This window comes from Butyrivibrio sp. AE2032, assembly GCF_000702965.1.
In genome coordinates this window covers 115344-172367 of sequence record NZ_JNLF01000007.1, presented here as the reverse complement: position 1 = coordinate 172367, position 57024 = coordinate 115344, and the positions used below count along the sequence as shown (strand labels likewise).

Here is a 57024-nt window from a genome sequence, read left to right as displayed (position 1 = left end):
CTCAATCCACAATGCAGGACTTCCCTGGGAGCTTGGTGTGGCTGAAGCCCACAGAGCCCTCATTGAGAGCGGACTTAGAGATCACGTTATCCTTGAGACCGACGGAAAGCTCATGAGTGGTCGGGACGTTGCCATTGCTTGTCTTCTTGGTGCTGAGGAGTTCGGATTTGCTACAGCTCCCCTTGTAACCATGGGCTGTATGATGATGAGGGTCTGCAATCAGGATACATGTCCTGTGGGTATTGCAACTCAGAATGAGACCCTTAGAAAGAGATTTAAGGGTAAGCCGGAATACGTTATGAACTTCATGCTTTTCATAGCTGAAGAACTCCGTGAGATCATGGCTCGCCTTGGATTTAAGACTGTAGATGAGATGGTTGGAAGAACCGATTGTCTGCAGGTTAAGGAAAAGCAGATCACAAAGCGTGCCGAGATGGTAAATCTCACTCAGATCCTGAACAGAGACTACGCAGGAATTGAGGACAGACACTTTAATCCGGCCAAGATCTACGATTTCAAGCTGAATACTACAGTTGATGAAGCAGTTCTTTTACCTAAGTTTGAAAAGTTCATCTCTCAGGGCAAAAAACACGATGAGGAAGTCATTGTTACCAGCACAAACAGGGCAGTTGGAACCATCATGGGCTCAGTTATCACTGAGAAGCTGGGAACAGAGCTTCCCGATGATACCTTCGTGGTTAACTGCCAGGGCGGAGTAGGCCAGTCATTTGGAGCATTTATTCCAAAGGGAATGACCTTAAAGCTTGAAGGAGATGCCAATGACGGCCTTGGAAAGGGACTTTCCGGCGGAAAGATCGTAGTTGTACCGCCTAAGGAAGCTAAGTTCAAGGCATCGGAGAACATAATTATTGGAAATGTGGCACTGTACGGTGCAACCTCTGGAAAAGCCTATATCTGCGGAGTAGCAGGAGAGAGGTTCTGTGTAAGAAATTCAGGAGCCATCGCGGTAGTTGAGGGCTGTGGAGACCACGGCCTTGAGTATATGACCGGAGGAAGAGCAGTTGTCCTTGGAGACACCGGCAAGAACTTTGCAGCAGGTATGAGCGGCGGAATTGCTTACGTTCTGGATACAAAACATGATCTGTACAAGCGCATGAATAAGGAAATGGTTTCACTCCAGGAGCTTACAGAGAAATACGACATAGCAGAGCTTAAGGAAATCCTTGAGGACTACGTAAAAGAAACCGGATCAGAGCTTGGAAAGTCAGTACTTGAGAATTTTGAAGAGAACATTCCTCACTTTAAGAAGATCGTTCCACATGACTACCAAAAGGTGATAAGTGCCATCGGTCGTTTCGAGGAGCAGGGAATATCCCATGAAAATGCAGTACTTGAGGCATTTAATGAGATAACAAAGTAATGAGGAAAGGGATTTGTTAAGATGGGAAAGCCAACAGGATTTTTGGAATATGCAAGACGTGAGGATGCTTGTATCCCCGCTGATGAGCGCATATATAACTTCAATGAATTTCATATTTCCCTTGACCCGGAAAAGAGAAAGGAACAGGGCGCCAGGTGCATGAATTGTGGTGTTCCTATGTGCCAGTCCGCGATAAAGCTTAAGGGAATGGTCACAGGATGTCCCCTTCATAACCTGATTCCTGAGTGGAATGACGAGATATACCACGACCATATAGCCCATGCCCTTTCAAGACTCTTAAAAACCAGTAATTTCCCGGAATTTACCGGAAGGGTTTGCCCGGCACTTTGCGAAAAAGCCTGCATCTGTGGCATGAATGAAGATCCGGTAACGATCCATAACAACGAGTTATACCTTATAGAGACAGCCTTTAAGCAGGGGATCATGAAACCCAGGATCCCAAAGGTCAGAAGCAGCAAGAGGGTTGCTGTCATAGGCAGTGGTCCTTCGGGGCTTGCTGTTGCTGACCAGCTTAATCACAGAGGTCACAACGTCACTGTATTTGAAAGGGAAGATCGCATAGGCGGACTTTTGATGTATGGAATTCCCAACATGAAGCTCCAGAAGGAGGTAATCGAGAGGCGGAAGAGCCTTATGGAGCAGGAAGGGGTAGTATTCCGAACCGGTGTGAATGTTGGTGAAAAAGGGGATAAGGACAGCATCAGTGCAAAAGAGCTTTTGGCCCAGTATGATGCGATCGCACTATGCTGCGGCGCTAAGAAGGCAAGGCCCCTGGGGGTTAAGGGCTTTGAGAAGGTAAAAGGCGTACACTATGCAGTGGATTTTCTTAAATCTACTACAAAAAGTCTTTTAGATTCCGGACTTAAGGAAGGAACCTTTATCAGTGCCAAGGACAAGAGGGTTGTGATTGTTGGCGGTGGTGACACCGGAAATGACTGTCTTGGCACGTGCCTGCGACACGGATGTCGTTCAGCCATACAGCTGGAAATGATGCCTGCTCCGCCCGTTGTAAGGAGACCTGACAATCCATGGCCTGAGTGGCCCAAGGTCCTTAAGACAGATTATGGCCAGCAGGAAGCGATAGCAAAGTTTGGAAGTGATCCAAGAATATATGAGACCACAGTAAAAGAGCTGATCACCAAAAATGACAAGCTTAGCGGAATAAAGACAGTGAAGGTCCAGTTTAAGGATGGAAAGCTCACTGAGGTTCCCGGAAGTGAAGAGGAGATAAGGTGTGATCTACTTCTTATAGCAGCCGGATTTGTTGGCTGTGAAGAATATACAGCCAAGGATTTTGGTGTAAAGCTTACAGATAGAGGAGTGGTTGAAACTCTTTTACCTAATTACAGGACCAATGTGGACAAGGTGTTCACTGCGGGAGATATGCACAGAGGCCAGTCACTGGTGGTATGGGCTATCGCAGAGGGCAGGGAATGTGCCCGGGAAATAGATGAGTACCTGATGGGTTACTCAAATATGTAATATTTTGGCAGCAATGGCGCTGTGACGGCAAAAAACCGTTACGGCGCCTTTTCTGTATATAAATTATTTAAAGGAGGAGTGTGTTATGACAGAAGAAGCTATCAGAAGTTTAGTATCTGAATCTTCAACAACAACTATCTTTGCAATCTGGTTCCTTATCGGAGCCGCTCTTGTATTCTGGATGCAGGCAGGATTCGCCATGGTGGAGGCAGGATTCACCAGAGCCAAGAATACAGGTAACATTCTTATGAAGAACCTTATGGATTTCTGTATTGGAACCGTAATGTTCATCCTGATCGGTTTTTCACTTTTACTTGGGGAGGACCTTATGGGGTTCATTGGAAAGCCGGGATTCGACATTTTTACATCCTATGCAAACTTTGACTTCTCAAACTTTGTGTTCAACCTGGTATTCTGTGCTACAACAGCAACCATCGTATCAGGTGCCATGGCTGAGAGAACAAAATTCCTGTCCTATTGTATCTATTCAGCAGTGATCTCAGGACTTATCTATCCTATCGAGGCTCACTGGATCTGGGGCGGCGGCTGGCTCTCTCAGCTTGGCTTCCATGATTTTGCAGGATCCTGTGCGATCCACATGGTAGGTGGTATTTCAGCCCTTATCGGCGCAGCTATGCTTGGACCAAGAATCGGTAAGTTTACTAAGGATAAGAACGGCAACATCACAGAAGTAAACGCATTCCCAGGCAGTAACCTGGCAATCGGTGCTCTTGGATGTTTCATTCTCTGGTTTGGATGGTATGGATTCAACGGAGCAGCTGCTACAAGCGGACCTCAGCTGGCTTCCATCTTCCTTACAACAACTGTAGCTCCTGCAGTAGCTACAGTAGTAACAATGATCTTCACATGGGTTAAGTATGGTAAACCCGATGTTTCAATGTCTCTCAACGCATCTTTGGCAGGTCTTGTAGCTATCACAGCTCCCTGTGATGTAACAGACTGCTTTGGTGCAATTGTTATCGGTGCAGTAGCAGGTCTTCTGGTTTGCTTTGGAGTTTGGTTCCTTGATTACAAGCTCAGAGTTGATGATCCTGTTGGTGCAGTAGCAGTACATATGATGAATGGTATCTGGGGAACTATCGCAGTTGGTCTTTTTGCAACACCTACAGCTCCCGGAAACGAGGAGACTGGTGTAGTGGGCTTGTTCTATGGCGGCGGAACACACACACTCCTGATACAGCTTCTTGGTTTTGCAACCGTAGCCGCCTGGACAGCCCTTACAATTACAATAGCATTTGTTATTATTAAAGCTCTCATAGGCCTTAGAGTATCTGAGGAAGAGGAAATCACAGGTCTTGATTCCACAGAGCACGGTCTTACATCTGCTTATGCAGGATTCAGCATCATGGATATTTCAAACACTCTTACTGTTGATGTTAACGAGAACACAGACCTTGGTGAGAGCGATTATGAAGCAGCCAGCGATGCTAAGAAAAATGCAGCAGTTCAGGTTTCTATGGAGGCTCCTTTGTCAGAGGAATTCGATACTGGTATGCACAAGGTATCTATCATCTGCAAGCTTGCCAAATTTGATACCCTTAAGAAAGCCCTTAATGAGCTTGGTGTAACAGGTATGACAATGACTCAGGTAATGGGCTGCGGTGTTCAGAAGGGTTCTACCGACAAATACCGTGGAGCTACAGTGGATTCAACCCTGCTTCCTAAGGTTAAGGTTGAGGTCATTGTTTCCAAGATCCCTGTACAGAAGGTTATTGAAGCAGCCAAGAAGGCTCTTTACACCGGACATATCGGTGATGGCAAGATATTCGTTTACAATGTAAGCCGCGTAGTTAAGGTACGTACCGGCGAGGAAGGCGTAGCAGCCCTCCAGGACGTAGAGTAAATCTTCCTGATATTTCTACATAGCGAAAAGGTCATTTCCCTAGTTTTATGGGGTAATGACCTTTTTGCCTTTTTGGTAGTTGTAGTATAATCAGTAAAGATCAACATTATCAGGGAGATACGCATGAATACAGTAAGATTTGCAACGGAAAAAGACATTCCAAGAATTTTGGAGCTTTTGATACAGGTAGATATGGTACATCACAATGGAAGGCCTGACATTTTCAAAGGTCCTGCCACCAAATACAACGCCGATCAGTTAAAAGAGCTGCTGGCAAATGATGAATATGTGATCATGGTATGTGTAGATGAAGACGACAGGGCTATCGGACACGCCTTCTGCATACATAAGCAGGTGCTTTCAGACAATGTCCTGACTGACATCAAGACTCTTTATATTGATGATATCTGTGTGGACGAAGCCGCCAGAGGCCAGCACGTGGGCAAGAGCCTCTATGACGCAGTAGTTAAATATGCCCGGGAAAAGAGCTACTACAACATTACATTGAATGTGTGGAGCTGCAATCCCGGGGCAATGAAGTTCTATGAGAGTATGGGGCTTGTTCCTCAGAAAATCTGCATGGAAAAAGTTCTGTGATTATATGTGTTATATAACTTATATGTTCGTCAGGGAAATGATCATTCCCGCCGTCTCAAGCATGTCTGTGCCTGAATCCATGGCACATTTCTGAAGATATTTGTGGGCCTCCGGCTCAGTCATATGATGTCTTTCCATCAAAAGAGCTTTAGCCTGGTCGATGACCTTTTTGTCTGCCTCGGAGCGCTTCATCCTGCGTTCCTTGGCTTTCTTTTTGAGCCTGTGTACGCCCTCAAGCATCAGATTAAGGGTGGAAAAGAGATCTGCCCTTTGAAGCGGTGTTGAAAGGTATATGAGGCGGTCATTATCAGCGTCTGAAGGGGCTCTGTCAGTGGATGCAATAAGCAGCATTTTGAAGTAGGACGGAAGGTCTTCAAGGAGCTCAGAATAGAGCATATCACTCAGGCGGTAGCCACAGATAATGACTCCGCTTCCAAGATCGTCCATGGCTGAAAGGGCCTGAACACCTGAAGAACAGGTGATGACCCCGTCAAAGCCGCCACGGCTCAATATGCTTTTGATATTCTGGGCGTTTTCCGCCTTGGCAAAAGCTACAATAATGTTCACTAAATCCGCCTCGTGCTAAAGATTGTGGTACTTAAAGTGCTTAGAACAAATTGAGATATCTCTGGATCTCCCACTGGGTTACGCAGGTGCGGAAATCCTTCCACTCAGCTCTTTTTGCGTCGAGGAATTTGTTAAATATGGATTCTCCCAGTACCTCTTTTACGAAATCATCTGATTCATAGGCATGGATGGCTTCACCAAGAGTCATGGGAAGTGTCTCATAGCCGCTGTTGCGGAGCTGTTCATAGGTTGCCCGGCCCAGATTCTCGTTGAGCTCATCGGGAGGAGTCATTTTCTTTTCAATGCCATCGATACCTGCAGCGAGAATAAGTGCTATTGCAAGGTATGGATTGCAGGTAGCATCAGGGTTTCTGATCTCAATCCTTGTACCCTCGCCTCTCTTAGAAGGGATGCGGATAAGAGCGCTTCTGTTGGCGGAGGTTGAAGACCAGGAGATGTTTACGGGAGCATCATAACCTGGAACCAGTCTCTTATAGGAATTAACCAGAGGATTGGTCACAAGAGTCATGCCCTTTACATGGGAGAGAACACCGGCGATAAAGTGAAGGGCGGTGTCTGAAAGCTTCTCACCATTTTCTGAAGCAAAAAGGTTATTTCCTTTCTCATCCTGAGCAACGATGTTAATATGCATACCTGAACCACTGATTCCTTCTGTAGGCTTTGGAAGGAAGGTGGCATAAAGGCCGTGCTTCTTGGCAATGGTTTTAACAGCCATCTTGAAGGTCATGATCATGTCTGCAGTTCGCTCTGCATCTTCAGCCTTGAATTCAATCTCATGTTGGGCAGGAGCAATCTCATGGTGAGATGAGGAAATCTCAAAGCCCATTTCTTCAAGATTGAGGATTATGTCACGGCGGACGTTTTCTCCCTGGTCTGCAGGGGCAACGTCAAAATATCCGCCCTTTTCCTTTGTATGAGTGGTAGGCTGTCCCTCATCGTCATAATCAAAAAGGAAAAATTCCGGCTCAGGATTGACTTTGAAATTAAGGCCCATTTTAGCTGCCTTTTCAACCACCTGCTTCAGGACATGTCTGGGATCACCTGCAAATGGCTGTCTGTCTACGGTGTAAACGTTGCAGAACATACGGGCAACCTTACCGGACTGTGGACGCCAGGGATATATCTCAAAGCTGTCCAGATCAGGATAGAGATACATATCGCTCTCATCGCTGCGGACAAAGCCCTCTACAGATACGCCGTCAAACATACACTCGTTGTTCAGTGCACCTTCCAGCTGGCTTGCAGCTATGGCGATGTTTTTTGGAACACCGAAAATGTCACAGAACTGAAGTCTGATAAAAGCTACATCCTCTTCCTCCACAATGCGGAATATATCTTCCTTAGTATACTTGCTCATGATTCCTCCTTAACCAAGACTTAGTTTTCCATAGGATAATATAGAAAAAGGCACCAGAAACAGCGAACAGAATATGTCCGAGTTCTGGCGCCCTTGCCTCTAGATATTTTACATAAATAGTACAGTCAAAGCAAGTAGCCATTTGCTTTATTTGATATAATTATTCATAGGTATAAAAAGCCTTTCGGAGGAATTGGAATGAATGTTTTTGACATAATCGGCCCTGTGATGATAGGACCGTCAAGTTCTCACACTGCAGGCGCTGTGCGCCTTGGAAGAGTGGTGAACAAGCTCATAGATGAAAGAACCTTGAAAAAGGTGGAGATCACTCTTTCAGGTTCCTTTGCCCAGACCTATAAGGGGCATGGAACGGACAAGGCGCTACTTGCAGGAATAATGGGCTATAAAAGCTATTCACCGGAGATCAGAAATGCTCTTGAGATAGCAGATGAAAGAGGCATCGAATACTCTTTTAATAAGGAAAACATATCCGGAGCGCATCCAAACACTGCAAGGATCCACTACTATCTTGACGATGGCAGCGATGGCGTCATGCAGGGAGCCAGCATTGGCGGAGGTAATATCCTGGTAAACCAGATAAATGGCATGACTGTTGAGTTTAATGGTGATAACAACACCATTCTTGTTATGCATGAAGATAAGCCAGGCGTAATCGCCAGCGTGACCAATCTGATGCACTGGGAGCATGAGGACCTTAACATCTCTAATTTCAGGCTTTCAAGGCTTCATAAGGGCGGAGAGGCCATTATGACTATCGAGATAGACAATCCGCCGCCGGATTCTCTGGTAGATGACATCAGGGGAATCGACCATGTCATCAATGCAATTCTTATAAGAAGAGTTTAAGGAGCAGGAAGATGCTGGAATATACCTCTATCAGCGAGCTTGTTCAGGAAGCTGAGAAAAGAAATATCAGAATAAGTGATCTTGTCCTGGAGGATCAGGCTCTCTCCATGGAAAAGACAAGTCTTGAAGTATACGAACAGATGGAGCTTAGCTTCCATATCATGATGGATTCAGTAAAAGAGGGCATGAAGAAGGATCAAAGATCCACTTCAGGTCTTACAGGTGGTGAAGGCTTCCTTATGAATGAGTATGCAGGGAAGGGTGAGGGACTTTCAGGAACCTTCATGACTAAGGCCATTGCCAGAGCGCTGGCAGTTGCAGGCTGCAATGCTTCCATGGGAAAGATTGTGGCTGCACCAACAGCTGGGAGCTGCGGAATCCTTCCAGGGTGTCTTGTGAGCCTTTACGAGGACAGGGGCTTTAAGGAAGATGACATCATCATGTCCATGTTTACTGCTGGAGCCTTTGGCATGGTAATTGCCCAGAAGGCCAGTATTGCAGGTGCCCAGGGCGGATGCCAGGCTGAATGCGGATCTGCTGCAGCAATGGCAGCCGGTGCTTTAGTGGAGCTAATGGGTGGAACTCCGAGCCAGTGTGCAGATGCCTGTGCCATGGCCATTTCCAGCCAGATGGGGCTGGTGTGTGATCCTGTGGCAGGTCTTGTGGAGATTCCCTGTATTAAAAGAAATGTCTCCGGGCTGGCAATAGCTTTTTCCAGCGCAGACATGGCCCTTGCAGGGATTTCGTCAAAGATCCCGGTGGATGAGTGCATAGATGCCATGAGAGAGGTGGGAGAAGCGCTTCCTGCCTCATTAAAAGAAACAGCCGGCGGAGGTCTTGCAACCACTCCAACCGGCCAAAAGCTTCGCGATCAGGTATTTGGATCTAAAGGTGTATAAAAAGGGAACATCTCTTTTATTCGGAAAAAGACATCTCGGATGCTCTTATCATGTCGCTGAGAGCCTTGTCGGAAACCTCCAGGACCCAGGACAGCATGCTTATGTTGTGTGCATGCTCCTCCACAGTAAATTTTGGGCATGTCAGATAGGTATCTATTTCATCCTGGAGTTTTTTCCTGATTTCTTCCTCAGAGCGCATGATCACCTCACAAAATATAAAGAATATTTAGACTCTATTTTGATTATACAGCATTTTCCGGGTTTGGAGCATAATATGGTTGAAATATTACCACATAAATGTTAATCTCAATTCTCAGGGATTTAATTAGAATAGGAGTATAATAGTAATGAGAATTGCAGTAACTTATGATAATGGTGAAGTATTTCAGCATTTTGGACACTCAGAGGCTTTTAAGGTATATGAAGTAGAGGACGGAAAGGTCATTTCTTCAGAAGTTATCAGCTCAAACGGCGAGGGACATGGAGCTCTTGCAGGTCTTCTTGCAGATCAGAAGGTAAATGTACTTATCTGCGGCGGAATCGGCGGTGGCGCCCATGACGCTCTTATGGAGAACGGTATTGAGATGTGTGCAGGCGTATCAGGAAACGCTGATGAGGCTGTAGAGGCATATCTTAGAGGAGAGCTTACAGATTCAGGTGTTAACTGTGATCATCACGGAGAGGGTCACAGCTGCGGTGATCACCACGATGGTGAGGGACATTGCGGACATCACGACAATGATGATGAAGCTGAGGAAGAGTGTGGCGGCTGTTCAAGCGGCGGATGTGGCGGATGCAGTGGTTGCCACTCTGAGCCTTTGTTTGAGGGCAAGAACGTCGGAAAAACCTGCCGTGTTCACTACAAGGGAACCTTTAACGATGGAAGTCAGTTCGATTCTTCCTATGACAGGGGAGAGCCTTTAGAGTTTACCTGTGGCTATGGCATGATGATCAGAGGATTTGATATGGCTGTAGCTGACATGGAGGTTGGCGAGATCCGTGATATCCACCTTACTCCAAACGAAGCATATGGAGAGTTTGATCCTGAGGCTGTATTTTCACTGAAGATTGCAGAGCTTCCCGGTTCTGAAGACGCAGAAGTAGGACAGCAGGTTTACCTTCAGGACTTCTACGGAAGACCAATTCCTGTAAAGGTTACAGCTAAGGATGATACAACAATTACCTTTGATGCTAACCATGAGATGGCAGGAAAAGAGCTGAACTTCAAGATTGAGCTTGTTGAGGTAAAATAATAACAATATGAATAACAAGGCAGCCATAACCCGCACTGAATTGGAGCAAAGAGAAAGAAAATATGGTAACAGTCTCGTGGTCAGCGGGATTGCTGTGATCTTTTTTGGCTTCTGGTCTGTTCTTAAGATTATTGAAGAAATAGCCATTGGAAAGGTGGATTTCTTTGAGATGCTTGATCTGGCGGATGAGGAGGATATAGGCATTCGAGTGTTCATGACAGTCTTTTTCGTTTTGTTAACTCTTGCCGTTATTTTTCTCCACTACAGGGTGGGAAGGGCTGCCATACTGGTAGGAAGGGGTAAAAAGAAGAAATTCTTTTACCTCCTTTTTGCTATAAGCCTTCTTTTACTCACTGTGGTAAGCTTTCCAACCTACATTAATCCAGAAGCGGTTGATCAGGACGATGTTACTATAGCTGCATTTTTCGTAGATGTGGCTTATTGTCTTGCACTTTTAGATATGGTCGTGTCCTCTTTTCTCATTTGGCGGGCCAGAAAACAATTGAGGGAGGGGTAGTATGCAGCAGGATTTTCACTATTATGCCACATATGCGGCTGCGTACCTCGCGGGTTATTCCCACGAAGAGTGCATGGATATCTGCTATAGCGCTGAGTTTGTAGATCACTGCTCCGCAACACTTCTTGCCAAGATAGAGGGGCCAGAGGATGCAGCCACGACTCAGCTTCAGCTTGAGCTTATGGATTCTCCTATGGACATTTTGGGTATCATGGAAATGACAAGGATATGGTCTGCTTTCCATTTCCTGCCCTATGATCTTTACGCTGAGAAGAAATGGGCTACTAAGATTTATAAAAACAAGTATAGACTGATCTGTAAGCCTAATGGAGCTCTTTTGGCTGAAACCGTGAACCTGGCAAAGGGTAAATCCCTTCAGGCAGTGGGGCTGGCAATGCACGTTCTTGCTGACACCTGGGCTCACAGCAATTTTGCCGGTACACCTTCTCAGGTCATCAACAATGTAAACTATTACTTTTATGAGCTTGTTCCAGAAGGAGACGGTTTTATAGAAAGAGAGATCAGGTTCAGACATAAGAAATCAGCTCCCGATGATATTGAGAACGGCTTATATTCAAACACTTTGCACCGGGGAATTGAGAACTCCGTAATGAATCTGGGCCATGGAAGAGCAGGCCATTTTCCGGATTACAGCTTTGCCAGATACAAATATCTTCCTGCCTGGGACAATTACAAAGTGGTTCTAAAGGATAATCCAAGTGACTACATGAAGGCCTTTACGCAGATGATCTACGCCATGAAGTATCTAAGGGGTGAGTATACAAGCTTTGAGCTGGACAGGTATGATACTGAGGCGGTTGAACCTTATGAGAGCCGGATAAAAGAGATATTGGAAAAGCGCCAGCATGATGGCTGCGCTGATTGGAAAGAATTTTGCCAGGAACTTTCCGGAGAGACTATAGAAGATTTTGACCTGGAGAAATATCAGGATGAGTATCTTCTGGCACCAAAGCCACAAAAGGGATACGCTTTTTTAGGCAAGTTTATAGAGGCTGCATATTCCCAAAAGCACATGGTAACAGACAGGATCTACAAGTCAGGAAATCGTCTTGCAGGTATTTCGTTGGATATCAAAGGGAAGAAATTATGAGTAATTTTCAGAGAATCACAAGTATAGTGACAGCTGTTTTTATGCTGGGATTTGCCATAAGCCTTTTCATAGATCCCAAATCAGGCTATGTTATGGTGGTTTCAGTTTTGGGTATTGCTCTCATCGGATATGGAGTGGGAACCCTGATCTATTTTTTCACCATGGCAAGACATATGGTAGGTGGAAAGCTGGAGCTCTACAAGGGAGTTATTCTTACAGAATTCGGATATCTGGCCTATTCTGCAAACGATATTCCCAGGGTTTATGTCATTATCTACCTGGCTGTGATCCATTTGTTTGAAGGTGTTGTAGAAGTGCTAAGATCCGGGGAGGCTAAGGCCCAAGGGGGCCACTGGAAGCTAAAGTTCTTTCACGGGATTGTGGATTTTGCCCTGGCTGTGCTGTGCATTATATATATTCGAAAGACTAATACTGCAGTGTTTATTTATGCCATTGGACTTGTATATTCAGCGGCCATGCGTATTGCAGGCGCTCTCAGAAAGAGCGTAGTTGTATATGATGACAGCCCTGTTACGTGAAAGGCTCAATTGATCAAATAAGGAAAAGAGATACAAATGCCAGCTCTGCTAAGATTACCACTCCTGCAACAATGGGAGTTAGGAATTTGACGATCTTAATGAAGCTGGTATTTCTTTTGCCATCTATCAGTGCGTAAACGCTGTAGGGAATAGCACCGAGGATACCAAGGATCAGGAAGGTTGGGACAGTTACTATGAAAAGAACTATTGAACCAACTTTTACTTTTTCCTGCTGCTGATCAAACCAGGCCCTGAAAAAGATATAAACATAACTAAAGATAAAGCCCATGATAAGGCCAATAAGGCCTGAGGTAACCATGGCAAGGGGAGTTACTCCGCCGCCTCCAAAGAGACCTCCGTCAAGGCTTTCAAGCATTCCAAGGATTGCAAAGCCTATAGCGAAGTATTTTTGTATTTTAAATTTGTCCTTAAGGTCATTTATGCTCTGATGCTGCTTGCCGGATGCATCTCTTTTGCCAAAGTATTGCTCTGCATCCCTACGCTGACTCTTTTCAAAACGGGCTTTTTCTTCGTTTTCTCTGGCCTTGATCTCCTGGCTGGTCTCCAGTTCTTTGGCGCCTTCCACAAGTTCTTTAAGCTGCTGGAAATCTCCCTCAGTAAAAGACTCTCTTCCTGCAGGGAAAACAAGATTTTTGTCCAGAGAACAGATAAAAAGGTATTCGCCGCTTTCAAGGAGCCTTGTGGCCTTATTTAGAGGGAACATCATATCCTTAAATATGCCCTCATCACCTGAAACTACTATGCGGGCGCTTTTATCATCAACTGTGACAACACATTTTGCATTTTCATCTATATATGAAGTATCAAGGGGGCTTACGCACTCTTTTGCCTCCCGGGATGTGACTTTTTTAAGCTCTGAAGCTATTTTTGACTTTTCGTTTACATCTAGCGAATATTCAAACCTTATCATGTATAATAACCCTCAACATTCTACAAATTCTCAACACAAATGACCTTATCATAATGTTGTGCATAATACTATACGAATGTCAGCTAAAAATTTTTTACTTTTTGGTCAGTTATTCGTATAAAATATTAGTTATATAAAACGGAGGTGCTTAAAATGGGAGATAAAGAAAAGGTTATCCTTAATGAGACAGAGCTTGAGACAGTGAACGGAGGAACAAACCTGATTGATGTTGCCGTAAGCAAAAAAGCTGATTTTGATAAGGCGTGGAATAGTCTTGGAATGGAGAAAAAGGGCTTTTCAGGAATGGCAAGAGCAGAGCTCTTTGATAAATGGGAGAGAGGCGGATATTCTGCTGATCCAACTACTTTTATTCTTAAGGAGACAAATTTCCAGGTATGAGAGCGGTAATTACAAGAGTTGATTCTGCGTCGGTGAAGATAGGCGCAGATTTTTGCGGACAGATCGATAAAGGCTTTTTGGTTCTCCTTGGAGTTCATCAGACGGATACTGAGGAGAAGGCAAAGAAAATGGCCGATAAGATCTGCGGAATGAGAATATTTGAGGATGAAAACGGCAAGATGAACATTGCGCCAAAGGATGCAGGAGCAAAGCTCCTTATTGTGAGCCAGTTCACTCTTTATGCCGATTGTAGCTCCAGAAGGCCGGGATTTTCTGAGGCAGCAAGACCTGAGATATCAAAGCCCCTTTATGAGCTGGTGGTTTCTGAGTGCAGAAACAGAGGATTTGAAGTACAGACCGGAGAATTTGGAGCAGATATGAAGGTTGAGTCAGTGAATGACGGACCTGTCACAATAGTTCTTGATGTATAAAAAAGAGGCTTGACGCCAGGTGGCGCCAGCCTCTTTTAAATAACTGCTGTTTTAGTATCTTTCCAGACCCAGTGCACAACGCACGTGTCTGTCCAGTTCAGCATCACTGAGCTCAAATCCGAAAACATCTATATCGTCCATAAGTCCGATCTTTGCATAGTTCTCGTCGTCTGTGCAGCTGATCACCATGTAAGGCTTATCAGATTCATCAAACTTAATGACATCAGTTCTGTAGAAGAGGCCATTCCATTTGAAGGTACGCCTCTGACCGAACTTTTCTCTGTTCTTAACATTCAGCTCCTCCAGGGCTTCACCACCGTTTTTCTCAAAGGAGGACTCTATATAATCCAGTCTCTGCTCAACTTCTTCCCCGGTAAATCCGGTACCCTTGATAACAGAAAGGATTTCCTCCATCTCTCTCTTTTTACGGCGCTGCTGAGCCTGCAAGCGCTCCTCAGCCTCGGCGCGATATTTCCTGTTGGTCTTAATATAATTGAACAACAGAATGATCACGTCTACAACCAGTAGAACAGCAACTATGCAAAGTACAATAAGAACTATTGCTTTAAAGTCCATTATTCTTCACCCTTTCCGCTTCATCAAGCACCTTTTTTACCCAGTCACTGTCAGGCCCGGATATCTTGAAAACTTTAAGGTCTGGGTTCTCTATTCCCTGGGGTTTCTCTTCGCAATCTACATGAAGAGAGATGGTCTTTTCATCCTCCGGGTTAAAGGAAGTGATGACCTGGTCAAAATAAATGTTATGGTGCTTGAAAAGAGCATCGATATAAATGGGGGTTTTGAATGAAGATGCATAAATAGTAGTAGTGAAACCCTTTTTTTGAAGTTCGTTTATCAGCTCTTCGGAACCTTTTCTGAGCTTTTCAGGAAACACTCTGTTTAGTGGAAATTCAAGTTCAGGCTCTGTCTCGATCGCCTCGTCGGAAACGAACAGAACGTCATCCAGATTAAAAGAAACTTTCATGACCTTCTCCCTTATTATTTAGCAATAATATGATGTTTATATTATATCATTAAATCGCATTTTCGTTGAAATAATCCGATTAGTACAGAAAAATAAATGGAAAGATATACCTAAAAGGCGCTATAATTTACATATATGCAAAGATACACAAAGGGAGGTAACAAAGATATGAAAGCAGTTATTGCGTATGCATCTACTCATCACGGCAACACAAAGAAAGTGGTTGAGGCAATAGCAAAAGAATGTGATGTTGAGCTTGTAGATGTTACACAGGTTAGAGAAAAGAATCTTTCCGACTATGATCTGATCGGATTTGCATCAGGAATATATGCAGCACAGTTCCATCAGCAGGTTAAGAACTTTGCCCAGGTGAATCTTCCACAGGGTAAAAAGATCTTCTACATTATGACAAGCGCCATGGATAAGGACTTTTCAAAGTCAATGGAGCCTTCCATCAGCGGAAAGAATGCTGAAGTAGTTGGCAAGTTCTCCTGCCACGGTTACAACACTTTTGGTCCTTTCAAGCTTGTTGGCGGAACCAGCAAGGGACATCCCGATGAGACAGACCTTAAAAACGCTGTAGAATTCTTTAAGGGACTTCAGTAATATCGTCTTCTGAACCATAAATGTCTATTTGAGCAGCCATCTGTTTATGCTTTTCTTCCATGGCTGCGTAGTGTTTGACAGTGGTGTTGACATCCTTGTGGCCAAGGACATCGGCAACCATATAAATATCGCCTGTTTTGTTATAAAGGGCGGTACCATAGGTCTTTCTGAGCTTGTGAGGAGATAATTTCCTTGTAAGGCCCAGATTGTTTCCGTATTTTTCAACCATATATTGGATGCTTCTGACAGAGAGCCTCGTATGTTTAAGAGAGATAAACAACGCAGGCTCTTTTTCATCCGCCAAAAGCATAGGACGTTCATGCTTGATGTAGTCCTTAAGGGCATTTCGAACCTGTTCACTTATATAAATATCCGTAGCCTTACCACCTTTTCTGACAATGGAGATGGTATTGGTGTTAAAGTTTACGTCATTTAAGTCGATTCCGGCGCACTCGGAGACACGGATCCCGGTTCCAAGAAGCAGGGTTATTATGGCAAGATCTCTTTTGGCTGTATTCTCACAAAGGGCCTTGGAGTGCTTGTTCTTTACCTGAACGTTGGCAACGGCATCCATGAGCTGTTTTACCTCATCGGAATCCAGTCTGAAGATCTCGTTTTCAATTTCTCTTTTCTTTTTGGCGGCCTTAGCTGTGGGATCCTGGGCAATAAGGTCCATTTTTACAAGGTATCCAAAGAAATTTCTTATGGATGCCATTTTTCTGGCAACTGCACGAGGGTTCTCGCCTCTTTTACCATTTTCTCTGTCGCCGAAACCAAGATAGTTCTGAAATTCGTTGATATCTGCGGGGGAAAGGGACTTTATAACGTCAAAAGAGATATCTTTTGTATCAAGATTTTTGCACAGGGGGTTGTTCTGCTTAAGATACTGATAGAAGATCAAAAGATCATGGCTGTAGCTGTAGACAGTGTTGATCTGGTACCTCAAGAGACACTCCTCGATGAAAGCGTGAGTGTGCTGTGGAAGCTGAGCCTTTACCTGCTTGATATTTTCGCGCTTTGCCTGATTCATTTCCCTGTAATATGCTGAATTTTCGCCCATAAACTTTTTCCTCCGCTAAGTACAATTGTATCATATAATATAGATAAGAAGACTGTTGAAAGGGGGCTTTCATATGGTAAAGGACGAAAAACAACTACTCGAGGCAATCAAGCATGAGCATCATATCACAAAAGAGATCACTGATACTCTGATAGAACTGGACCAACTTCCAAGTACAGGAACACAGGTGTACCTGAATGAGCTGATCGTTGAGCTGTATAAAAGAGTGGTTGACAGGTCTGATGACATTATAGTTGAGGAATTTGGGGATAAAGTTATGACATCCGAGGACTTCACCAAGTGGGTGGAGGACAATTTCACAACTTATTCAGCAAACCTTTTTAAGGAGTCAATTTAACGCAGCATAAACTTTCTTGCTACATTGATACCAACCTTGTAGGGGAGAGGTCTTATGACCCTGTCTGCTTCCTTGAGTTTTTCTCTTATGGGTATATTCTGTGGGCAATGCTGTTCGCATTTTCCGCAGCCTATGCACTGGGTGGCAAAGGCAGGGTCTTTTTTCAGGCCTACAGTCTGGGCATATTCGAATCTTGCTGCTGACTTGCTGTCTACAGTAGTCATGTTATAGCTTCTAAACAGAGCAGGGATATCTACGCCCTTAGGGCAGGGCATACAGTATCTGCAGCCTGTGCAGCCCACCAGCTCTGATTCTGAGATTATCTCTTTAACTTTGCTTATAACCTCAAAGTCTTTTTCGGTAAAAGAGTCTGCTTTTGCGCTGGAAGCAATACGGCAGTTTTCTTCTACCATTTCTATGGAGTTCATTCCAGATAAAACACAGGTAACCTCTTTTTGATTCCAAAGCCATCTAAGACCATATTCTGCAGGAGTATAACCATTTGGCTGAGCAGCTATGAGTTCTTTTGCCTTTTCAGGAAGCTGATTTACAAGCTTACCGCCTCTTAGTGGTTCCATGATAACTACCGGAATGTTCTTTTCTGCAGCATGCATAAGGCCTTCTCTGCCAGCCTGAGAGTGCTCATCCACGTAGTTGTACTGGATCTGGCAAAAATCCCAGTCATAGGCGTCAAGGATCCCGATAAAGTCCTCTGTATTTCCATGATAGGAAAAACCTATATTTCTGATCTGGCCTGAGGCCTTTTTTCCCTCAATCCACTGCCTGATTCCCACATTTTCAAGTTTATCCCACTGGTTCATGGCAGTCATGTGGTGCATCAGATAGTAGTCCACATGGTCAGTGCGAAGCCTTTTTAGCTCCTCGTCAAAATATTTGTCCAGTGCAGCTCTGCTTCCAACCAGGTACTGGGGGAGCTTGGTGGCAATATTTACCTTGTCTCTGATATTGTTACGCTCAAGGATTTCACCCAGGGCAGCTTCAGATCCGGTGTATACATAAGCAGTATCAAAGTAGTTCACACCCTGTCTAAAGGCGGCCATGATCTCTTTCTCTGCCTTATCAATGTCGATGCCTCTTCCATTAGTAGTAAATCTCATGCAGCCATATCCAAGAATGGATATGGGTTCCCCGTTTTTGTTTTGCCTGTACTCCATAATTACCTCTCAAAATAAGTGAAAACCCGGCGCTATGCGCACAATTATATTGTATAAAATAAATGATAAAACATTTAATACATTTGTCAAGAAAAATGTGGTATCATACAAAGGCTGTTTTAATAAGTAAAAGAAATAAGAGAGGAATAGTAACATTGTTCGATAAAAACCCAATAGATCGGTGCAAGGGGGACCTGATTACGAAGCTTATGCTGGGAGTAAGGGGATTTAACCAGAAGCATAGGCAATGTGCTAAAGTCGCCACTTTTTTTGCCCTTTTTTTGATCGTTATCATAAGTGCATTATTTGGAATCGCAGGAGGGATCTGGTCCCTTGTCAGGCTGCTGATTTCTGATAAAAGAAAGATCGGAATAGCACTGGCTGTTGTACTGATTCTCGGAACTACGGTGATGCAGCTGGCGGGGCCTACTGCCAGAGCTGTTGATACGATGCCATTGCCGGAATATACACAGGCTGCTGAGGTTCAGGAAGAAGCTATGGCAGAGGCAACCGTTTGTCAGATGGTGCAGGAAGAGGCTGCTATGAAGGAAGCTTCCGCTGAAGTTGCTGCACAGCCTGAGGTGTCAAGAAAAGCCACCAAGGAGTGGAACACCTTAGATGTGGACCTTAGTTCTTTTGCCAAGGATTATCCTGAAACTGTGGGCTGGGTGTACTTTGGGGATGGTCACATAAGTTACCCGATCATGCAGGGAGAGGACAACAGCAAGTACCGCGTACTTGGATATGACGGAGAAGAAGCCAGAACCGGAGCGGTTTTCCTTGATTATAGGTCCTCAGCTGATTTTTCTGACTCCAATTCGATCATCTACGGTCACAATATGAAGGATCGAAGCATGTTCGGAAGCCTAAGGGACTATAGGGAAGACCCAAGATACTATGATACTCATCAGTATTTCCAGATCATCACACCGGAAAAGAGCTATAGATACCTTATATTTGCGTACATGGATGTGCCTGAAAACTATGTGATCTACGACTATGTGGGAGATGCATCAAAAGTATTCGTGGAGGATGCCGAGCCCGTAAGACGTAAATCCTACATGGATTCTGAGATTCCGGTCAATGAGTCAAAAAAGGTTGTGACACTGTCAACCTGTACCGATAAAGATGAGCTCCAGTTCGTAGTTCTGGGAGTTATGGTAGATGAGGACTGAACCTTTTGCCATAAGCAATAATTGAACTGTTTTCGACAAATATTGATAGGATTTGTTTGCCCCAGGAAGGTATCATTATCTTGTGAGATTGTATTCTTTTATCAATTCAGGAGGGCAAAATGAAAATATTTAAAGTTACAGATTCGGAATTTACTAATTACGGAAGGATTATTGAGGGGTACGAAGAGGAGAAGAAGCAGATTGAGGATGCTTTGAGAGAAAAGACTCCAGTTCCTGAGGGAACAGATTATGTGGCTGAGGAAAAGGCTCTTCAGGAGCTTCCAGCAGCTGATAAGATCAGCAATTCACTCTTTGGCGGATCACCAATGCAGTTTGGATGGTGCAATGGTCACAATACCAAGCTCAACTGCCTTGAGTATCATCGTTCAAGCGAGATAAATCTTGGTGCTACAGACTTTATCCTTCTTCTGGCAAAAAGAGAAGAAATAGTTGATTACAAGATTGATTCCAGCAAGGTTAAGGCTTTCCTTGTACCTAAGGGAGTGATGGTTGAGGTATATGCAACAGCTCTTCACTATGCTCCATGCCAGGCTCATAAGGATTCTGGCTTCCAGGTTCTTGTTGGTCTTCCAAAGGGCACTAATGTTGGAATGCCTTCATTTACACCCGGCAATCAGGAAGATAAGCTTATGACAGCTACTAACAAATGGCTCCTTGCTCATGCAGAGGCTTCCGAGGCTAAAAACGGCGCCTGGGTTGGAATCACAGGTGAGAATATCGATATTGCAGCAGATATCTAATTATTAAAAAAGTATAAAGATAACGTTTTCGTAATGTTTTGACCTTTACTTCGTATGTTTTTACTGCTATATTTGAGGACGTGGCGTCTAATGACCGGCGGTCATTTTACCGGCAATGTCATACGAGGAGGGGGAGACATGGCGACGTTTGATACAATTTCTTTTGAGGGCAGGAAGTATCTGGCTAGATGGATTTCAGTTAATGGGAGTATCTACCTGATGGTAGATGAATCCCTTGAGGAAAAGCTCAGGGGGAGACATTTGAGCAAAAGAGCGCTGAAAAATCTTCCAGACCTGAATGCTATACTGTATTCTTCAGTGGAAATGCTTTTCGAAAACGAAGATGTACTTAACAACTTCGCAGAGATGCAAGTGTTGGAATCAAAGTTTCAAAAGAAATATGCGTAATTACTTGATGGAACGGAATGAATCATTAAGCAAGCACAGGAAAATCGGGAAATACCCTTGGGGCTTTTCCGGTTTTTTTGTTTGGGGTATAATAGATGTACACCAAAAAAAATGTTACTAATTATGAGGCGGAATATATGGCAGACAGAGAAGATTTGATCAACCAGCTGGCGGCAAGAATGGGTGCAGGTGACTTTGCACAGACTAAGTACAATGAGTCTCGTTATGATCCAAAGACAGGGACCCTTTATTGTGATGGTATCATGATTACCAAGCCTGTTATTGAGAAGGCAGAGCAGTATTTCAAGGGCCTGAAATCAAAATGCAGCTACGCGGATCCTGCATCGAGAGAAATGGCTATGATCTATCAGGTGGCCATCGAGGGAATAAAGGTCATAAGAGAGAGCGGACAGGAAACAATGAAGGAAGACCGCAGCTATTCATGAGGTTCATAAGCCCTCACCATTATGGTGGGGCTTTTTTGTTTCTCTCATTTATCTATATACAACTAATTATTTATCGATAATTTATAAAACTGTGATAGAATAGTATTAGGTGGAGTCTCATCTTTACTATTTTTGGAGGCAGAGCTGGATGATCAGAACGGCTTTTATCATACTATTTGCCATACTGATAGCTACATTGCTTATTTGCGGCCTTGTTTCCTTACGGTCAAAAAAGGCTATAGGTAAGTCTGTTTTCCTGTTATGCCTATCTTTAATTCCCCCTGTTCTCGGAAATATGATAATCGTGGGTGCAACTACCAGAAATGTCGCTCTGGTGGGCTGTTATACCTACTATATTGGCATGGATCTTATCATGTTTGCTATGGTAGGTTTTACCAACGAGTATTGCCGTGTAAAAAACGCAAAAGGTGAGCGTTCTACCAGTGTTCCAACCTGGATATACTATCTCCTGACGATAGATGTGGTTCAGATGTTTTGTAATATACCTTTTGGACACGCATTTGTCATTCATGAAATTGAAGCATACGGAAAACCTTATTTTATAATGACCCCTTTGCTGGGGCAGGTCTTCCATCGAATCGTCTGTTATGGCGCCATGGCTATGGTAATGATTGTCTTCATTATCAGAAGCATCAAAGTACCAAGGGTCTATAGAGAACGCTATATCGTGATACTGATCAGCATGATCATCGGTACTATTTGGCAGACCTACTATATCTTTTCACAAACACCCATTGACAGATCAATGGTGGGGTTTGCAGTCTTTGGACTATTGATTTTCTACTTCTCAATTTATTACAGACCACTTAGGCTTTTGGACAGTATGCTTGCGGATATTATCTCTGATACAAGGGTTGCAATCCTGCTTTATGGACCGGAGGGAAGATGTATTTGGGCAAATGAGGCAGCGATGCGACTTACAGGTAATGACGGAACGGATTACGAAAAAGTATCAGCTGCTCTAAGAAACTTTTATAAAAGGATCGGAGAGCTTCTTGAGAATCAGGAAGTTGAGTTTGATGTGGGAGTATCTGAAAATGAGCGCTGCTATGTGATTGCCAGGGGATATTTCCATGATAGCAAGGGCAAAGTTCTTGGTTCCTATGTCAGAGTGAGAGATATCACAGAAGAAAAACAGCGCATAGAGGCTGAGCTTTTTGCAGCAAATCATGATGCCCTGACAGGAGTATATAACAAGGAATATACCTTCAAAAAGATATCCGATAAGCTAAAACAGCATGAGCTAAAGGACTACTATATAGCTGCTATCAACATCTGCGATTTCAAGATGTTTAACGATGCTTTCGGCAGGGAATTCGGCGATGAAGCCCTTATACAGGTTGCTAACTGGCAGAGGAAGTACTCTGATGAGAACTGTATATATGGAAGAATATCAGGTGATACCTTTGGATCATGCCTGCCAAAGAGGATGTTCATCCAGGATATAGTTGAGAGGGACCTTGCCTGCTTTGAGGTTGAGCTTGGAGATACAAAACAGCATCTGGTCATCCATCTCGGATTCTGCGAGATCGAGGATGGAGACGAGGATGTAGATGTTTTATTTGACAGAGCATTCATGGCTTTGGATTCCATTAGGGATAATTACAAAAGACATGTGGCCTTCTTTGATAAGAAGATCAGGGATAAGATGATCTGGAATCAGGAAATCTCTGCGCAGCTTGGAACAGCCATCAAAGAAGATCAGATTATTCCTTACTTACAGCCAATAGCTGACAGGAACGGAAAGATAGTTGGAGCTGAAGCCCTGGCCAGATGGATACATCCTGTGTATGGATTTATGCCTCCATGTGATTTTATCCCTCTTTTTGAAGAGAATGGCATGATTGTTGATCTTGATAAACATATATGGGGATGGGCGTGCAGGATATTGTCAGAGTGGGAAAAGAAATATCCGGATCTTTTTATTTCTGTGAATGTTTCGCCTAAAGATTTTTATGCTGCAGATGTTCTTGCAGAGGTAATGAGACTTGTTATTGAATATGACATAGATCCCAGAAATCTCCGCATAGAGGTGACGGAGAGCAGTATGATGAGAGACACCGACGATAAGATGAAGGTTCTGGAGGAGTTCAGAAAACAGGGCTTCATTGTCGAGATGGATGATTTTGGAAGTGGATACTCGTCTCTTAACATGCTTAAGGATATGCCTGTAGATGTTCTTAAGATCGATATGAAGTTCCTGGGCAAAGGAAGCGACGAAGAAAGGGCCAATATAGTAGTTAAGAACGTAATCAGACTTTCCGAGGACCTTGGAATAGTTTCTTTGACTGAAGGAATTGAGACGGTCGAACACTTCAATATCATAAATAAACTGGGATGTATATTGTTCCAGGGATACTATTTTTCCAAACCATTGCCACTAAGTGATTTCGAAGCCCTTCTTGATAAGTCTTTATAAAAATAAAACCGGGAAAGACTCTTTTGGAGCCTTTCCCGATTTTAAGAGAGAAAAAAGTTATGTAATGAAGGTCAATCGTCTAAATCGAAATCGATGATCTGTCCGTTAGCTACTGAAATGTCGTACTGATATTCATATAATCCAACGTAGAATTTTACTTCCCAGATTTCCATTCCGTCGTCGAAATCCTTTTTAACTGTTGGGAAGAGAACGTCACTCTTTTTGTATCCTGCATGATCGAGTGCTACCTGAAGAGCCTGATCCTTTGTGATGCCTGTGGTTGCAACTGTAGTAGCAGCTGTGGTAGCTGTTGTTGCCTTAGGAGCTGTGGCTACGATATTTGTCTCCATGTCCTGGTCAAAAGAGATAATTGCTCCGGTAGCTGCGTCGATCTCATAATCATATTCAGTGGTTCCTACATAGAACTCAACTTCATACTGAGTTCTTCCGTCATCTATTTCCTTACTTTCTTTTACGAAAGTAACCTGGTCTGCTTTAAGTCCTGAATTTTCAAGGGCAATTTTTTTAGCCTGATCTATTGTGATATTTCCTGCTGCGAATGATGTGATAGGTGCTGCTGTAAAGATCATTACTGCTGATGTGATAACTGTTGTTGCTGTTGCGATGATATTCTTCTTCATATTCGGTTCTCCTTTTCTCTCTTTAGCCTTTTCTCTCTTTTCTTCCCCTGGGGAAGTGGTTTGCTCTTTTCTTGAGTTAATAATAACAGTACAATAATCACAGAAGTGTCACACAAATTGTGTGATAAAAAATACTAGATTTTTAGGCAAAAAACGAGGAAGGATCCAGGATGAAAATTTACGTTGACTTTGACGATTGTCTTTGCGAAACAGCAAAGAGCTTTTCCAGGCTGGTGGAAGATATGTATGGAAAAAGAGTTCCATATGAAAATATGAAGTATTTTAGCCTGCAAAAAACATTTGAACTTACAGATGATCAGTACGATGAGATGATGATAGCAGGGCATCAGCCTGAGGTGCTTCTTTCTTATGATGAGACTCCGGGGGCTTCTGAGACTATAAATGCCTGGCTGGATGCCGGACATGATGTGAGAATAATCACCGGACGTCCAAGTCTTACCTATGATGCATCCCGTGGTTGGCTTGATCAGCATGGACTGGAACGGGTGGATCTGTACTGCCTGAATAAGTATGGAAGGGACCACTTTTTCAAAAACAGTGAATTTACCATAGAATTAGAGGATTATTATAAGATGCATTTCGATGTCGCCGTAGAGGATTCACCAAGTGCATTCAAATTCTTCGACCATTTGCCGGAGTTAAAGGTACTGGTTTTTGACCGACCTTGGAATAAGAGCTGCGAATTTCCGTCGGATAATTATGTTCGTTGTACTGACTGGGAGATGATAAGAGGTATTGTAGGCTGATGACAGATTGGGAAAAAGAAATCCGGGCAAAATATAGCGATCTGGTGAAACATCTGATAGAAAGCGACATGTCGATCACGACTATGGAAAGCTGCACCGGTGGGCAGATAGCGTCTCTGATAACTGATACGGAAGGCTCTTCCGCAATCATAAAGGGGGCATTTGTTACCTATAGTAATGAAGCCAAGATCCGAATTGGAGTTTCCAAGGAGACAATCCGGGAGTATGGCGTTTATTCAAAGGAAACAGCTGTTGAAATGGCCAGGGTATGCAGAGAATACTATGACGCTGATATAGGAGTTGGCGTAACAGGCAGCTTTGGAAATACCGATCCAAATAATGAGGACAGTGTTCCCGGAGAAGTTTATTTTGCAATTGCCACAAGGAATGAGATAAAAAGCTTCTATTTTAAGGTACCTGAGCAACCATCAAGACTGTATTACAAGCTTTATATGGCAGATAAGATTGTCGATGAACTTCGCATTTGATGAGAAGATGAACAGCAACTGAAGTTGATAAAAGGTTTAAAGCACTAGAAAGGAATCCGATATGAAAAAATACTTCTCTATATTGTTTGCGATGATCATGACAATTGGCCTTATGGCTTGTGGAAGCGTGGCGCCTCAGCAGACGGCTTCGGTTTCTGAGGGGAATAATGCCAGTGCTGAGCCTGCTGTTCTGGGGGCAAAAAAGAAAGCTAAAAAAGTCGACTATGGCAGGATCCTTTTTGTGGGAGATTCCAGGACTGTAGACATGTTTTCTGCAGATGAGTGGGAATTAAGAAACCTTCAGAGTGATGGAATGTCAGTGTATTGCCAGAATTCCTGTGACTTTTCTTTTCTTGTAGAAGTGGTAGATGAATATGGGGTGGATAACTTCGACACTCTTGTGAGCTGGATGGGATGCAATGACAGAGGAGATTTTAGCCAGTATGGCCCCTATTATGACCAGTTGATCGCCCAGGGAAAGAAAGTAGTTGTCTGTACCGTGGGACCTACACAGGATGAGTATCTCAATAAAGGAAACGGCGATAGTATAAATTATGTTGATGCCAATCAGGTCAAGTACAATGACGCTCTTAAGGCATGGGCAAAAGGGCAGGGCGTAAAGGTCATAGATCTTTACACCTTCATCAGTAAGAGCAAAACTATCACAATAAGTACAGAGGATGGGATCCATTATTTCCCACAGCCGACAACAGAGCTGTGGAGCTATGTGCTGTCATCTCTCAAGTAGAAAGCATATACACAGATTAGCGTATTTCATTTATAATCTTAGTATTAAAAAGTTGGGTGTGAATACGTAGAAAATGGGGATTAAAAATGGCATCACTGGAAGAAGCAAGAGAAATTTTTTCAAAAGATCTGTACGCCACGGAGTTATCAGGCATACAGATTGATGAAATAGGTAAAGACTACGCAAAATGCAGCATGGAAATCACAAAACACCATAGGAATGCATATGGTGGGATAATGGGTGGTGCAATCTACACCCTTGCTGATTTTGCTTTTGCTGTTGCATCTAATTATGATAAAGAGACTGCAACCGTAAGTCTTGTGGGACAGGCGACTTTTCTTTCAGCCAGCACAGGAACTAAATTGTTTGCACAGGCCAGACTCATGAAGGATGGTAAAAGAAACAGCTTTTTTGAGGTTACGGTAACGGATGATATGGAAAAGCTTATTGCCATAGTATCATTTACCGGTGCACATGTGCCTTTCAGAAACTAAAACCGTGCATGAGAAGAAGTACAATACTTCTTCTTTTTTTGTAGCACAAGACCGGCAAGCGAATGGATGCTTGCATACAAATTCATTTGCCGGTCGTAAGAACATGGAGCATGAAATGCGGAATGTTCGTGTGCGAAATCGAGTAGGAGTCAGCCTACTACTCGATTATGAGTCTGCAGAAGCTTAATGGAGATACGTACATGAAAAAAAGATTATCGAAAACCTTGTTGATCGTTACAGCAACAGTTTTTATTGTGACAGCATGTGGCAAAAATACAGTACCGTCAAACACGGCCACGCAGGCTGATGGTAATGCGCCATCTGCTTCAATAGAGAACAGCGCTGATAATGCCGGAATAGAATCTGGGACACCTTGGCTTGAACAGGGATTTGGACTGACAGGAAAGTAAAAATGACGGAAACAAAGAAAAGCATCTGGTCATACCTTCCCATAACCTTTTTGACAGCGCTGTTTTGCTGTGTGTTATGGGGGAGTGCTTCACCAGCTATAAAAATAGCATATGATATTTTTAAGATTCTGCCGGAAGATACAGCTTCAAGGATAATGCTTGCAGGCGCCAGATTCCTTCTGGCAGGAGCGATGACAATAGTATTTGGGTCGATCTTATCAAGGAAAATGCTTATTCCGCAGAAAGGCTCTTTTAAATATATTGCTGTGCTTTCCCTTCTTCAGACAGTAGGGCAGTATTTTTTCTTTTTCATGTCCCTTGCTTATATAAGTGGTGTGAAAGGTTCAATTATAAATGCGTCCGGGAACTTTCTGGCCATAATCGTCGCAGCGTGTATTTTCAAGCTGGAGAAGCTCACTGTTCGTAAACTGGCAGGATGTGTTGTGGGATTTTCAGGAATAATTTTGGTACTTGGCGGATTTAAGACCTTATTTGATGGTAGTGCCATATCCTTCCAGGGAGAAGGGGCGATGCTGATGGCAGCTTTGTTTTTTGCCTTTTCATCCTGTGTTATAAAGATTTTTTCCAGATATGAAAATCCGGTAGTTCTGAGTGGCTATCAGTTTATGTTGGGAGGTCTGGTTCTTTTTATAATTGGAGCTATTATGGGTGGGCACCTGTATTTTTATAGTGTATCCTGCGTATACAATCTGGTCTACATGGGATTTATTTCCGCTGGCGCTTATACACTTTGGGGAGTCCTGTTAAAGCACAACCCCGTCAGCAGAGTGTCCATATTTGGATTTATCAATCCTGTGATGGGCGTAATGTTATCGGCACTATTTCTTGGAGAAAATAATGAGGCTTTTTCCATTACAGGATTAATGGCGCTTCTTTTGGTGGCTGCTGGGATTGTTATAGTGAATACAGGAGCAGAAAAATGAGTATTTCTTTTGTGCTGAACTTATGAAATTCATTTCTCAGAAAACGTGAAATAGGGCCAAAAATCTCGCTGATATTAACATGTATTTGCTAAAAGGATTCGGATATAATAAATTATCATCTCTTTAAGCTTAGATTAAGGTTTTAAGAGCATAATACAAAGAAAAAATAGTTGAAAACATTCTTCATAATTTTGGAGGTATCAAAATGGACAAGCTTAAACAATTTAGCTCGCAAGCTGTATATAAACTGGCGCGGTTTATGTACGGACGAAATGGATATGACAATCTTGCAAGATTCTGCAATATGATCTCAATAATGCTTCTGGTTCTAAATCTATTTGCAGGAAGTGCTACGATATACATCCTTTGGTTTTTGTCCTTTGGTTACTCGCTTTTCAGAGTTTATTCAAAGAACATTCCTAAAAGATATGAAGAAAATCAGAAATTTCTATCTATGACAGAACTTCCAAGAAGGTACCTTAGCCTTTTGAAACTCCAGATTAGAGATAGAAAGGTGAGCAGATACTATATATGCAAGAACTGCCATCAGCAGATAAGAGTTCCAAAGGGGAAGGGCAGAATTGAGATAAGATGCCCAAAGTGCAGTGAGAAGTTTATTAAAAAGACCTGATATGGTCGGAGGAAATGGTTATGATGACGTTAGATCCTTATAAAGTTCTTGGGGTTGCTCCCGGAGCATCAGATGAAGAGATAAAAAAAGCTCATAGAAGGCTTGCAAAGAGATATCATCCGGATCTTAATCCCGGAGATGCAGCTGCAGCAGAGAAGATGAATGAGATAAACGCTGCGTACGATATCCTTACAAAGCCCGGTGCTGAAAGGTACCATCAGGCTCATACATATACTGAGGAACGAACATACACTCAGAGGGAGGAAAATCCTTTTGAGGGCTATCAGACATACTGGCAGTGGAGTAGTACTGATAATAGTAGGGGCTATAGTAACACAAATGAAACCTGGAATACATGGAATAACTGGAACATGTGGAATAACCGGACTCCGGTGTACCGTGGTTCCTTCGTTTTTAAGCTTATCAGGTGGTTTGTCATTATTCAGATCTTGTCCATGGTATTCAGAATGTTCCTGTTCTTCTGAGGATGGTTTTGGTGCTCTCAGAAAAGGTAATAACTACGCTGAACCTTAAGGAGCATCGGAGTGGTTACCCAGGAGACATATCTTTTCAATGGAACAATAAAAGAAAACCTTCTGTATGCCAAGGAAGACACCATAGGATTCTGAGCATAAGTCAGGTATCCCGGCCCATTTTCCTCTCTCGCTTATTTTCATACATCAGCATATCTGCCCGTTGCATGATCTTCTGAACAATATTATCTTCGGCAGGATCATAGATGGCAAAACCCTTTGACAACCATACTTGTTCCCAGGGTTCATCAGCTGATGCATTTATTTCATCAATGACTTTGTCCAAACGACCCAGAAGGAAATCCAGATTTTGGAAATCTTCGTTTTTCAAAATGATAAAGAACTCATCACCACCAACTCTGTAAACAGGGCTTCGTTTGAATACATCACTGATGGTACGACAGGCTTTCTTTAGATAAATATCGCCTTTATCATGCCCGTACTCATCATTGATGCGCTTTAGGCCATCACAATCAAATTCGCCCAGTGCAAAATTCGGATCTACAGATCCGTTATTAATCTGTTCCTGCAGTTCTTCAATAGCAAGCAAGAAGGCACCATTATTTCTTACATGAGTAAGTGAATCGATAAAAGCCTGCTCATTCAGTGCGTTGATATGAGCTTTCATATTGCCGGATAGTTTCTTGAATGACTTCGTTAGTCTTCCAATTTCATCATCTTTGTCATAGTTGAGATCAACGTCAAAATTTCCTTTGTCTATCTGCTCCGCAGCCTCGGTGAGCTGCACAAGGGGCTTGGTTATTAATCCCAAAGAGAGCATTAAAAAGATACCTGCAGCAATTAGTGCAATTATGGCGCAAATAAGAATGTTTATAATAAGCCCACGCCATTCACCCTGGGTTTCGCTAATTGGAACGGTTATGTTAAGATACATGCCGTTACTGAGAGGCAGCCACACTGCCTCCTTAAGCACACCATTATAGGTGTACTGAACAGATGAACTCGTGGCTTTATTACTGTAGGGCATTTGTTTTGTTATGCCTTCAGGAAGATTTGCCACATCAATATAGGGATGATAGAAGAGAGTTCCATCAGTATCGCTCAGGAATGCATATCCGTTATCGTAGAACCTTATGCTATCAACTTCTTTTGCCATTGCAGAATAGTCGAGCTCTATTCCTACCACACCTATAAACTGATCCTTATAGTAAATTGGCGCATCATAGGAAATAACACGGACATCAAGGTTATCTGTGATGTAGGGAGGAAGCCAGATGGATTTACCTTCAAATTTTGGAACGGTAAACCATACCAGTTTTGAGGTATCGTTTACATCATAAAGTGTGATATCTGTCACTTCATGCTCGCTAAATCCCTTACCGTCAAGATTTGTATACCAAAAGCCCTTGACTGTGGATGAGATGGAAGGATCAATACGATAATAATAAGTCAGAACGCCATCTGTATGGGAAACAACAAAATCAAAGTATTCCCTGGCATTTTCCATATGTTCTTCAAGCTGCGCATCTTCAAGCCCTTGCAGATCGTTTTCTACAAAGGCAGTGATATTGTTAACCGAGTTCTGAACACTGTCAAAATAGAAATTCAAACTATACTGCCCATTTTCGCATAGCATAAGGAGCAGCTGATCAGACTTACGGCTTGCAGTATTGCGTATGAAAATCGCGCTAAGCATTGTTATGACCAAAATGACTGCAAATATCACACAGAGCATTGTAACGGCCAGCTTTGTCCTTAATGAACGCATTACATCTTCTCCTAAAAGAACTATCGGTAGCTGCCATAGGTTTTTTAAAGCTTTTTTAATTGTGCCTCATTTTTGTGCAACGCTTAAACGTCAACTACTGTATATTCTATCATAAAAAGATGTTAACACGATAATATGGCAGCTTTTCTTTATATATATTTAAGAATAAAAGCGAGCGAAATATAGTATTATTTATAGTGGGTGAATGTTTAAAGTGATAATTATGTCTTCAAGGAGGAAGGTTATGTCCGAGAGGCAGAAGAATATATTCAGAAAACTTCTTATTGTAGCGGTTTCTCTTGTGATTGCAGGTACCAGCAGTGGATATTCTACGGATAACGGGATAAAAGCGGGCGATACCAATAGTGTGGTGGACTTTGAACATAATCTAGATGATTATGTGCCTGCCAAGAAGAGATACAACTTCTACTTTACTTACAAGATAGTTCATCCGTGGTGGGATGCTGTTGCGCTTGGAATGGAGGATGCTCAGAAAAAATATCTTGAAAAGGGCATTGTCATTACCTATGAGTACATGGCTCCGGATGCAGTTTCTTATGAGGATCAGACTAATAAATTATTACATGCCCAGGAAGGTGATTATGATGTAATCGGAGTGGATGTGGCAGATGAGGAGAAGATATCTCCTGTACTGGATAAAATGGTGGATTCAGGCTATAAGGTCATGACCTTTTCAAGCTCTGATGCAGCTCCGGGCAGCAAGAGGATTGCTTACGTTGGGAATACCCATAACTATCAGGATGGTGCAGATCTAACAGAAGAACTATGCAAAAAACTTGGCTACAAGGGCAAAGTGGGTATACTCGTTGGAAGCTACGGAGCTCCTTGTCATGAAGACAGAGCGAAGGGGGCAAAAGATACTATAGCTAAATATAAAGATATGGAAATAGTAGCAGTGGAGTATGACATGGACTCCATAGACAAAGCCTTCAAACTGGCTGTAAAGATGCTAAAGGACAATCCTGATATTGCCGGTTTTGTATGCTGCAATATGAGTAATCCAGTTGGAGCTGCCAGAGCGGTTACTGGACTTGGAAGTAAAGCAGTAATAGTGGGAATGGACCATGATCAGGAGGCACTTCATTACCTTAACAAGGGCGTGATCTATTGCCTTGGAGTGCAGGATTGCTTCTCAATTGGCTTTGATACTATACAGGTTGCGGTAAAAATAGCAGATGGAAATATGCCAGGATCTCTTTTCCCGGACAAAACTGATGAAAGAACAACTATTATTTATCAGGAAGATGCAATACCAATGCTTGAAATCTTGTATGGAGACTCTACGCAATGAAAAGGATAAGGATTACTGAAAAGGCAGTGACTATAACTGCGGCGATAGGAAGTGTTCTTATCATGGTAATGGTAATCGCCAATACTTTTTGGGCTTCTAAGCAAGCTGTTTCGTCTACCAATCAGGCAGTTTCTGCTGTAAGTGCATTTTATCTTGAATCAATGGCAGACAGACGCGCCAAGACAATTGCAAACCTGATCGACAATAATTTTGACTACATGGAAAAGGCTGTAAGTGTCATAGATGAAGAAAAGATAGAATCCCAGGAGGATCTTCGCGCTGCTATCGGTAAAATGAAGAGGCTCTTGTCCCTTAACCGTTTTGCGCTGGTAGATGAGGACGATATAGTTTATACGCAGTATACCACGTATACCGGAGGAAGCAGACATGCATTCCTTGCGAAGAAAACTTTGGAAGGCAGAATGATAAGCACAGTCTTCAATTATGGATCATCTATAGATCTTTGCCTGGCAATCCCGGTTGATATAAAGATAATGGGCAAACAGTTTAAAGCATGCTTTGTTCAGATCGATATTAATGACATAGTTGAGCTGCTTGCTTTTGATGATCAGGAAAGTACGCATTTTGCGCTGTATTCTACAAATGGAGGCAATATATCAGATACAGAGCTTGGCCAGATTATTGGAACGAATAATATTTTTGATGCCACAAGCGGAAATGTGTCAGTGGAAAAGTGGAATTCATTTCGCGATGATTTTGCGAATAATAAAAGAGGAACGCTGACTTTTAGCATAAATGACATAGTGGATACGATATGCTATGAACCTGTTCCTGGCACCGGCTGGGAGCTGGTTTTAATGATCCGCGAGAGCGTTATTCAGGATCAGATCCAGGAGATCAGTGAAAAGAGCCTTAGGACCAATAATAGGCAGTTGTTATTCCTGCTTGTAGTAGCTTCGCTGTTTTCGGCCATATTATTCTATATGATAAGGCGCGTTGCTAACGAAAAACTTGATGAAGAAAAAGAACACAGCAAAGTCTTCAAGAGTATGGCAAATACTGATTCGATGACAGGAGTCAGAAATAAACATGCCTACATGGAGATGGAAGCCCAGCTGGACAGTCGGATCCGTGAAGGGGCTATTGATAAACTGGCGCTTATTGCATGTGATGTAAATGGGCTGAAATATGTCAATGATACAAAGGGACATGCTGCCGGAGATCAACTTATCAAAGATGCAAGTGCACTTATCTGTGATATTTTCAATCATGGTTCTGTTTATAGAACAGGTGGAGATGAGTTCGTAGTTCTTTTGCAGGGTAAAGGATACGATACCAGGGATGAAGCAATTGCGGCCTTTAATAAACAGGTAGAAGAAAACATCGGTAAAGATGAGGTTGTTGTTTCTATTGGCCATTCATTACTTCAGCCGGGTGATGCTCAGTTACATGATGTGTTTGAACGAGCAGACCATATGATGTATGACCGCAAAAAAGAATTAAAGAGCATGGGAGCAAAGACCAGAGAATAATGGAGAATATGGGGAGTAAATAAACTAAGATATTAATTTTGTATTGGTGGAGACAATATATTTTTATTCAAATTAGCACTCTCTATTGACGAGTGCTAACTGTGGTGTTATACCATAAGTAGAACAAAGGAACAGAGAAGACCGTTAGGACTCAGAGGTTCCAATGATCCAAACCCTCCGTCCCAATGCTCAATGACAGTTAACAAATTGTTTTTGCGCAAAGGAGGTAATCATTATGTTAGCACCCAGTATTTTTGAAGAGAATTTTATTGACGAGCTGTTTGGTTTCCCTTATTTGAAGGAATTCGACGGCATGGAGCACGACATGGAGCGTAAGCTCTATGGCAGAAAAGCATCAAGGATGATGAAGACCGATATCCGGGAAAAAGATGATAACTACGAAATTTCAGTAGACCTTCCTGGTTTCAAAAAAGAGGACATTACAGTTGAGCTTGATAACGGCTACATCACCATTAGTGCTTCTAAGAATCTGGATAAGGAGGGGAATAACAAAAAAGGAAAACTCCTTAGACAGGAACGCTACGCAGGATCCATGACGAGGAGCTTCTACGTTGGAGAAAACGTCGAAAAGGCGGATGTTGATGCCAACTACAGACATGGAGTTCTAAATCTGATAATTCCTAAAAAGGCTATTGAGAAAAAGATTCCGGAAAAGAATTTGATAGCTATTGAAGGCTAATACATAGTATCACTCTCTAAGCCCGCCACTGCTTAAATAGTAGTGGCGGGCTTAAATATTTAGAGGACCCAATGGACTGAAATGACGTGATTTGATAAAATAGAATCAAATATAACATTTCTTTTTTTGGAGGGCAGGATTATGGAAGTAACAAGTACAGTTCATGTCACTGAAGAAGAGGTGATCTACGAAGGTCAGGAAGAATCGGCCCTGTTTACTGATAATGTCAGCGAACAGAAAATAGTACCGGAGATTTCAAAGAAATCAACGGTGGCGTTTACCGAACGGGAACGATTGTGGGAAGGCATGAAATGACCTGATTATAATTTCGAGTTAAAACGGGCGCAAAATGGAGGCAATGCTCTGTTTTGCGCCTGTTGTGTGTGATTTGTATAGAGAAAAGAGAAAGAAAAATGAATTCAAAGCGATTATTTGTCATTGCCCTTTTATTTGCAACAGTGATAGTTACTTCTTGTGGAAGCCAGGAATTTGCAGATGATTCCGGTGTGGATTCGACTAACGTGCTAACAAATGTAACTGTTAACACATCCGTGAGAAAGACCGGACAATATCCTGAAAATTTTGTTCTGACATTTGAAAAGGAGATAAGAAATGCAAACGTTGCTCCGGAGTCATTCCATCTGTCCGGAGAAGCCGGATATTGGGGAAGTGATGACACAAGGAGCTTTGAAGCTGTTTTTTCAGCTGCAGAGATTAAAGGCAATACACTTACGCTTACACCGGACAGTTTTCCTGAGAAGTATTTTTATGTTAGACAGTTTAAGGTAGATTGCAGTGAAGATTCTACGTTTGACTTTTCCAGCAGTGATATATCTGAAGTCATCACCCCTGTGGCAGATGATTTTGAAACATATACTTCAAATGGAAGTGTTTCTTTTGATTATCATCTCTTTGACCCTAAGAAGTCTGAACCAATGCCTGTCGTCATCGTATTCCATGGATACGGAGATACAAACAATCTCCTGACATACAGGACTGCTGTAGAGTGGGGTGAGCCGGAGAACCAGGAAAAGAGACCTTGCTTTGTTCTGGCTCCTGTCATAGACGATAATACATATTTCTCTTCCAAAGGAAGGGATGAAGTATTTACATCTGTACATGACATAATCGGTCAGATGATTTCTGATGGCAAAGTTGATGCCGATAAGGTGTATGTTATGGGCAACTCCTTTGGAGGTCTGTCAACGATTGAATATGCTGAAAAATATCCGGAAGATGTCGCGGGCGCACTTGCACTGTGTCCAGCGCTTAACTATTCAAATAATTCTTTACTTAACCTTAAGAACATGGTGAACGTTCCGGTGTGGTTTGCACACGCAAAAAACGATAACACCATTCCGGCATCTAACAGTGAAACAGCTGTAAAAGCGCTTGAAAACCTGGGAGCCAAAGAGGTACGTTTTACAGAGTACACAGATGAGGAAATGAATGCTGCTGGCGCAGATTCTGCTCCTGATGCAACATACAGCTATCATCACGTGGAGCTTGTCGTGATGGAAGATGACGCATACATGGAGTGGCTGTTCGAACAATGAACAAGGGGATGATGAATTGGATTCATAACGATGATGATAGGGAGTTATGACAGACATGGATCTATTACAGGCAATTGCTGAAAAAAATATTGATAGAGTAAAAAGCATCCTTGTTGACAATCCAAATCTTGTGAGCAAGGAGGCTCTGTTTAGTGCAGCAGAAACAGGAAATCTTGAACTTGTAAGATATCTGGTCGAGTATTCGCGGATAAGTCTTAATGAATTCGATGATCATCACAGGAATGTGCTTCACTATGCGGCTAAATGTGGTAGTGTCGATGTATTCAGATATCTTGTTGAGAAGTGTGGCATGGATCCATTTGAAGGAGACCAAAGTCTTAAAACAAGCTGGGACATAGTCCATGAAACAGGGGCAAAAGAGATTGAGGAGTACCTGGAAGAACATTATGGCCATAAATATGAAGACTATTACAGGAATCCTGTGAGAACAGGCTTTTTCCCTGACCCTTCCATATGTCGTGTGGGGGATGATTATTATATGGTCAATTCCTCATTTATCTTTTTCCCATGCATCCCAATATCTCATTCAAGGGACCTGATCCATTGGGAGATAATTGGTCATGCCATCACAAATCCGGACTGGGCGTATCTTGATGAGCTCGAAGGCGGGAGAGGCTACTGGGCTCCCGATATTTCTTTTTATGAAGGAAAGTTCTACATCACTGCTACATACAGACTAAATGACGTTCCACCAGTCTACAGGAGGCAAATGGTAGTGTCTTCTGATAAGCCACAAGGGCCATATTCTAAGCCGGTATTCATTGATGAGGACGGGATTGATCCCAGTATTTTCAATGATGATGATGGAAAAAGATATATGCTCCTTAACAGAGGGGCAAGGATATTTGAACTGGATAAAACCGGGACAAAAAAGATATCCGAGGCGCAGCTTCTATTCTATGGCGACCATAAGAGAGCGCCGGAGGGACCACATCTTTATAAGAAAGACGGCTATTACTATCTTTTGGAAGCTGAAGGAGGTACGGGGCCAGGCCACAGAGTTACCGTTTCCAGGTCAAAAGAGCTTTTTGGCAACTATGAACCGTGTCCATACAATCCAATAATGAGACAGGAAGATCCTGATGCTGCGTTGCAGAGATGCGGACATGGTGATCTTGTTGAGACGCAGGATGGAAGATGGTATATGGTGTATCTGTGCGGAAGGTCTATAGGGAAAGGATACAGTATCCTTGGCCGCGAAACTGCGCTTGATCCTGTCACGTGGACTGCAGATGGATGGCCAATTGTAAACAATCTTAAAGGGCCATCTGCCATGCAGGTAAAGCCTTATGCAGATTCCATGGGCGAGGGCCAGTCGGGAATTTCAGAGTGTGGACTGCCATTTGATTATATGACTCCAAGGCCTTTTAAAAAGGGAGACGTTCTTTACGACGAAGAAACCGGCACTTTTTTGGTGAAGGGTAGCAGAGCACCGCTCTCCAGTGTAGATGGAAGGAATATAGTGCTTAGAAGGCAGACAGCGTTTTCTTTTGTTTATGAGGTAACACTTGTTATTCCTGAGATGTCTGAGAGCCAGAGCGCTGGAATAACAGGATACTATGATGAGAATACTTATCTGGAGTTTGGAATAACTTCCAGAGTGGGCAAGCTGTATCTTTATTCTAACGAGCACATCGGAGATGAAGACAGTTATGAGATAGCACAGGAAGCGATTCCTTTTGGGACAAAATCTGTACGGCTTAAAATGACTGCAGATTATCTGGAACGAAAGCTGTCTTATTACATAGATGGTAGTGACAGCGAAAGGCTATTCACAACACTAGATAATGTTTATTATCTATGTGATGAAGGCATTAAAAGGGGCAAGCGTTTTACCGGTGCACTTGTAGGAATGTATGCCTTTGCGGGAGAAGATGATCTGATTGTGAAGTTTACTAAGGAATGGTATTCTTTCTGACACTGATTGAAGCCAACAGACTAATTTGGAGCGAATAAAATGAGTGAGATAAAAATAATATTCTTTAGGCATGGTGAAACTATCAGCAACGTTGAGGGGAAGTGTGCAGGAAGGACAGATATTCCTGTAAGCGAGGAAGGGCTTGCGAAGCTAAAAGAGATAAAGGGTGGCTATGAGATTCCAGATGTCCAGCTTGTCTTTTCATCCCCGGCGAAAAGAGCTGTTACAACTGCAAATATGTATTACCCAGACAAGGCACCAATACTATTAGAACAACTATGGGAAGTGGATTATGGATCTGTTGATAATGAGCCTATAGATGTACTATGTAAGGCTATTGGGAAAGATAAGTATTTCACTAAGGGCCCATCAGTGATATATCCAGGTGGAGAAAGCTATCTGGAAGCCTCTTTTAGGATAAGAGCGGGGATTACCAGGATTATCAGCACATGCATAAGTGAGAACGCGAATAGTGCAGCTATTTTTCTGCATGGGGATATAATGGACACTCTCTTTGGGGTATGCCTAGAAACAGATAAATCCCGGGATGAATTCATTCTATGCCCTAATGGCATGGGCTATAGGTGCAGGGTAGACAGCGAAAAGTGGTTTGAAGATCAAAAGATTTATTTTGAAGATTTCATCCCAGAAGGGGCGCCTCGACAAAAGCCTGAGGACTCGCCATATTTTTCGGGAAGAGTCTAAATACTATTAGGCTTTGAATAGTTAAAAAAGGAGAGATTATAGTCCATACCGCTTAATATAAGCTTTTCGACTTTAATATTTCGCAGTTTTTTATGTGAAATGTCTTTTTCAAAAAAAGCGAAATAACATATTGCTTTTCGCTGAAATGATCATATAATCCTAAATGTGAAAGCCATATAATGAATTCATCAACAAGCAACAGATGACAATGGTTATTTGGGAAAGGATGGTGAGAATCATGTTGTCGCTGCTTTTTATCATATTTTTCTTATGGATCTTTGGAAAAATGATTGGCTTTGCATTTAAAGCAAGCTGGAGCATCATCAAAGTTATGTTTACACTGGTGTTCCTTCCACTTATTCTTATGGGGCTTGTATTTAAAGGATTTGTTGTCATTGCATTGCCGGTATTGTTGGTAGTTGGGCTCATCAGTCTTTTGGATAGAGCCTAAATATGAAAGGAAAAAGACATGACAGGGGATAAAAGATTTAAAAAAGTTTATTCACAGGGAACAGTTAATGTAACAGAGATTTGGGTAGACCAGGACACAGGCGTTAACTACATATTCCATGCAAGTGGATATGCTGGAGGACTTACACCCATGCTGGACAGGGAAGGTAAGCCGGTAATCAGTCCAGTTGAAAATAGGTAAACACTTATTAAGAATGGAGGGAAAAAGCAATGGGACTTATCTGGGGACTTATACTTGGTGCAATTGCTGGATTTATTGCCAGCAAGCTTATGAGTGAAGATTCAGGAATGATCAAGAATATTCTTCTTGGTATAGGCGGTGGTTTTGTAGGAGGGCTTGTGTTTAAGCTCATCGGATTTACTGCCACAGGTTTGATTGGCAGCCTTATTGTTTCGACAGTAGGTGCTTGCATCTGTATCTGGGCTGGAAGAAAGCTCTTTGAAAAATAGTACTCGGCAAAGCGGTCTGTGAATGATGATTCATGGATCGCTTTTTTGTGTGCTATTATTATCCTATTCATAAAGTCAAGACGTTATTTCTTTTCCCTCAGATGATAAAATAAAAAAGAATTTGTTGGAGGGGGAAGACAATAATGAATCAGCTTGATAAAGAGATTAGTGTAATCAGGGCAGATGGCCAGTTTGACAGCATGGAGGCAAAAGAAATTACGATGCCTGATTATGATGACCAGCCATATGGAGAAGATAATGTATTAGTCAGGGCGTCAAAAAGAAGGGCATTCCTGGCGTCATCATCAAGACTTTAAATAGCTTAGAATACCTTATGGATCCGCTCGCTTTTGTGGGCGGATTTTTGTTACAATTCTATTGTAAAATGGTTTTATATCAAGGAAAAAAGGATAACATAAGATAGTCGATATTTTTTTGTATGAAAGAGGATCTTTTGATTACTGATATAGATTTCTGGGCCAAATACGGCCAAAAACTCAATGACCAGCAAAAAGAGGCAGTTCAGACCATTGATGGACCTGTCCTGCTTCTGGCGGTTCCGGGAAGCGGTAAGACTACAGTATTAGTCAACCGATTAGGATATATGCTTTATAGCAAAGGAATAGATCCGGAGCATATCCTTACACTTACTTACACGGTGGCTGCCACAAGGGATATGGCAGACAGATTCAGGAGTCTCTTCGGAGATGAGATGGCAGATCGATTGGAATTCCGCACTATCAACGGCATCTGTGCCAAAATAATTGCTCATTACGGTAGAATCATTGGCAAAAACTCTTTTGAACTGGTAACAGACGAGAAAATAACAGGAAAGCTCCTGACAGACATATTTGTAAAGGTGGTAGGGGAATATCCGACTGAAAGCGATATCAAGGCTATAAGGACGCTTATTACCTACTGTAAGAATATGTGCCTTGAAGAGAAGGAGATAGAGCAGCTTGGAAGAGACCAGGGATTTGATCTTTTCAGGATATACACTGCTTATAATAGCGAGCTTAAGGCCAGGAGCCTTATGGACTACGATGATCAGATGATATACGCCTACAGGATGCTAAAGGGCTCCAAGGACCTCCTTGCTTACTATCAGGGTGAGTACAGATATATCTGTGTTGATGAAGCTCAGGATACTTCCAAGATACAGCATATGATCATATCTCTTTTGTCCGGAGCAAATGGGAATCTATTTATGGTGGGAGATGAAGATCAGAGTATCTATGGTTTCAGGGCAGCTTATCCAGAGGCTCTCCTTAACTTTGAAAAAGAGCATCCGGGAGCCAAGGTCCTTGTCATGGACAAGAACTACAGGTCCAATGCCAGAATTGTAGAGGCTGCAGATAAGTTTATCCAGAAGAACAAGGATCGCCATGAAAAGCATATGTGTGCTACAAAAGAGCCTCAGAGCGATATAACGATTACCGAGTTAAACGCAAGGGAATCCCAGTATAGCTATCTTTTAAAGGTAGCAAGAGACACAAAGACTCAGACGGCTGTGCTTTACAGGGATAATGAGAGCATTCTGCCATTGGTGGATATTCTTGAGCGTGAAGATGTACCCTACAGGATAAAGAACGTGGATATGGCTTTCTTTACCCACAGAGTTGTTATAGATGTCGTGAATATGCTTAAGTTCGCACTTTTTCCTGCGGATCCTGAGCTGTTCATGAAGATATACTTCAAATTCCAGGCATTTCTTAGAAAGCCTGATGCTGAGGCCATGTGCGAGATTGCAGATGAGCGTCATACAGGCATCTGGGATGCTGCTGAATATATTGATATCAATAAACGTGTACTTGGTAACTGCAGGTCTCTTCGCACACACTATAGAAACATGGCCTCGGAGTCACCATTTAAAGCCATTAATAGGCTTGAAAACTATATGGGATATGGTGAATATCTTGATTCCAACAACATGGATACGAACAAGTTATTCATCCTTAAGATGCTGGCTAAGAACGAGAAGACCATAGAAGGCTTTCTTGATAGGCTCGAACAGCTAAGGATCCTTCTTACGGAAAAGACTCCTGATTACAGTGCAAAGTTTATCCTGTCTACCATTCATTCCAGTAAGGGCCTTGAGTATGACTCAGTCATCCTTATGGATGTAATAAATGGTGTATTCCCCAATAAGGTCATTAGGGAAAAAGATAAATCGGCCACCTCCCAGGACAGGCGAGACTTTGAGGAAGAGCGAAGGATCTTTTATGTAGGAATGACCAGGGCAAAAGAGAAGCTGACCATTTTTAAGTACGATGATGCAGCATCCGTGTTTGTAAAAGAGCTTACTGCCAAGGAAAAAGAGGTGAAGGAGCGAGGGAAAAAGAAAGTGTCGCTGAAAGAGCCCACAATGCTGCTTAAGAAGAAGCCAAAAGCAGTGTTGACTCCGGCAGAGATTCCGGATCAGCTGATCATAGGCGAGAGAGTAACCCAGCCTAAATATGGGGAAGGTACCATAATAGACGTATCTTACGATGATGACGAGATCCCACTAAAGTTTACTGTGCAGTTTGACTCTGGGGATGAGAAGATTTTTCTCTATCCTGTGGCGTTTAATATGGGCATGAAGATAATTCACTAACACTTAACCGCAGCAAGAGCTGACGGATATGAGAAGTTCATCATGTTTTGCGTTATCCGCCAACATCGCTTTGGGAGAGTTGAAATTGAAAATCATTCTATCACCTGCCAAGAAAATGAATACAGACACAGATACACTTGCTCACGAAGGACTTCCTGTTTTTCTGAATCAGACAGAGGAAATTCTCAAATGGCTCAGAGCGAGGTCCCGAGAAGAATTACAAAATCTCTGGGGAGGTAAAAGGAAAACTTGTCATTAAGGGAACATATGCAAAGATGGCCAGAGGAGAAATGGTTCGGTTCATGGCTGAGAATCAGATTGAGGATCCTGATGGGATTAAGAAGTTCAACAGACTTGGCTATGTTTACAGAGATGATTTGTCAGGAGACAGAGAGATAGTTTTTGAGAGGCGGTAGATATGCTAAAGACAATTCTTTGCTATGGTGATTCAAATACATACGGATATGTTCCGGAGACCGGAATGAGATATCCGAGAGAGGTTAGATATCCGGGAAAACTTCAGATGCTTCTGGGCGATGATTATGCAGTTATAGAGGAAGGCTGCAATGGTAGAACAACAATTCATGATGACCCAATTGACGGATGGAAAAATGGCCTTGACTACTTAAGACCATGCCTTAATTCACATAAACCGATTGACATAGTGATCCTGATGCTTGGCAGCAATGATCTTAAGTATACTTTTCATTTAACTGCCGCGCAGATAGCAGACAATGCCGGAGTGCTGGTTGATGTAATCAAGGATTTTACCGCAGAGAAACAAGGCTTTGTCCCCAAGATCATACTTGTGTCTCCACCTGAGATTGGAACGGGGATAAGGACGTCCCCATTTTATGGAGCTTTCTACGAAGAGGCTATAGAAGAATCGAGAAAATTTCCGGAATGCTATAAAAAAGTTGCTGACGAAAAGGGCTGCATCTTTTTTGATGCGGCTCAGTATATATACCCGTCAAAGACGGATTCGCTTCACCTTACTCCGGAGGGACACAGGATTTTGGCTGAGGAACTGAGCAAGGTGGTTAAATCTGTCTTATAAGAGAGAGGATGCAAAAGAAGCATTAAAAGAAAAAGAACATTAAGGGAAATTTTAGGAAGAGCCTCTATGATTATCGTAACGACAACGATAGTCAGGAGGTTTTTATCATGAAAAGAAGAACACTTATAGCTCTGCTGGTTGGTGGAAGCATAATGCTTACCGCCTGCGGAGAAAGTACAAATATAGTCGATGCAAAAGAGAGTGTTAATACCACAGAATCTGTCACAAGTACCGAGACGGATTCTGCACAGGAGGAGGAACTCTTTACGCAAATAATCTTACAGTAACAAGTGCCAGCAAGGCAGCAATAAGATCAGACAGAGGCGGAGGGACACTCGTCGTTGATGGTGGAACTTATACATCTACTGGCTCAAGTGGATGCCCTGCAATATACAGCACGGCAGAGATCACAGTCAGCAATGCCAATTGCATTTCAGAGAATTCCAGAGCAGTTATCATAGAGGGAAAAAACAGCGTTACCCTTAATGACTGTACGCTAACAGGAAACGATCAATCCACCAAAGAAGGAAGTATAAAGGCAAATGTACTTCTCTATCAAAGTGCTTCGGGTGATGCTGATGAAGGTACAAGCGTTTTCACCATGAATGGCGGAAACATGACCTCAAACAGCGGAGCCATTTTCTATTGTACTAATACTGCCAGTACCATAAATCTGAATAATGTAGACCTTACATTGTCAGATGAGGGAAGTCTGCTCATTGTTTCTGCAGGCAGATGGGGGAAAGATGGAAGCAATGGTGGGGATTGTACTCTGAATGCTACCAACCAGGCTTTGGAGGGCTACATAACAGTTGATGAGATCTCAAGCCTTGAGATAAACCTAAGTAATAGCACATATGAAGGTGCAATCAATGAAGCCGGGGATGCAGGAAGTGTGACAGTTAACCTTAAGGGTGGCAGCACATGGACGCTAACCGGGGATAGCTACATATCTGAATTTGATGGAGACCTGGACGGAGTTACTGCCAATGGAAATCATCTATATGTTGGCGGGAAACAGGTTTTATAATAATGATGGTTTTAAAGAGCTTTAAGGCATATGCTTTAGAGCTCTTTTTTGCGTTTGAAATGTTTCAATCGATATAAGTATTTAAAGGCGAACATATGAACAATGATGATTGGATCCATAACGATGATGACAGATACTTTTATGAGAACTATGAGCATAAAGATTATTATGGCAACATGCCAAAGATGCACAAATCAAAGGGCTCTGCATCTGCGATCATATGGATTATTGGAATAATAATAGCAATTACAACATGGGATTCACCAGGAGTACTGGTTATCTATTTCTTATTTGTTTTATCCGGAAAGCTCTCCGGTATGGAATTGAATAAATCGCCACATGAAATATGTGTAAAGAGCAAATAAACGATATAATATACCTACGGCAGTTTTGTCGGAGGTATTATTTTTGTATGGGGAAAGAACAATCCATGCAGCTTGATTTTGGGAATGAGTATTATGGGAGAGACCATTCTTGATAAGGACATTCGAGAGCCCTTGTTTGATTTCTTAGAAGAGTCCTTTGGAAAGATCAGAATAATCGAAGAAAAGACCATGGGTAGGTCCAGGGCAGATATCGTTATGATCACCCCCGATAGCCTTTGGGGCATTGAGATTAAGTCAGATGCAGATACATATGCAAGGCTTTCAAGGCAGGTAAAGGACTATGATAAGTACTTTGATCGCAACATAGTGGTAGTGGGAACCACTCATGCGATGCACATAGAAGAGCATGTACCGGACTATTGGGGTATCATAACCGTGGAAGAGGTAGATGGGCATCTTGATTTCTATATTCTTAGAAGACCTCAAGGCAATCCTAAATGTGATCTCAAGAAGAAATTGTCCATCCTGTGGAGACCGGAATTATATGAGCTTCAGATGTGGGCAGACATGCCTAAATATAAGGAAAAGAGTAAGGATTTTGTCATAGAAAAGATACTTGAAAGGATTCCTGACAAGATCAATGAGGCTGAGCTGAATGAAAAGATTTCCGAGCTTCTATTTGACCGGGATTACAATACTGTGCAGGAGCAGATCAGAGAATACCGCAAGGGAGAGCTCCAAAAGGCCATAGAAAAAGAAACGGATCCTCAAAAGAAGCTGGAACTGATGGTAGAACAGGCATCTAAAGCGAGGAACTTCACAAAAAAGAAGAGAAGAAGGCGTAGAAGATAAAAAGAATCTTCTATATAAAGTAATAGACTCATATGCATTCATGAATTAAGAGTATTGGAGGGATAACAATGGCAACAGCAAAAACAACATCAGCTACAACTGCAAAAAAGACAGCTACAAAAAAGACTACTTCGGCAGCCAAAAAGCCTGCGGCTAAGAAGACAACCGCAAAGAAATCAACATCTACAGGATCATCTGTAAAGATAACAGCAACAGAGAAAAAGCTCCTTGAACTATACAGGGCTGCTGATTCTGATACCAAGAAGGCTGCAATGGCTCTTTTAAAGGGCGAAAAGTCACAGCTTAGCGGTATCCTGGATGAAATTCTTAAGAACAAGACTATCATGAACACGGTGACAAGCCTTTTTAAATAAGGAATAAAGATATATGGCGCTTTATGCACTTGGAGATCTTCATCTTTCCTTTCAGGCAGACAAGCCAATGGATATGTTTGGGAAGGTGTGGAGGAACCACGAAAAGAAAATAGAAAAGAACTGCAATAAGATTCTCACTGATGAAGATACACTGGTCCTGGTTGGTGACCACAGCTGGGGAAGAAAACTAGAGGACTGCAAAGAGGATCTTCAGTTTATAGAGAACCTTCCGGGAAAGAAAGTACTTATCCGCGGAAATCATGACACATTCTGGGATGCAAAGAAGACAAAAAAGCTGAATGAACTATATGCAGGAAGGCTTTTCTTTCTCCAAAATAACTATTATCCATATGGTGACTACGCACTTGTAGGTACCAAGGGCTTTTGCTTTGAAAACATCGGAACAAAGGAACATGCCGACATGCTTGTGGAAAGAGAGGCAAAACGCCTTAAAGAGTCATTTGAAGCAGCAAGAGCTGACGGATATGAGAAGTTCATCATGTTTTTGCATTATCCGCCAACATCGCTTTGGGAAAAGAAGAGCAGGTTTACACTGATGGCAGAGGTATATGAAGCAGAGCAGGTGATCTATGCCCATTGCCATGGAAAAGAAAGGTTCAATGACAGCCTTAAAGGCAATGTAAATGGTGTAAAGTATAGCCTGGTGTCAGGGGATTACCTGGATTTTAAACCACAGCTGATATTAAGGTGAAACAATGAGACTTGATAATGAGAAAGTAAGAAGTGAAAAGCTTTATAGCGTTGGAGATAGATTTTTGAGATCAGACAAGGTGGAAGAAAACAGATGAGTAAGATACTTATTGGCAACTGGCTTATGGTCTTATGTAGCATATTTTACCTGGCGTGGTGGCTTATAGTTTTTAAGCCTCCAGCTCCGAAGGGGAGCCTTGTAGGGAATATACTCTTGATCCTGGCATTTGCTTCAGGAATAAGTGGGCTGTTTTTTACAATAAGGGAGATGGCTGTTCCAACAGGAGAAATGCAAAATAAAGGCATAAAGGGCGTTCTAATCATAGCCTGTGGGATAGTTCTTTATATGGCACTGCTTGCAATGACCAGGATTGTATTCCACAGACAGGTCACATCTGAGCTTTTCATAATTACCGGATGGGTGGTGCTGGAAGCTGCCATTTGTAATTACATGTATGCTCTTGGAGCTTTTTCTGTAAAAGAAGCAGCTATTCTTGCAGTAGTAGTGCTTGTTGCTGGCATAATAAGTCTTATATGCTATGTCCTGTATTATGAGCTTCCATATGTTAAAGGATATATAGACGGATGCTTACCGCTGGTACTAGTGATGATAGTAATGTCAATAATAAATATAATGATTAAGGGAAAAATTCTCGGATGAGAAATAATAGATGTATCAGGTTAATAGCAGGCTTTGTACTTACAGTATGCTTGTTATTTCAACATCGAAGTGTTGTAAATGCACAGCAGGATGAGGAAAAAGAGATTCATGGGATCTACGTCAGTGCCTATGTGGCAGGGACGAAGAATATGATGGATGAAATAATAGAGCATATCGATGAGACCAGCATCAATGCAGTGGTCATAGATGTGAAAAATGATGAAGGAAACATTGTTTTTGACATGGACTCAGAGCTTATTGATGGGCTTGGAGTAGAAAACATTTTAGTTAAAGACATGCCGGGGCTTCTTGAAACCTTACATGAGCACGGCATTTATGTTATCGCCAGGTGTGTTGCTTTTAGGGATCCATTTATTGATGAATTAAAGCCAGAATGGATGCTAAGGACTGCTGATGGGGAAATCTATGAAGACAATAAGGGATTTAACTGGATCGATCCGCGAAATGAAGATGCAAGGAAGTATCTTATAGCGGTTGCACTTGGATGTCAGAAAGCTGGCTTTGATGAAGTCCAGTTCGACTATGTGAGATTTCCGACCGGGATAAAAGAGGAAGATATCGGGATGAATGGGTATGGCAGAAGACATGCCATATATGAATTTGTTCGCGATGCCCATGCGCCTCTAAAAGCAAATAGAATGCCACTGTCTCTTGATGTGTTTGGAACAGTAATAAATTCCAAGGTAGACAGGAATATAGTAGGACAGGAGTATTCATGGCTATCAATGAATTGCGAGTACCTGTCTCCTATGATCTATCCATCCCATTACTATGAGGGAACAATGGGTAAAGACTATCCCGATCTGTACCCTTATGAGACCATAGATGCAGCCATGAAATATTCTGCCACAGAGCTTGCAACAGTCAATCCAAATGGAGACAGGATTCAGGCAAAAGTACGTCCATGGCTTCAAGGCTTTACGGCTTCTTATCTAAAGAACTATAGGAAGTATGGCGTAGAGGAAGTGAAGGATCAGATAAAAGCAGTAAATGACAATGGAGTGTATTCCTGGATCATATGGAATCCCAGCTGCAAGTACCAATGGGAAGCATTTAAGAATGAATGATTGGAGTTACTACCTGTGGAACAACAAAAACTCTTTTACAACATATGCAATGACCTGTGGGCATTTGCCAAAACGCTTGATAAAAACAGGCAGGAAATGACAGATGAAGACTGGACAGCAGCCCTAGGGCTTATGGAAAAGACTGCAGAAAAGTATAAGAGTCTGGGAGATCGTGAGTATGACCTAGCATATTCAAGTATGATGAATATTATGGATTATATTGAAAAAACATAAAGGCAAGTGTCTTGTAATCTATTGTTGTAGCCAGCTATAGGTAGGTCTTATTTGACGTGGTACATTAACTGTACTACGCTTTATATGTACTGGAGGATTGAATGGTATCCAAGCATTTTAAAAAGCCTAGGCATAAAACTGCCTGGGCTTTTTAAGTGTCCATTTTCATAAATGATGCCAATAAATGATCTTTCGGGAGCCCGATTTTTCGGGCTTCCTTTTTTGTACATTGGCAACCTTGATGTAAAAATTTTTCACCCAGCTTGCCATTTATGGTCGATTTTTCATGGAGTTTGCCAATGATAGGAGATTTTACATGAGTTTTGCCAAAGATGGGCGAAAATAAATAAACTTTTACACATAAAAGCGTAGATTAAATATCAATATTATGTTAATCTCGATTTATGGGAAAAGAAAAGCACCACTTATTGCAGCATGTTTTGACGGACGCGCAGCAATTTGTGATGCCAGGTTACAGTAGAGTTGCAGCCATCTGGCAAATGGCTGTGACCACTTTCTGTACACAAATCGTACCATACCCCAGGTTATTTTTCAATCAAATCTACGAGATATAACAAATATTTAATTGTTATAGCGTCTTTTGGGGTATATTCCATCTTTTCCTGGATAGTTACAAGCCAAAACAGAATAGAGGAGGTCTTTGTGAAGTATAGGTTTACTGTACCTTTAGAAGAACCAAGAAGCAAATCGTACATGAAGAGCTATCATGTATGCTTCAGCAGAAAGCTTGCACGCAAAATCTCTGCGCTTGGACAGCTCCAGTTTGACAACCTGTTATGCCTTGAGATGGACCACCGGGTGCTTTGGTACTGCGAAAGGCCGCTGAAGCAGAAATATCATGTTGATGGCAGAGGGATAACAGTCTGCCCGTCGGTCTATGTTGTTTATGCGGATGGAACGGATGCATTCCAGCTTGTCATCTCAAGGCCGGATGAGAGCAAAGCAGTTGATGAATTCAGCCTGTGGGGAGTGAGCGCTAATGAACACATTGAGATCCTTGGTCATAAGGATATCTATAAGGGACCATTCTGGATGCGGAATATATCATATCTGCTTGGAAAGGCCAGACGCATACATGGTATCGATGCAGGTGCAGATGATGCTTTTCTAAGGTACCTGTCCATAAAAGGCCCCATGACCATAGGCCAGCTCATAACAGCAGGAAGGATCACATCCTCATCAGGATTTGACTATCTGGCAGACCTTTATTTTAGGGGAGCCATTTCTTTTACCGGTATTGAGGACAAACAGATCTCGTATAAAACGGAGGTGCATTGTAATGGCGAACAGAAAATTTGACCGCACAGAGCTCATGGATATCAGGGTGATATGGCCGGAGCCTTTGGCGGAAGCAATGTCTGCGGAAAGAAAAGCTCTGTATGAAGCCCGTAAAAGAGCCGTTGACATGTACATAGATGGTGAGACGCTTGAGGAAATCAACAGCAAGACCGGGATAGATAAGAGCCATATCGTCAAATATGTCTCTAAGTGCTACTCAAGGGACGGAAACGGCAATTTTACTGGCTATGCAGCTCTCTGCCCCTGGAAAAAAACAAAGGGAACAGGCGATAAGGAAGGTGTGGCTTCGAACGGAAGATTTTTAAAGCTCCTTGAATGCCATGAGGAACTGATTCCTTTCATTGAGGGAAACTATTTTGGATATGAAAAATATACCCTTGAAAAGAACATGAGCCTTACAAGGCTCCACGGCAGGTTCGTGTCTGAGTGTCTTAAGATCGGCATAGGGCCTGATGATTATCCCTTAAATACGGCGTCTAAAGGATACCAGGCATTGAGGCGTTATGTGAAATCACTTGAGGCGGGGTGCGTAAAACTTGCGAACAGAAGGACTGATGAGGACTCAGCAAGGAAAGCCGCCAGTACCGGATATGGTGAGAATTACAGTCCGTCTCCTGTTGCTCCTTTTTCCTGCGGCCAGATAGACGGGCATAAGATCGATCTTTTATATATTACCCAGATAGAGCTGGACGATGGAACAGAAGTAAATGATGTGTGTGAAAGATGCTGGTTTCTGCCTGTTATAGACGTGGCGACCAGATGTATCGTCGGCTATCACATGAGCCAGGAGACAAACTATAACCAGCACGACATCTGTAAAGCTGTAAAAAATACTATCCTCCCTCACAGGAAGATGAATTATACCCTTAAAGATCTTGAAAATAAGGATATGGACGGATTCCCATCATCAAGATATCCGGAGCTTGAGTATGCCATGTTTGATGAGATCATGCTTGATAATGCGAAGTCCCACCTGACTGATCATGTAATGGATACATTTACTGAAAAGCTGGGCATTACATTAAACTATGGAGCAGTTTCAACGCCTGAGACCCGGGGTATAGTCGAGAGATTCTTTAAGACCATAGAAATAAAGGGGTTTCATACACTTCCCGGGACAACCGGCAGTAACAGCAGGGATATCAAGGCTAAAGATGCCAGGAAGCAGGCAATAAAATATGGCATCACATTTGATGAAGTATGCCAGATCATGGAGTACCTCATCTGTGAGTATAACAATACTCCTCATAGTGCGCTCCTCAACAGGACTCCGCTGGAGGTAATGGGAGAGCGTCTGGAACAGGGGATGCTGCCCCATATAGCTTCGGACATGGAAAAGAAGGAAGCTGACAGGATGCTCTTTTTTGACAAAGAGGTTACTGTACGCGGCAGCATAAAGAGTGGAAAGAGGCCACATATAAACTATCTTGGTGCCAGATACCGCGGGGATATTTTATCTGTGAACTATGAGTTTCTGGGAAAGAAGCTCTTTCTTAGGATCGATCCCGATGATATATCCAGCATTGAGGCATACAGCGAAGATTGTGATTATATCGAAAAGATACGGGCCGTAGGAGAGTATGGGCATAAGAAACACTCGATCGTCACCAGAAAGCTGGCCATAAAGTACGCAAACGCAAATAAGAAAGAACATTCGGACTTTGAAACCCCGCTGACTGATCTGGAACAGAGCCTTAAAAAGAGGGCGGCAAAGAGCAAAAAAGCCAGAACGAGAGTGGATATAATGCAGCGGGAGCAGGATGCCAAAAAGAAAGGCCCAGGCAGAAAAAAGAAGGCAGAGCTTATACCGATTGATCCAAAGGCCCGGGAAAAAGACAGGGCTCTCGATCCAAAAGTACAGGACATGACGTCAGAAGAGACCTGGATACATATGCTGAGCAATAAGGAAAGGAGGTCCCTATGATAACCGAGAGTATCTACGAAGACCAGCAGGCCATCACAGCTGCGGCAACGATTTCCTACATGCAGTCTGCAAGCTTCCATATAGCAACAAACAGTATCTTTGAGCTTTTGTACAAGATAAACGGATGGCTATTATCCGGTGTGTGCGGAGCAATGATATATGGCAGGTCACGAATAGGCAAGACATCAGCCATTGCATATATTGTGGACGCACTCCACGTAAGATACGGCAAGGAATTCCCAATAATCGTATGGTCGCTTACAGAACATGGCACCAAGGCCACTGATAAAGCATTCTATGCCGGTATACTCAATGTTCTTGGGATAGATATCGGAAAGTATAACCGCATAACAGCACTGGAACTGAAGATAAAGGTCATCAATTACATTGCCATAAAGGCTGCAGAAACGCCGTTCTTTAAGGCGGTCCTTATAATTGATGAGGCATATAAGCTGGATGGTGATGAGTATTACTGGCTGATGGATATATACAACACCCTGCGTCTTCAGCACCAGGTACAGCTGTCGATCTTCTTTGTTGGCACTCCTCAGGAGATGCTCAGCACAAAGAATGCTTTCATACTTCAGAAAAAGAGCCAGATAGTAGAGCGGTTCTTCCTCAACGAGTATAAGTTCTGCGGAATAAGAAATTGCGAAGAGCTGTCATACTGCCTTGCGGAACTGGATAAGATCAAGATCCACGAAGCACTCCCTATTGACAGCAACGTAGGGCTTGCGGAATTCTTCTTCCCATACGCATATGCTGACAAAAAGGCAACATTCCTTAGTATAGCTGGAGACTACTGGGATGCATTCAATGAGGTGAAGATCAAATATTCTATCAGCGTTGAGGACATACCTATGCAGTATTTCATGCAGTCGTTCCTGCAATGTCTCATTTCATACGGCACAGGCGGTATAGGGCCACAGTATTTCCTTAGAAAGAAGGATATCGCACTTGCGATAGAAGTCACAGGATATGGGAGGATAAGTTCAGATGAGTAATATGACCATGATAAAAGATATTCCGGATCCGGCAGGTAAGCCTAAATACATGTGGAAGAAAGAATGGGTAAGGCCTCATGAATCCCTGTGGTCAGTTATGAGAAATTTCAAGATAGTAAATGGCCAATGCAGCTACAAAGAAGCTCTGAATCTTCTGGACATTGGGCCACTTACATCCAGAAAGCAGGATTTCCAGCCAGATGGTGAGTTTGTCATCTATTCCAGATATACTATTAAAGATAACTGGAGAGACAATATAAACAAGATGCTTCTGCCAGAGGATTATCACGCAGATATGGCTCCATTATCAAAACTTATGAAATATGCGCCAAGGCTTATTACACGGAAATTCTTTTATTGCCCGGAATGTATGAAATCAGGCTATCACTCATATCTGCATCAATTGTCAGGAATAAGCAAATGTCCGTTCCATCGTGAAGAAAAACTGATCATGGACTATCGCCAAACATATATATGGGGAGAAGATGAGCGTTTTAATTATGATTTTAAAGATGGGGTGTATCTAGAGCGTATCGTCACCATGTCTGTTGGATATGAACTTACTAATGAAAAAAGTCTAGAAGCAGGCCAGCTTCCAACACACTGGAAAATGTCGTCGAATTTATATGAGGAGATGGGCAGCATCAAGATTTATGATGAATATGAGAGCTTGGTAGCAGCATCTTCTTCGTCACCATTTATTAATTCAGACATATCCGGAGGAAGATTTTTTATTGAGGATGCCCGACGAAAGCCTTTTGTAGCCATCTATGACAGACAGTCCGTTGACTTACAATCCTGGAGCAATCTGATAAATGAGTGTGATCTTTATGGGATAAAAACTGATGACATTGAGTACAATGTCAGGTATCGGTTTGATCATTACAGAGTATTAGAAAACCTGATACTTTACACCATTGCCAGAAGATTTATTGAAGGGATGACGCTTGATGAAGTAAGAAGATCCGAGGGGGTTTTGATAATGGGAGGTAAGATACTAAAGGCCAGCAGTAAGGATGCCAAAGTTATGTTCCTGTGGGATTATATTGGCTGCAAACACCTTCATGGATTTTTGTCCATGAGAAGCTTTGATGACTTCAATGTTGAGGATAATAAATATGCTCTGGAAAAAAGGTACTGCGCTCAGAACCTCCTGTCACCATCCTTTATTCGTAAATATGGATTAGCAGCCGCCATGCACATATTGGAAGATCATTTCAAATTCTGTTATTTCGCGTTTTTCAGGAATTTGTCCTATGAATTGAAATGGAATAGAAACGGAGTCGGAATGAAGGATGAACTTGAACTATTCCAGGTTCCAACATATCTCACCGAAGAAAAGGGTGGACAGATTTACATTTACAAAGAAGAGTGATATTTTGAAAAGCAGCCGTAATGGCTGCTTTTCATCATTCTGTATCTATACCTTTTAGAAACTTTTTTTGATCGCGTTTTGCATAACATACACCGATCACCTGTACTGCAGCGTTCTCTACATCGATCCAGAAATAGACCAGGTAATTCTTTACCTTGATCTTTCTGACGCCTTCACTGTGCCAGAGCTCTTGCTCAACAAGGAACTGCCTTTCGGGATTCTGTGAGATTGTTTCAAATACTTCATCCAGATCATCCACCACAGGTATCGTATATCCCCGGTGCTTTATTTTTTTAATTGTTGGCAGGGGACATATGATGCAATCTGAGTCCATAGATATGTTTCCCCAAATAGGTATACGTATTAAAAAAAAATAAAATTTTTCTATTAAACGTCAAAATATTACTTTTTTATCGGATAATTAATGTGTACGTATTATTTACAGCAATGGAGAAAAACATATGTGGTTAATAATTGCTTTATTCTCAAATATCCCCCTCCTACTGATAGGTTGGATACTCATGTCCATTGGGTACTTCCTGGTGCTCAAAAAGGCAGGTTTAAAGAAATGGACAGCTGTGGTGCCATTTCTTGCAGAGCGGGAGCTTTCAACTGTTCTGTTTAAGAGAATGCGAACCTTCTACAGATCCTTTGCAATAGCGGCGATTCTTATGCTCGGAGCCATTTACTTAGGGCCTAAGGAGAGCAAGGGCTGGATGTTTACCAATATCGCAGCAATAGTTTATGAGTTATTCTTAATACGTTTTTATTTCAGGCTCTCAAAGGCATTTGGCAAAAAGAAATTTTTCACGCTTTTACTGGTTCTTTTCCCGGTAGTCTTTCTTCCTGTTTTAGGGCTTGGAAAGGCCACTTTCGCGCGTCCTGACCTTGGACCTGTAAAGCAGCATGGAAAAGTAGTTGGATTCCTTCTTAAAGCCGGACTTGTAGTTGTGTCTGTTCTTGAGATTGGAATCTTCGTTTTTATAGTTGGTAAACAGTCTGTGAGTACTACACCGCCTTCTCTTTTGATTTATAAGCAACTAGATGAAATTAGCAGCGCCCTTAGTGGTATTGAAGGAAACTCAGATGTAATAAAAAGAGAGGATTACCTTGGTTCTGCAAGGATTAAAGAGTTTGATCCAAGTAGAGAACATTTTTACACAGACTATTCAGAAGCTCAAAATGTAGTGGTTCTTACTTATGTAATAGGATCCAACCTTGAGGACAAGGCGGGACTTGCTTCCCTTAATTTAAGGCAGATAAAAGAGTCAACAAAGCAGGGAGATGGAGTCACATTTGTCATGCAGGCAGGCGGCTGCGGCAGATGGTTTACAAAAGGAATAAAAAATGAAACCGTGGCCAGATATGAAATAAAAGGTGGCAATCTCACCATGGTAGAGGACGTGCCTGATGATATATGTATGAGCCGGGAAGAAGCTCTTTCAGATTTTCTTACCTGGGCAAAAGAGAAGTACCCGGCTGACAGATATATGCTGTTATTCTGGGATCATGGCGGCGGAGTATTCATGGGGTATGGTCAGGATGATCTGAATAAGAGACAAGAAGGTAACGGCACGATGCCGGTCAGCGAGCTAATCAGCGCAATAGATAATAGTGGTATCAAATTTGACCTTATTGGGTTTGATGCCTGCCTGATGCAGGACATCGAAATTGCCGCTGCACTTGAGCCTTATACGGATTATTATCTTGCATCTGAAGAAGTTGAGGGAGGCTGCGGATGGTACTATGTATCACCTTTCGGTAAGCTTGCTCAGGATCCTACTATGCCAACCGAATCCCTTGCTACTGATATTATTTCTTGTTTTGATCAGCTTAATACTGCTGTAGCAGATGGAAAAACTGATACAAGATCAACACTTTCATTAATAGATACATCCCTGGCAAAACCAGCATATGCTAAGCTTAGCGGCCTATTCGCTAAAACAGATGACGCAGTAAAGAACAGCAAAAAGGATTTTGCGGATGTAGCAGTAGCAGCTAATGATGCATATGCATTTAGCAGTGACCTTCAGATTGACCTAATAGACTTTTTGTCTAAGCTGAAAGAAGCAGATTATGACAATACCATTGCTGCAGATGAAGATATTGATGAGGTAATAGATTCAGTCAGAGTCAGTATCTTATATAGGAATAAGAATTCTGCAGACGGCATAAATGGTGAAGCATTTGCATTCCCGTATAAATTCACGTTTGCCTACACAGATACCAGAAAGCAGCTTGTGGCTTTAGGAAATGAGAATGAATACAGGCTCTATGATGATGCATTTAGTATCATGGCAGCTCAGAAGAAAAAGGCAATGGAAAGCGAGGAATACGTTTCCAACGCTCTACTGGAAACCCTTTTATCTTCATCCAGTACTACAGAAATGTTAAGTAATCTCGTCATAAAAATGCAGGATGACACACAAGAAGAATGGTATATAGAAGGCTTTGAAGATTATGACAACAGCGAGGCACTTGTGGATATTCCTTTGAGCAAAGAAGGTGAAGGGTACAGTCTAGAGCTAGATGAGAGTATTTGGGAAATCATAGCTGACTGTAAGACTAATCTTTATCAGGTAGAAAATGCTGGTGAAATGAAGTATCTGGGATCAAGCCATTTTGGCAAAAATGATTCAAAGGGCCATCCAATGGTTGGTGTCACAGGAAATTGGGTCTATATTGGTGGTGAGCTTGTAAGCTACGATGCAGAGCCTGTAAAAAAGACGGATGAGGGCTATGTATATAATGGAAGAGTAAAAGCAAAGCTTGCCGGTGAAGATATTATTCTATACATTGAGTGGAATCCT

General features: G+C 42.4%; 65 protein-coding genes and 1 pseudogene (2 of these 66 running past the window's edge). 55 read left to right on the top strand and 11 right to left on the bottom strand.

Going from position 1 to position 57024, the window contains the following annotated elements; genetic code table 11:
* From gltB to BO18_RS31200, 4 genes are all read left to right on the top strand, one after another.
* Window positions 1–1381: the end of a glutamate synthase large subunit gene (gene gltB / locus BO18_RS31215; protein ID WP_034452861.1), read on the top strand. Its footprint begins 3131 nt before the window's first position; the window shows 1381 of its 4512 coding nt (coding positions 3132–4512); its start codon lies beyond the left edge, outside the window; the stop codon is at window positions 1379–1381.
* Between the two features lie 21 nt (window positions 1382–1402).
* Window positions 1403–2884 (top strand): glutamate synthase subunit beta, encoded by a 1482-nt coding sequence (locus BO18_RS31210; RefSeq protein WP_034452859.1) that lies wholly within the window; start codon window positions 1403–1405, stop codon window positions 2882–2884.
* A gap of 85 nt (window positions 2885–2969) precedes the next feature.
* Window positions 2970–4748 carry an ammonium transporter gene (locus BO18_RS31205; protein ID WP_034452857.1) on the top strand — a complete coding sequence of 593 codons (1779 nt, stop codon included), beginning with the start codon at window positions 2970–2972 and terminating at the stop codon, window positions 4746–4748.
* A gap of 123 nt (window positions 4749–4871) precedes the next feature.
* On the top strand, window positions 4872–5345 hold the full coding sequence (locus BO18_RS31200) for a GNAT family N-acetyltransferase (protein WP_034452855.1): 474 nt from the start codon (window positions 4872–4874) through the stop codon (window positions 5343–5345).
* Window positions 5346–5363: 18 nt separating this feature from the next.
* On the opposite strand, the gene BO18_RS31195 is transcribed toward BO18_RS31200, so the two are convergent.
* Together BO18_RS31195 and glnA are read right to left on the bottom strand one after the other, a co-directional pair.
* Window positions 5364–5912 (bottom strand): ANTAR domain-containing response regulator, encoded by a 549-nt coding sequence (locus tag BO18_RS31195; protein WP_034452853.1) that lies wholly within the window; start codon window positions 5910–5912, stop codon window positions 5364–5366.
* Window positions 5913–5952: 40 nt separating this feature from the next.
* A complete protein-coding gene (glnA, locus tag BO18_RS31190; protein ID WP_034452851.1) occupies window positions 5953–7290 on the bottom strand; it encodes a type I glutamate--ammonia ligase in 1338 nt (445 codons plus the stop codon).
* A 198-nt stretch (window positions 7291–7488) separates the two neighbouring features.
* Here glnA and sdaAB point away from each other — a divergent pair, with 198 nt between their 5' ends.
* Both sdaAB and sdaAA read left to right on the top strand, forming a co-directional pair.
* Window positions 7489–8157 (top strand): L-serine ammonia-lyase, iron-sulfur-dependent subunit beta, encoded by a 669-nt coding sequence (sdaAB, locus tag BO18_RS31185; protein WP_034452850.1) that lies wholly within the window; start codon window positions 7489–7491, stop codon window positions 8155–8157.
* 11 nt (window positions 8158–8168) lie between these two features.
* Window positions 8169–9056 (top strand): L-serine ammonia-lyase, iron-sulfur-dependent, subunit alpha, encoded by an 888-nt coding sequence (gene sdaAA, locus BO18_RS31180; protein ID WP_034452847.1) that lies wholly within the window; start codon window positions 8169–8171, stop codon window positions 9054–9056.
* 16 nt (window positions 9057–9072) lie between these two features.
* Here the strand turns inward: sdaAA and BO18_RS31175 are convergent, their stop codons facing one another.
* Window positions 9073–9255: a hypothetical protein gene (locus BO18_RS31175; protein WP_034452845.1), complete on the bottom strand. Its 183-nt coding sequence runs from the start codon at window positions 9253–9255 to the stop codon at window positions 9073–9075.
* Between the two features lie 148 nt (window positions 9256–9403).
* Here BO18_RS31175 and BO18_RS31170 point away from each other — a divergent pair, with 148 nt between their 5' ends.
* Genes BO18_RS31170 through BO18_RS31155 form a run of 4 tightly spaced genes read left to right on the top strand, consistent with a single transcriptional unit; the run spans window position 9404 to window position 12476 of the window.
* Entirely contained in the window at window positions 9404–10309 is a 906-nt protein-coding gene (locus tag BO18_RS31170; protein WP_034452842.1) for an FKBP-type peptidyl-prolyl cis-trans isomerase, read from the top strand.
* Between the two features lie 7 nt (window positions 10310–10316).
* Window positions 10317–10826 (top strand): hypothetical protein, encoded by a 510-nt coding sequence (locus BO18_RS31165; RefSeq protein WP_034452839.1) that lies wholly within the window; start codon window positions 10317–10319, stop codon window positions 10824–10826.
* A gap of 1 nt (window position 10827) precedes the next feature.
* On the top strand, window positions 10828–11937 hold the full coding sequence (locus BO18_RS31160; RefSeq protein ID WP_034452837.1) for a DUF6765 family protein: 1110 nt from the start codon (window positions 10828–10830) through the stop codon (window positions 11935–11937).
* Complete coding sequence (locus tag BO18_RS31155) at window positions 11934–12476, top strand: DUF308 domain-containing protein (protein WP_034452834.1); 543 nt, start codon at window positions 11934–11936, stop codon at window positions 12474–12476. Before BO18_RS31160 ends, BO18_RS31155 begins: the two co-directional genes overlap by 4 nt.
* A 13-nt stretch (window positions 12477–12489) precedes the next feature.
* On the opposite strand, the gene BO18_RS31150 is transcribed toward BO18_RS31155, so the two are convergent.
* Window positions 12490–13407: a hypothetical protein gene (locus tag BO18_RS31150; RefSeq protein WP_034452831.1), complete on the bottom strand. Its 918-nt coding sequence runs from the start codon at window positions 13405–13407 to the stop codon at window positions 12490–12492.
* Between the two features lie 153 nt (window positions 13408–13560).
* Between BO18_RS31150 and BO18_RS31145 the strand changes: the two genes are divergently transcribed.
* On the top strand, window positions 13561–13806 hold the full coding sequence (locus tag BO18_RS31145) for a hypothetical protein (protein ID WP_034452828.1): 246 nt from the start codon (window positions 13561–13563) through the stop codon (window positions 13804–13806).
* Window positions 13803–14237 carry a D-aminoacyl-tRNA deacylase gene (dtd, locus tag BO18_RS31140; RefSeq protein WP_034452826.1) on the top strand — a complete coding sequence of 145 codons (435 nt, stop codon included), beginning with the start codon at window positions 13803–13805 and terminating at the stop codon, window positions 14235–14237. Before BO18_RS31145 ends, dtd begins: the two co-directional genes overlap by 4 nt.
* A gap of 51 nt (window positions 14238–14288) precedes the next feature.
* On the opposite strand, the gene BO18_RS31135 is transcribed toward dtd, so the two are convergent.
* Both BO18_RS31135 and BO18_RS31130 read right to left on the bottom strand, forming a co-directional pair.
* Window positions 14289–14813, bottom strand: coding sequence for a hypothetical protein (locus BO18_RS31135; RefSeq protein ID WP_034452824.1), 525 nt, complete (start codon window positions 14811–14813; stop codon window positions 14289–14291).
* On the bottom strand, window positions 14803–15222 hold the full coding sequence (locus BO18_RS31130) for a hypothetical protein (protein ID WP_034452822.1): 420 nt from the start codon (window positions 15220–15222) through the stop codon (window positions 14803–14805). The genes BO18_RS31135 and BO18_RS31130 overlap by 11 nt, the downstream gene beginning before the upstream one ends.
* Window positions 15223–15390: 168 nt before the next feature.
* Between BO18_RS31130 and BO18_RS31125 the strand changes: the two genes are divergently transcribed.
* Window positions 15391–15828 carry a flavodoxin family protein gene (locus tag BO18_RS31125; protein ID WP_034452820.1) on the top strand — a complete coding sequence of 146 codons (438 nt, stop codon included), beginning with the start codon at window positions 15391–15393 and terminating at the stop codon, window positions 15826–15828.
* On the opposite strand, the gene BO18_RS31120 is transcribed toward BO18_RS31125, so the two are convergent.
* A complete protein-coding gene (locus BO18_RS31120; protein WP_051689352.1) occupies window positions 15812–16888 on the bottom strand; it encodes a tyrosine-type recombinase/integrase in 1077 nt (358 codons plus the stop codon). The genes BO18_RS31125 and BO18_RS31120 overlap by 17 nt on opposite strands.
* A 73-nt stretch (window positions 16889–16961) precedes the next feature.
* On the opposite strand from BO18_RS31120, the gene BO18_RS31115 reads away from it, so the two are divergent.
* The gene (locus BO18_RS31115) at window positions 16962–17246 is read left to right on the top strand and encodes a hypothetical protein (RefSeq protein WP_034452819.1); all 285 of its coding nucleotides are present in this window, start codon (window positions 16962–16964) and stop codon (window positions 17244–17246) included.
* Here BO18_RS31115 and BO18_RS31110 read toward each other — a convergent pair.
* On the bottom strand, window positions 17243–18421 hold the full coding sequence (locus tag BO18_RS31110) for an aldo/keto reductase (protein WP_034452817.1): 1179 nt from the start codon (window positions 18419–18421) through the stop codon (window positions 17243–17245). The genes BO18_RS31115 and BO18_RS31110 overlap by 4 nt on opposite strands.
* Window positions 18422–18576: 155 nt before the next feature.
* On the opposite strand from BO18_RS31110, the gene BO18_RS33880 reads away from it, so the two are divergent.
* From BO18_RS33880 to BO18_RS31085, 5 genes are all read left to right on the top strand, one after another.
* On the top strand, window positions 18577–19596 hold the full coding sequence (locus BO18_RS33880) for a class B sortase (RefSeq protein ID WP_185752653.1): 1020 nt from the start codon (window positions 18577–18579) through the stop codon (window positions 19594–19596).
* Between the two features lie 119 nt (window positions 19597–19715).
* Complete coding sequence (locus BO18_RS31100) at window positions 19716–20357, top strand: DUF4867 family protein (RefSeq protein ID WP_034452815.1); 642 nt, start codon at window positions 19716–19718, stop codon at window positions 20355–20357.
* 138 nt (window positions 20358–20495) lie between these two features.
* Window positions 20496–20765, top strand: a complete 270-nt coding sequence (locus BO18_RS31095) for a hypothetical protein (RefSeq protein WP_034452814.1) — start codon at window positions 20496–20498, stop codon at window positions 20763–20765.
* Between the two features lie 137 nt (window positions 20766–20902).
* Window positions 20903–21211: a hypothetical protein gene (locus tag BO18_RS31090; RefSeq protein ID WP_081861352.1), complete on the top strand. Its 309-nt coding sequence runs from the start codon at window positions 20903–20905 to the stop codon at window positions 21209–21211.
* A gap of 148 nt (window positions 21212–21359) precedes the next feature.
* Window positions 21360–23651, top strand: coding sequence for a putative bifunctional diguanylate cyclase/phosphodiesterase (locus BO18_RS31085; RefSeq protein WP_034452811.1), 2292 nt, complete (start codon window positions 21360–21362; stop codon window positions 23649–23651).
* A 71-nt stretch (window positions 23652–23722) separates the two neighbouring features.
* On the opposite strand, the gene BO18_RS31080 is transcribed toward BO18_RS31085, so the two are convergent.
* Entirely contained in the window at window positions 23723–24292 is a 570-nt protein-coding gene (locus tag BO18_RS31080) for a PepSY domain-containing protein (RefSeq protein WP_051689350.1), read from the bottom strand.
* Between the two features lie 170 nt (window positions 24293–24462).
* Between BO18_RS31080 and BO18_RS31075 the strand changes: the two genes are divergently transcribed.
* From BO18_RS31075 to BO18_RS36400, 8 genes are all read left to right on the top strand, one after another.
* The gene (locus BO18_RS31075) at window positions 24463–25059 is read left to right on the top strand and encodes a 5' nucleotidase, NT5C type (protein WP_034452809.1); all 597 of its coding nucleotides are present in this window, start codon (window positions 24463–24465) and stop codon (window positions 25057–25059) included.
* Window positions 25059–25547, top strand: a complete 489-nt coding sequence (locus BO18_RS31070) for a CinA family protein (protein ID WP_034452808.1) — start codon at window positions 25059–25061, stop codon at window positions 25545–25547. Before BO18_RS31075 ends, BO18_RS31070 begins: the two co-directional genes overlap by 1 nt.
* A 61-nt stretch (window positions 25548–25608) precedes the next feature.
* Window positions 25609–26295 carry an SGNH/GDSL hydrolase family protein gene (locus BO18_RS31065; RefSeq protein ID WP_034452806.1) on the top strand — a complete coding sequence of 229 codons (687 nt, stop codon included), beginning with the start codon at window positions 25609–25611 and terminating at the stop codon, window positions 26293–26295.
* An 86-nt stretch (window positions 26296–26381) separates the two neighbouring features.
* A complete protein-coding gene (locus BO18_RS31060) occupies window positions 26382–26789 on the top strand; it encodes a PaaI family thioesterase (protein WP_034452805.1) in 408 nt (135 codons plus the stop codon).
* A 200-nt stretch (window positions 26790–26989) separates the two neighbouring features.
* Complete coding sequence (locus BO18_RS31055; RefSeq protein WP_034452804.1) at window positions 26990–27199, top strand: hypothetical protein; 210 nt, start codon at window positions 26990–26992, stop codon at window positions 27197–27199.
* A 2-nt stretch (window positions 27200–27201) separates the two neighbouring features.
* Window positions 27202–28143 carry a DMT family transporter gene (locus tag BO18_RS31050; RefSeq protein WP_034452803.1) on the top strand — a complete coding sequence of 314 codons (942 nt, stop codon included), beginning with the start codon at window positions 27202–27204 and terminating at the stop codon, window positions 28141–28143.
* A gap of 205 nt (window positions 28144–28348) precedes the next feature.
* The gene (locus BO18_RS31045; protein ID WP_051689349.1) at window positions 28349–28774 is read left to right on the top strand and encodes a hypothetical protein; all 426 of its coding nucleotides are present in this window, start codon (window positions 28349–28351) and stop codon (window positions 28772–28774) included.
* A gap of 20 nt (window positions 28775–28794) precedes the next feature.
* On the top strand, window positions 28795–29259 hold the full coding sequence (locus BO18_RS36400) for a J domain-containing protein (protein ID WP_051689348.1): 465 nt from the start codon (window positions 28795–28797) through the stop codon (window positions 29257–29259).
* Window positions 29260–29410: 151 nt separating this feature from the next.
* Here BO18_RS36400 and BO18_RS31035 read toward each other — a convergent pair whose 3' ends face one another.
* A complete protein-coding gene (locus BO18_RS31035) occupies window positions 29411–31036 on the bottom strand; it encodes a diguanylate cyclase domain-containing protein (RefSeq protein WP_034452802.1) in 1626 nt (541 codons plus the stop codon).
* Between the two features lie 244 nt (window positions 31037–31280).
* Here BO18_RS31035 and BO18_RS31030 point away from each other — a divergent pair, with 244 nt between their 5' ends.
* The 27 genes and pseudogenes from BO18_RS31030 to BO18_RS30915 all read left to right on the top strand — a co-directional run bounded on the left by BO18_RS31030 (window position 31281) and on the right by BO18_RS30915 (window position 54214).
* Window positions 31281–32348, top strand: coding sequence for a substrate-binding domain-containing protein (locus tag BO18_RS31030; RefSeq protein ID WP_242856638.1), 1068 nt, complete (start codon window positions 31281–31283; stop codon window positions 32346–32348).
* Window positions 32345–33841, top strand: a complete 1497-nt coding sequence (locus BO18_RS33870) for a sensor domain-containing diguanylate cyclase (protein ID WP_051689347.1) — start codon at window positions 32345–32347, stop codon at window positions 33839–33841. Before BO18_RS31030 ends, BO18_RS33870 begins: the two co-directional genes overlap by 4 nt.
* Before the next feature lie 235 nt (window positions 33842–34076).
* Window positions 34077–34541: an Hsp20/alpha crystallin family protein gene (locus tag BO18_RS31020; protein WP_034452801.1), complete on the top strand. Its 465-nt coding sequence runs from the start codon at window positions 34077–34079 to the stop codon at window positions 34539–34541.
* Window positions 34542–34682: 141 nt separating this feature from the next.
* Window positions 34683–34856 carry a hypothetical protein gene (locus BO18_RS35310; RefSeq protein ID WP_185752652.1) on the top strand — a complete coding sequence of 58 codons (174 nt, stop codon included), beginning with the start codon at window positions 34683–34685 and terminating at the stop codon, window positions 34854–34856.
* A gap of 98 nt (window positions 34857–34954) precedes the next feature.
* A complete protein-coding gene (locus BO18_RS31015) occupies window positions 34955–36097 on the top strand; it encodes a dienelactone hydrolase family protein (protein ID WP_034452800.1) in 1143 nt (380 codons plus the stop codon).
* Window positions 36098–36152: 55 nt separating this feature from the next.
* Complete coding sequence (locus BO18_RS31010) at window positions 36153–38036, top strand: family 43 glycosylhydrolase (RefSeq protein WP_034452903.1); 1884 nt, start codon at window positions 36153–36155, stop codon at window positions 38034–38036.
* Between the two features lie 39 nt (window positions 38037–38075).
* Window positions 38076–38741: a histidine phosphatase family protein gene (locus BO18_RS33865; RefSeq protein ID WP_051689346.1), complete on the top strand. Its 666-nt coding sequence runs from the start codon at window positions 38076–38078 to the stop codon at window positions 38739–38741.
* Window positions 38742–39210: 469 nt separating this feature from the next.
* Complete coding sequence (locus BO18_RS30995; RefSeq protein ID WP_034452799.1) at window positions 39211–39393, top strand: DUF6440 family protein; 183 nt, start codon at window positions 39211–39213, stop codon at window positions 39391–39393.
* A gap of 29 nt (window positions 39394–39422) precedes the next feature.
* Complete coding sequence (locus BO18_RS30990; RefSeq protein WP_034452798.1) at window positions 39423–39662, top strand: GlsB/YeaQ/YmgE family stress response membrane protein; 240 nt, start codon at window positions 39423–39425, stop codon at window positions 39660–39662.
* A gap of 143 nt (window positions 39663–39805) precedes the next feature.
* Window positions 39806–39979 (top strand): hypothetical protein, encoded by a 174-nt coding sequence (locus tag BO18_RS35305; RefSeq protein ID WP_185752651.1) that lies wholly within the window; start codon window positions 39806–39808, stop codon window positions 39977–39979.
* Window positions 39980–40116: 137 nt separating this feature from the next.
* Window positions 40117–42258 (top strand): ATP-dependent helicase, encoded by a 2142-nt coding sequence (locus BO18_RS30985; protein ID WP_242856637.1) that lies wholly within the window; start codon window positions 40117–40119, stop codon window positions 42256–42258.
* A 28-nt stretch (window positions 42259–42286) separates the two neighbouring features.
* Entirely contained in the window at window positions 42287–42517 is a 231-nt protein-coding gene (gene yaaA / locus BO18_RS36695; RefSeq protein WP_034452796.1) for a peroxide stress protein YaaA, read from the top strand.
* Window positions 42504–42674 (top strand): annotated as a pseudogene (yaaA, locus tag BO18_RS36690) (peroxide stress protein YaaA); the annotation flags it as partial. The gene yaaA (BO18_RS36695) and the pseudogene yaaA (BO18_RS36690), both read left to right, overlap by 14 nt.
* 2 nt (window positions 42675–42676) lie before the next feature.
* Window positions 42677–43315 carry an SGNH/GDSL hydrolase family protein gene (locus BO18_RS30975; protein ID WP_034452795.1) on the top strand — a complete coding sequence of 213 codons (639 nt, stop codon included), beginning with the start codon at window positions 42677–42679 and terminating at the stop codon, window positions 43313–43315.
* Window positions 43316–43422: 107 nt separating this feature from the next.
* Window positions 43423–43602: a hypothetical protein gene (locus BO18_RS33860; protein ID WP_051689345.1), complete on the top strand. Its 180-nt coding sequence runs from the start codon at window positions 43423–43425 to the stop codon at window positions 43600–43602.
* Between the two features lie 314 nt (window positions 43603–43916).
* Window positions 43917–44345 (top strand): hypothetical protein, encoded by a 429-nt coding sequence (locus BO18_RS33855; protein ID WP_051689344.1) that lies wholly within the window; start codon window positions 43917–43919, stop codon window positions 44343–44345.
* A gap of 95 nt (window positions 44346–44440) precedes the next feature.
* Window positions 44441–44710, top strand: a complete 270-nt coding sequence (locus tag BO18_RS30965; protein ID WP_034452794.1) for a hypothetical protein — start codon at window positions 44441–44443, stop codon at window positions 44708–44710.
* Window positions 44711–44803: 93 nt separating this feature from the next.
* Entirely contained in the window at window positions 44804–45523 is a 720-nt protein-coding gene (locus BO18_RS30960) for a sce7726 family protein (protein ID WP_034452792.1), read from the top strand.
* A gap of 68 nt (window positions 45524–45591) precedes the next feature.
* Window positions 45592–45897, top strand: a complete 306-nt coding sequence (locus BO18_RS35300; protein ID WP_051689343.1) for a hypothetical protein — start codon at window positions 45592–45594, stop codon at window positions 45895–45897.
* Between the two features lie 13 nt (window positions 45898–45910).
* Window positions 45911–46609 carry a metallophosphoesterase gene (locus tag BO18_RS30950; protein ID WP_034452790.1) on the top strand — a complete coding sequence of 233 codons (699 nt, stop codon included), beginning with the start codon at window positions 45911–45913 and terminating at the stop codon, window positions 46607–46609.
* A gap of 93 nt (window positions 46610–46702) precedes the next feature.
* Window positions 46703–47269: a hypothetical protein gene (locus BO18_RS30945; RefSeq protein WP_034452786.1), complete on the top strand. Its 567-nt coding sequence runs from the start codon at window positions 46703–46705 to the stop codon at window positions 47267–47269.
* The gene (locus tag BO18_RS30940; protein WP_051689342.1) at window positions 47266–48357 is read left to right on the top strand and encodes a putative glycoside hydrolase; all 1092 of its coding nucleotides are present in this window, start codon (window positions 47266–47268) and stop codon (window positions 48355–48357) included. The genes BO18_RS30945 and BO18_RS30940 overlap by 4 nt, the downstream gene beginning before the upstream one ends.
* Window positions 48358–48372: 15 nt before the next feature.
* Entirely contained in the window at window positions 48373–48591 is a 219-nt protein-coding gene (locus tag BO18_RS30935) for a hypothetical protein (RefSeq protein WP_034452783.1), read from the top strand.
* Window positions 48592–49254: 663 nt separating this feature from the next.
* On the top strand, window positions 49255–49911 hold the full coding sequence (locus BO18_RS30930) for a hypothetical protein (RefSeq protein WP_185752650.1): 657 nt from the start codon (window positions 49255–49257) through the stop codon (window positions 49909–49911).
* On the top strand, window positions 49892–51835 hold the full coding sequence (locus BO18_RS30925; protein ID WP_034452780.1) for a DDE-type integrase/transposase/recombinase: 1944 nt from the start codon (window positions 49892–49894) through the stop codon (window positions 51833–51835). Before BO18_RS30930 ends, BO18_RS30925 begins: the two co-directional genes overlap by 20 nt.
* Entirely contained in the window at window positions 51832–52839 is a 1008-nt protein-coding gene (locus BO18_RS30920) for an ATP-binding protein (protein WP_034452777.1), read from the top strand. Before BO18_RS30925 ends, BO18_RS30920 begins: the two co-directional genes overlap by 4 nt.
* Window positions 52832–54214 (top strand): hypothetical protein, encoded by a 1383-nt coding sequence (locus tag BO18_RS30915; RefSeq protein WP_034452775.1) that lies wholly within the window; start codon window positions 52832–52834, stop codon window positions 54212–54214. The genes BO18_RS30920 and BO18_RS30915 overlap by 8 nt, the downstream gene beginning before the upstream one ends.
* Window positions 54215–54248: 34 nt before the next feature.
* Here the strand turns inward: BO18_RS30915 and BO18_RS30910 are convergent, their stop codons facing one another.
* Complete coding sequence (locus tag BO18_RS30910) at window positions 54249–54548, bottom strand: type II toxin-antitoxin system RelE/ParE family toxin (protein WP_051689341.1); 300 nt, start codon at window positions 54546–54548, stop codon at window positions 54249–54251.
* 127 nt (window positions 54549–54675) lie between these two features.
* On the opposite strand from BO18_RS30910, the gene BO18_RS30905 reads away from it, so the two are divergent.
* Window positions 54676–57024: the 5' portion of a clostripain-related cysteine peptidase gene (locus BO18_RS30905; protein WP_034452773.1), read on the top strand. It continues 324 nt past the right edge of the window; 2349 of the gene's 2673 nt are visible here — the first part of the coding sequence; it begins with the start codon at window positions 54676–54678; its stop codon lies off the right edge, out of view.

Coding starts and splice junctions, on each gene's coding strand:
- BO18_RS31210 (WP_034452859.1), top strand. CDS start 1,403: ATGGGAAAGCCAACAGGATTTTTGGAATATGCAAGACGTGAGGATGCT.
- BO18_RS31205 (WP_034452857.1), top strand. CDS start 2,970: ATGACAGAAGAAGCTATCAGAAGTTTAGTATCTGAATCTTCAACAACA.
- BO18_RS31200 (WP_034452855.1), top strand. CDS start 4,872: ATGAATACAGTAAGATTTGCAACGGAAAAAGACATTCCAAGAATTTTG.
- glnA (WP_034452851.1), bottom strand. CDS start 7,290: ATGAGCAAGTATACTAAGGAAGATATATTCCGCATTGTGGAGGAAGAG.
- sdaAB (WP_034452850.1), top strand. CDS start 7,489: ATGAATGTTTTTGACATAATCGGCCCTGTGATGATAGGACCGTCAAGT.
- sdaAA (WP_034452847.1), top strand. CDS start 8,169: ATGCTGGAATATACCTCTATCAGCGAGCTTGTTCAGGAAGCTGAGAAA.
- BO18_RS31175 (WP_034452845.1), bottom strand. CDS start 9,255: ATGCGCTCTGAGGAAGAAATCAGGAAAAAACTCCAGGATGAAATAGAT.
- BO18_RS31170 (WP_034452842.1), top strand. CDS start 9,404: ATGAGAATTGCAGTAACTTATGATAATGGTGAAGTATTTCAGCATTTT.
- BO18_RS31165 (WP_034452839.1), top strand. CDS start 10,317: ATGAATAACAAGGCAGCCATAACCCGCACTGAATTGGAGCAAAGAGAA.
- BO18_RS31160 (WP_034452837.1), top strand. CDS start 10,828: ATGCAGCAGGATTTTCACTATTATGCCACATATGCGGCTGCGTACCTC.
- BO18_RS31155 (WP_034452834.1), top strand. CDS start 11,934: ATGAGTAATTTTCAGAGAATCACAAGTATAGTGACAGCTGTTTTTATG.
- BO18_RS31150 (WP_034452831.1), bottom strand. CDS start 13,407: ATGATAAGGTTTGAATATTCGCTAGATGTAAACGAAAAGTCAAAAATA.
- BO18_RS31145 (WP_034452828.1), top strand. CDS start 13,561: ATGGGAGATAAAGAAAAGGTTATCCTTAATGAGACAGAGCTTGAGACA.
- dtd (WP_034452826.1), top strand. CDS start 13,803: ATGAGAGCGGTAATTACAAGAGTTGATTCTGCGTCGGTGAAGATAGGC.
- BO18_RS31135 (WP_034452824.1), bottom strand. CDS start 14,813: ATGGACTTTAAAGCAATAGTTCTTATTGTACTTTGCATAGTTGCTGTT.
- BO18_RS31130 (WP_034452822.1), bottom strand. CDS start 15,222: ATGAAAGTTTCTTTTAATCTGGATGACGTTCTGTTCGTTTCCGACGAG.
- BO18_RS31125 (WP_034452820.1), top strand. CDS start 15,391: ATGAAAGCAGTTATTGCGTATGCATCTACTCATCACGGCAACACAAAG.
- BO18_RS31120 (WP_051689352.1), bottom strand. CDS start 16,888: ATGGGCGAAAATTCAGCATATTACAGGGAAATGAATCAGGCAAAGCGC.
- BO18_RS31115 (WP_034452819.1), top strand. CDS start 16,962: ATGGTAAAGGACGAAAAACAACTACTCGAGGCAATCAAGCATGAGCAT.
- BO18_RS31110 (WP_034452817.1), bottom strand. CDS start 18,421: ATGGAGTACAGGCAAAACAAAAACGGGGAACCCATATCCATTCTTGGA.
- BO18_RS31100 (WP_034452815.1), top strand. CDS start 19,716: ATGAAAATATTTAAAGTTACAGATTCGGAATTTACTAATTACGGAAGG.
- BO18_RS31095 (WP_034452814.1), top strand. CDS start 20,496: ATGGCGACGTTTGATACAATTTCTTTTGAGGGCAGGAAGTATCTGGCT.
- BO18_RS31090 (WP_081861352.1), top strand. CDS start 20,903: ATGGCAGACAGAGAAGATTTGATCAACCAGCTGGCGGCAAGAATGGGT.
- BO18_RS31085 (WP_034452811.1), top strand. CDS start 21,360: ATGATCAGAACGGCTTTTATCATACTATTTGCCATACTGATAGCTACA.
- BO18_RS31080 (WP_051689350.1), bottom strand. CDS start 24,292: ATGAAGAAGAATATCATCGCAACAGCAACAACAGTTATCACATCAGCA.
- BO18_RS31075 (WP_034452809.1), top strand. CDS start 24,463: ATGAAAATTTACGTTGACTTTGACGATTGTCTTTGCGAAACAGCAAAG.
- BO18_RS31070 (WP_034452808.1), top strand. CDS start 25,059: ATGACAGATTGGGAAAAAGAAATCCGGGCAAAATATAGCGATCTGGTG.
- BO18_RS31065 (WP_034452806.1), top strand. CDS start 25,609: ATGAAAAAATACTTCTCTATATTGTTTGCGATGATCATGACAATTGGC.
- BO18_RS31060 (WP_034452805.1), top strand. CDS start 26,382: ATGGCATCACTGGAAGAAGCAAGAGAAATTTTTTCAAAAGATCTGTAC.
- BO18_RS31055 (WP_034452804.1), top strand. CDS start 26,990: ATGAAAAAAAGATTATCGAAAACCTTGTTGATCGTTACAGCAACAGTT.
- BO18_RS31050 (WP_034452803.1), top strand. CDS start 27,202: ATGACGGAAACAAAGAAAAGCATCTGGTCATACCTTCCCATAACCTTT.
- BO18_RS31045 (WP_051689349.1), top strand. CDS start 28,349: ATGGACAAGCTTAAACAATTTAGCTCGCAAGCTGTATATAAACTGGCG.
- BO18_RS36400 (WP_051689348.1), top strand. CDS start 28,795: ATGATGACGTTAGATCCTTATAAAGTTCTTGGGGTTGCTCCCGGAGCA.
- BO18_RS31035 (WP_034452802.1), bottom strand. CDS start 31,036: ATGCGTTCATTAAGGACAAAGCTGGCCGTTACAATGCTCTGTGTGATA.
- BO18_RS31030 (WP_242856638.1), top strand. CDS start 31,281: ATGTCCGAGAGGCAGAAGAATATATTCAGAAAACTTCTTATTGTAGCG.
- BO18_RS33870 (WP_051689347.1), top strand. CDS start 32,345: ATGAAAAGGATAAGGATTACTGAAAAGGCAGTGACTATAACTGCGGCG.
- BO18_RS31020 (WP_034452801.1), top strand. CDS start 34,077: ATGTTAGCACCCAGTATTTTTGAAGAGAATTTTATTGACGAGCTGTTT.
- BO18_RS35310 (WP_185752652.1), top strand. CDS start 34,683: ATGGAAGTAACAAGTACAGTTCATGTCACTGAAGAAGAGGTGATCTAC.
- BO18_RS31015 (WP_034452800.1), top strand. CDS start 34,955: ATGAATTCAAAGCGATTATTTGTCATTGCCCTTTTATTTGCAACAGTG.
- BO18_RS31010 (WP_034452903.1), top strand. CDS start 36,153: ATGGATCTATTACAGGCAATTGCTGAAAAAAATATTGATAGAGTAAAA.
- BO18_RS33865 (WP_051689346.1), top strand. CDS start 38,076: ATGAGTGAGATAAAAATAATATTCTTTAGGCATGGTGAAACTATCAGC.
- BO18_RS30995 (WP_034452799.1), top strand. CDS start 39,211: ATGACAGGGGATAAAAGATTTAAAAAAGTTTATTCACAGGGAACAGTT.
- BO18_RS30990 (WP_034452798.1), top strand. CDS start 39,423: ATGGGACTTATCTGGGGACTTATACTTGGTGCAATTGCTGGATTTATT.
- BO18_RS35305 (WP_185752651.1), top strand. CDS start 39,806: ATGAATCAGCTTGATAAAGAGATTAGTGTAATCAGGGCAGATGGCCAG.
- yaaA (WP_034452796.1), top strand. CDS start 42,287: ATGAGAAGTTCATCATGTTTTGCGTTATCCGCCAACATCGCTTTGGGA.
- BO18_RS30975 (WP_034452795.1), top strand. CDS start 42,677: ATGCTAAAGACAATTCTTTGCTATGGTGATTCAAATACATACGGATAT.
- BO18_RS33860 (WP_051689345.1), top strand. CDS start 43,423: ATGAAAAGAAGAACACTTATAGCTCTGCTGGTTGGTGGAAGCATAATG.
- BO18_RS33855 (WP_051689344.1), top strand. CDS start 43,917: ATGAATGGCGGAAACATGACCTCAAACAGCGGAGCCATTTTCTATTGT.
- BO18_RS30965 (WP_034452794.1), top strand. CDS start 44,441: ATGAACAATGATGATTGGATCCATAACGATGATGACAGATACTTTTAT.
- BO18_RS30960 (WP_034452792.1), top strand. CDS start 44,804: ATGGGAGAGACCATTCTTGATAAGGACATTCGAGAGCCCTTGTTTGAT.
- BO18_RS35300 (WP_051689343.1), top strand. CDS start 45,592: ATGGCAACAGCAAAAACAACATCAGCTACAACTGCAAAAAAGACAGCT.
- BO18_RS30950 (WP_034452790.1), top strand. CDS start 45,911: ATGGCGCTTTATGCACTTGGAGATCTTCATCTTTCCTTTCAGGCAGAC.
- BO18_RS30945 (WP_034452786.1), top strand. CDS start 46,703: ATGAGTAAGATACTTATTGGCAACTGGCTTATGGTCTTATGTAGCATA.
- BO18_RS30940 (WP_051689342.1), top strand. CDS start 47,266: ATGAGAAATAATAGATGTATCAGGTTAATAGCAGGCTTTGTACTTACA.
- BO18_RS30925 (WP_034452780.1), top strand. CDS start 49,892: ATGGCGAACAGAAAATTTGACCGCACAGAGCTCATGGATATCAGGGTG.
- BO18_RS30920 (WP_034452777.1), top strand. CDS start 51,832: ATGATAACCGAGAGTATCTACGAAGACCAGCAGGCCATCACAGCTGCG.
- BO18_RS30915 (WP_034452775.1), top strand. CDS start 52,832: ATGAGTAATATGACCATGATAAAAGATATTCCGGATCCGGCAGGTAAG.
- BO18_RS30910 (WP_051689341.1), bottom strand. CDS start 54,548: ATGGACTCAGATTGCATCATATGTCCCCTGCCAACAATTAAAAAAATA.